47 protein-coding genes (1 of these 47 only partly in view) are annotated in these 53725 nt (G+C 71.6%); 21 read left to right on the plus strand and 26 right to left on the minus strand.

Annotated elements, in window-relative coordinates:
• Positions 1–244 carry the 3' portion of a LysE family translocator gene (locus tag ACFXI4_RS03625; RefSeq protein ID WP_384987813.1) on the plus strand. The gene continues 410 nt to the left of window position 1, outside the view, so only the last 244 of its 654 coding nucleotides appear in the window; the start codon falls outside the window, past its left edge; its stop codon occupies positions 242–244.
• Positions 245–257: 13 nt separating this feature from the next.
• A complete protein-coding gene (gene pepE, locus ACFXI4_RS03630) occupies positions 258–977 on the plus strand; it encodes a dipeptidase PepE (protein ID WP_384987815.1) in 720 nt (239 codons plus the stop codon).
• A 693-nt stretch (positions 978–1670) separates the two neighbouring features.
• Here pepE and ppdK read toward each other — a convergent pair.
• Both ppdK and ACFXI4_RS03640 read right to left on the minus strand, forming a co-directional pair.
• Positions 1671–4391: a pyruvate, phosphate dikinase gene (gene ppdK, locus ACFXI4_RS03635; RefSeq protein ID WP_384987817.1), complete on the minus strand. Its 2721-nt coding sequence runs from the start codon at positions 4389–4391 to the stop codon at positions 1671–1673.
• Positions 4392–4833: 442 nt separating this feature from the next.
• Positions 4834–6084, minus strand: coding sequence for an ROK family protein (locus ACFXI4_RS03640; RefSeq protein WP_384987819.1), 1251 nt, complete (start codon positions 6082–6084; stop codon positions 4834–4836).
• A 120-nt stretch (positions 6085–6204) separates the two neighbouring features.
• On the opposite strand from ACFXI4_RS03640, the gene ACFXI4_RS03645 reads away from it, so the two are divergent.
• The 3 genes from ACFXI4_RS03645 (at position 6205) to ACFXI4_RS03655 (ending at position 11990) form a co-directional block, all read left to right on the plus strand.
• Positions 6205–7611 carry a trehalase family glycosidase gene (locus ACFXI4_RS03645; RefSeq protein WP_384987821.1) on the plus strand — a complete coding sequence of 469 codons (1407 nt, stop codon included), beginning with the start codon at positions 6205–6207 and terminating at the stop codon, positions 7609–7611.
• Between the two features lie 88 nt (positions 7612–7699).
• A complete protein-coding gene (locus tag ACFXI4_RS03650) occupies positions 7700–9637 on the plus strand; it encodes a glycogen debranching N-terminal domain-containing protein (protein ID WP_384987823.1) in 1938 nt (645 codons plus the stop codon).
• Positions 9638–10418: 781 nt separating this feature from the next.
• Positions 10419–11990, plus strand: coding sequence for a sulfatase-like hydrolase/transferase (locus ACFXI4_RS03655; RefSeq protein WP_384987911.1), 1572 nt, complete (start codon positions 10419–10421; stop codon positions 11988–11990).
• A gap of 218 nt (positions 11991–12208) precedes the next feature.
• Here ACFXI4_RS03655 and dusB read toward each other — a convergent pair whose 3' ends face one another.
• Entirely contained in the window at positions 12209–13351 is a 1143-nt protein-coding gene (gene dusB / locus ACFXI4_RS03660; RefSeq protein ID WP_384987825.1) for a tRNA dihydrouridine synthase DusB, read from the minus strand.
• A gap of 131 nt (positions 13352–13482) precedes the next feature.
• Between dusB and ACFXI4_RS03665 the strand changes: the two genes are divergently transcribed.
• Positions 13483–14934 carry an MFS transporter gene (locus ACFXI4_RS03665; protein ID WP_384987827.1) on the plus strand — a complete coding sequence of 484 codons (1452 nt, stop codon included), beginning with the start codon at positions 13483–13485 and terminating at the stop codon, positions 14932–14934.
• A gap of 20 nt (positions 14935–14954) precedes the next feature.
• Here the strand turns inward: ACFXI4_RS03665 and ACFXI4_RS03670 are convergent, their stop codons facing one another.
• Positions 14955–15302, minus strand: coding sequence for an SCO4225 family membrane protein (locus tag ACFXI4_RS03670; RefSeq protein WP_384987829.1), 348 nt, complete (start codon positions 15300–15302; stop codon positions 14955–14957).
• A gap of 86 nt (positions 15303–15388) precedes the next feature.
• Entirely contained in the window at positions 15389–16300 is a 912-nt protein-coding gene (locus ACFXI4_RS03675; protein WP_384987831.1) for a helix-turn-helix transcriptional regulator, read from the minus strand.
• Between the two features lie 101 nt (positions 16301–16401).
• Here ACFXI4_RS03675 and ACFXI4_RS03680 point away from each other — a divergent pair, with 101 nt between their 5' ends.
• Complete coding sequence (locus ACFXI4_RS03680; protein WP_384987833.1) at positions 16402–17829, plus strand: MFS transporter; 1428 nt, start codon at positions 16402–16404, stop codon at positions 17827–17829.
• A gap of 490 nt (positions 17830–18319) precedes the next feature.
• Here ACFXI4_RS03680 and ACFXI4_RS03685 read toward each other — a convergent pair whose 3' ends face one another.
• Entirely contained in the window at positions 18320–20575 is a 2256-nt protein-coding gene (locus ACFXI4_RS03685; RefSeq protein WP_384987835.1) for a SpoIIE family protein phosphatase, read from the minus strand.
• Positions 20576–20864: 289 nt separating this feature from the next.
• Between ACFXI4_RS03685 and ACFXI4_RS03690 the strand changes: the two genes are divergently transcribed.
• The 3 genes from ACFXI4_RS03690 (at position 20865) to ACFXI4_RS03700 (ending at position 22906) form a co-directional block, all read left to right on the plus strand.
• Complete coding sequence (locus ACFXI4_RS03690) at positions 20865–21083, plus strand: hypothetical protein (protein WP_362716084.1); 219 nt, start codon at positions 20865–20867, stop codon at positions 21081–21083.
• 55 nt (positions 21084–21138) lie between these two features.
• The gene (locus ACFXI4_RS03695; RefSeq protein ID WP_384987837.1) at positions 21139–22287 is read left to right on the plus strand and encodes a serine hydrolase domain-containing protein; all 1149 of its coding nucleotides are present in this window, start codon (positions 21139–21141) and stop codon (positions 22285–22287) included.
• A 187-nt stretch (positions 22288–22474) separates the two neighbouring features.
• On the plus strand, positions 22475–22906 hold the full coding sequence (locus tag ACFXI4_RS03700; protein ID WP_384987839.1) for a hypothetical protein: 432 nt from the start codon (positions 22475–22477) through the stop codon (positions 22904–22906).
• Here the strand turns inward: ACFXI4_RS03700 and ACFXI4_RS03705 are convergent.
• Together ACFXI4_RS03705 and ACFXI4_RS03710 are read right to left on the minus strand one after the other, a co-directional pair.
• Positions 22893–23495: a TetR family transcriptional regulator gene (locus tag ACFXI4_RS03705; RefSeq protein ID WP_384987841.1), complete on the minus strand. Its 603-nt coding sequence runs from the start codon at positions 23493–23495 to the stop codon at positions 22893–22895. The two genes, ACFXI4_RS03700 and ACFXI4_RS03705, sit on opposite strands and share 14 nt — an antisense overlap.
• A gap of 26 nt (positions 23496–23521) precedes the next feature.
• Positions 23522–24544, minus strand: coding sequence for an aldo/keto reductase (locus ACFXI4_RS03710; RefSeq protein ID WP_384987843.1), 1023 nt, complete (start codon positions 24542–24544; stop codon positions 23522–23524).
• Between the two features lie 153 nt (positions 24545–24697).
• Between ACFXI4_RS03710 and ACFXI4_RS03715 the strand changes: the two genes are divergently transcribed.
• The gene (locus ACFXI4_RS03715) at positions 24698–25744 is read left to right on the plus strand and encodes a chitinase (protein ID WP_384987845.1); all 1047 of its coding nucleotides are present in this window, start codon (positions 24698–24700) and stop codon (positions 25742–25744) included.
• A 197-nt stretch (positions 25745–25941) separates the two neighbouring features.
• Here ACFXI4_RS03715 and ACFXI4_RS03720 read toward each other — a convergent pair whose 3' ends face one another.
• Positions 25942–27324, minus strand: a complete 1383-nt coding sequence (locus tag ACFXI4_RS03720; protein ID WP_362716066.1) for a glycine--tRNA ligase — start codon at positions 27322–27324, stop codon at positions 25942–25944.
• A 185-nt stretch (positions 27325–27509) separates the two neighbouring features.
• Between ACFXI4_RS03720 and ACFXI4_RS03725 the strand changes: the two genes are divergently transcribed.
• The 4 genes from ACFXI4_RS03725 to ACFXI4_RS03740 all read left to right on the plus strand — a co-directional run bounded on the left by ACFXI4_RS03725 (position 27510) and on the right by ACFXI4_RS03740 (position 30630).
• On the plus strand, positions 27510–28466 hold the full coding sequence (locus ACFXI4_RS03725) for a metal ABC transporter substrate-binding protein (RefSeq protein ID WP_384987847.1): 957 nt from the start codon (positions 27510–27512) through the stop codon (positions 28464–28466).
• A gap of 14 nt (positions 28467–28480) precedes the next feature.
• Entirely contained in the window at positions 28481–29242 is a 762-nt protein-coding gene (locus tag ACFXI4_RS03730; protein ID WP_384987849.1) for a metal ABC transporter ATP-binding protein, read from the plus strand.
• Complete coding sequence (locus tag ACFXI4_RS03735; RefSeq protein ID WP_384987851.1) at positions 29242–30144, plus strand: metal ABC transporter permease; 903 nt, start codon at positions 29242–29244, stop codon at positions 30142–30144. The genes ACFXI4_RS03730 and ACFXI4_RS03735 overlap by 1 nt, the downstream gene beginning before the upstream one ends.
• Before the next feature lie 63 nt (positions 30145–30207).
• A complete protein-coding gene (locus ACFXI4_RS03740; protein ID WP_384987853.1) occupies positions 30208–30630 on the plus strand; it encodes a Fur family transcriptional regulator in 423 nt (140 codons plus the stop codon).
• A 1-nt stretch (position 30631) separates the two neighbouring features.
• Here the strand turns inward: ACFXI4_RS03740 and ACFXI4_RS03745 are convergent, their stop codons facing one another.
• From ACFXI4_RS03745 to leuA, 16 genes are all read right to left on the minus strand, one after another.
• A complete protein-coding gene (locus ACFXI4_RS03745) occupies positions 30632–31168 on the minus strand; it encodes a YcxB family protein (RefSeq protein ID WP_384987855.1) in 537 nt (178 codons plus the stop codon).
• 23 nt (positions 31169–31191) lie between these two features.
• Complete coding sequence (locus tag ACFXI4_RS03750; protein WP_384987857.1) at positions 31192–31572, minus strand: hypothetical protein; 381 nt, start codon at positions 31570–31572, stop codon at positions 31192–31194.
• A 56-nt stretch (positions 31573–31628) separates the two neighbouring features.
• Complete coding sequence (locus tag ACFXI4_RS03755; protein ID WP_384987859.1) at positions 31629–32432, minus strand: histidine-type phosphatase; 804 nt, start codon at positions 32430–32432, stop codon at positions 31629–31631.
• Between the two features lie 196 nt (positions 32433–32628).
• Positions 32629–33468: an isoprenyl transferase gene (locus tag ACFXI4_RS03760; protein WP_384987861.1), complete on the minus strand. Its 840-nt coding sequence runs from the start codon at positions 33466–33468 to the stop codon at positions 32629–32631.
• 29 nt (positions 33469–33497) lie between these two features.
• A complete protein-coding gene (gene recO, locus ACFXI4_RS03765) occupies positions 33498–34247 on the minus strand; it encodes a DNA repair protein RecO (RefSeq protein ID WP_384987863.1) in 750 nt (249 codons plus the stop codon).
• 57 nt (positions 34248–34304) lie between these two features.
• Positions 34305–34523, minus strand: coding sequence for a hypothetical protein (locus tag ACFXI4_RS03770; protein ID WP_384987915.1), 219 nt, complete (start codon positions 34521–34523; stop codon positions 34305–34307).
• Between the two features lie 127 nt (positions 34524–34650).
• Positions 34651–35577, minus strand: coding sequence for a dihydrodipicolinate synthase family protein (locus ACFXI4_RS03775; RefSeq protein ID WP_384987865.1), 927 nt, complete (start codon positions 35575–35577; stop codon positions 34651–34653).
• Positions 35574–36575 carry an oligopeptide/dipeptide ABC transporter ATP-binding protein gene (locus ACFXI4_RS03780; protein WP_384987867.1) on the minus strand — a complete coding sequence of 334 codons (1002 nt, stop codon included), beginning with the start codon at positions 36573–36575 and terminating at the stop codon, positions 35574–35576. Before ACFXI4_RS03780 ends, ACFXI4_RS03775 begins: the two co-directional genes overlap by 4 nt.
• Positions 36572–38617: a dipeptide/oligopeptide/nickel ABC transporter permease/ATP-binding protein gene (locus ACFXI4_RS03785; protein WP_384987869.1), complete on the minus strand. Its 2046-nt coding sequence runs from the start codon at positions 38615–38617 to the stop codon at positions 36572–36574. The genes ACFXI4_RS03780 and ACFXI4_RS03785 overlap by 4 nt, the downstream gene beginning before the upstream one ends.
• On the minus strand, positions 38614–39573 hold the full coding sequence (locus ACFXI4_RS03790; protein ID WP_362721873.1) for an ABC transporter permease: 960 nt from the start codon (positions 39571–39573) through the stop codon (positions 38614–38616). Before ACFXI4_RS03790 ends, ACFXI4_RS03785 begins: the two co-directional genes overlap by 4 nt.
• Before the next feature lie 4 nt (positions 39574–39577).
• The gene (locus ACFXI4_RS03795) at positions 39578–41173 is read right to left on the minus strand and encodes an ABC transporter substrate-binding protein (protein WP_384987871.1); all 1596 of its coding nucleotides are present in this window, start codon (positions 41171–41173) and stop codon (positions 39578–39580) included.
• 226 nt (positions 41174–41399) lie between these two features.
• Positions 41400–42344: a hypothetical protein gene (locus tag ACFXI4_RS03800; protein WP_384987873.1), complete on the minus strand. Its 945-nt coding sequence runs from the start codon at positions 42342–42344 to the stop codon at positions 41400–41402.
• Positions 42341–42874, minus strand: coding sequence for a SigE family RNA polymerase sigma factor (locus ACFXI4_RS03805; protein ID WP_384987875.1), 534 nt, complete (start codon positions 42872–42874; stop codon positions 42341–42343). Before ACFXI4_RS03805 ends, ACFXI4_RS03800 begins: the two co-directional genes overlap by 4 nt.
• A gap of 100 nt (positions 42875–42974) precedes the next feature.
• Positions 42975–44156, minus strand: coding sequence for an exo-alpha-sialidase (locus ACFXI4_RS03810; protein WP_384987913.1), 1182 nt, complete (start codon positions 44154–44156; stop codon positions 42975–42977).
• A 121-nt stretch (positions 44157–44277) separates the two neighbouring features.
• The gene (locus ACFXI4_RS03815; protein ID WP_384987877.1) at positions 44278–44973 is read right to left on the minus strand and encodes a TerB family tellurite resistance protein; all 696 of its coding nucleotides are present in this window, start codon (positions 44971–44973) and stop codon (positions 44278–44280) included.
• A 185-nt stretch (positions 44974–45158) separates the two neighbouring features.
• Complete coding sequence (gene leuA, locus ACFXI4_RS03820; protein ID WP_384987879.1) at positions 45159–46889, minus strand: 2-isopropylmalate synthase; 1731 nt, start codon at positions 46887–46889, stop codon at positions 45159–45161.
• 318 nt (positions 46890–47207) lie between these two features.
• Here leuA and ACFXI4_RS03825 point away from each other — a divergent pair, with 318 nt between their 5' ends.
• The 4 genes from ACFXI4_RS03825 to ACFXI4_RS03840 all read left to right on the plus strand — a co-directional run bounded on the left by ACFXI4_RS03825 (position 47208) and on the right by ACFXI4_RS03840 (position 51249).
• Positions 47208–48293 carry a M4 family metallopeptidase gene (locus ACFXI4_RS03825; RefSeq protein ID WP_384987881.1) on the plus strand — a complete coding sequence of 362 codons (1086 nt, stop codon included), beginning with the start codon at positions 47208–47210 and terminating at the stop codon, positions 48291–48293.
• 21 nt (positions 48294–48314) lie between these two features.
• Positions 48315–48581: a protealysin inhibitor emfourin gene (locus ACFXI4_RS03830; protein WP_362720868.1), complete on the plus strand. Its 267-nt coding sequence runs from the start codon at positions 48315–48317 to the stop codon at positions 48579–48581.
• Between the two features lie 71 nt (positions 48582–48652).
• Entirely contained in the window at positions 48653–50002 is a 1350-nt protein-coding gene (locus ACFXI4_RS03835; protein ID WP_384987883.1) for a GH1 family beta-glucosidase, read from the plus strand.
• Positions 49999–51249, plus strand: coding sequence for an MFS transporter (locus ACFXI4_RS03840; RefSeq protein WP_384987885.1), 1251 nt, complete (start codon positions 49999–50001; stop codon positions 51247–51249). The genes ACFXI4_RS03835 and ACFXI4_RS03840 overlap by 4 nt, the downstream gene beginning before the upstream one ends.
• 29 nt (positions 51250–51278) lie before the next feature.
• Here the strand turns inward: ACFXI4_RS03840 and ACFXI4_RS03845 are convergent, their stop codons facing one another.
• Positions 51279–52136 (minus strand): NAD-dependent epimerase/dehydratase family protein, encoded by an 858-nt coding sequence (locus ACFXI4_RS03845; RefSeq protein WP_384987887.1) that lies wholly within the window; start codon positions 52134–52136, stop codon positions 51279–51281.
• Positions 52137–52267: 131 nt separating this feature from the next.
• Here ACFXI4_RS03845 and ACFXI4_RS03850 point away from each other — a divergent pair, with 131 nt between their 5' ends.
• Both ACFXI4_RS03850 and ACFXI4_RS03855 read left to right on the plus strand, forming a co-directional pair.
• Positions 52268–53116 carry a helix-turn-helix transcriptional regulator gene (locus tag ACFXI4_RS03850; protein ID WP_384987889.1) on the plus strand — a complete coding sequence of 283 codons (849 nt, stop codon included), beginning with the start codon at positions 52268–52270 and terminating at the stop codon, positions 53114–53116.
• A gap of 67 nt (positions 53117–53183) precedes the next feature.
• A partial coding sequence (locus tag ACFXI4_RS03855) for a putative T7SS-secreted protein (RefSeq protein ID WP_384987891.1) occupies positions 53184–53725 on the plus strand: 542 nt, incomplete at its 3' end.

Genomic DNA, 53725 nt, shown 5'->3' on the forward strand with positions numbered 1-53725 from the left:
GTTCTACATGGCAATGTTGCCGCAGTTCATCCCGGAAGGCGCCCCTCATTTTCTGATGGGGCTCCTCCTGGCTTTGATCCACAACGCTATAGATTTAATTTGGTTCAGCCTGCTGATACTCGGTGTCCATTTTCTGGGGCATTGGCTCAACAAGCCAGCGGTCCAACGCGGCCTGGATTGCGTCGCCGGCGTGGTTGTAATTGCCTTCGGTGCCAAGCTGATTATTCCCGTCCTACTGCCGTAGAGAGGGCGCCGCCATGGAACTACTGCTGCTTTCCAACTCCACAGCGTTCGGGCGAAAGTACCTGGAACACGCGTTGGAGCCGATATCGGAAGCGTTGAGCGGGACAAAAGAAGTCCTGTTCGTACCCTTCGCCTTGGCCGATCATGATGGATACACCGCCGAGGCTGCCGAAGCTCTCGCCCCCTTGGGGGTGAAGGTCAGAGGCGCGCACACCGGCAACCCGGTTGACCTTGTAAAAGGCGCAGAGGCGATATTCATCGGTGGAGGTAACAGCTTCCGCCTGCTTAAAGCGCTGCACACTCAGGGTCTCGTTCCTGTCATTCGCGACCGCATCCGAGGCGGCGTCCCCTACATGGGATCAAGTGCGGGGACAAATATGGCTTGTCCCACCCTACGCACCACGAATGACATGCCCATCGTTCAGCCGACAACCTTTGATGCACTGGGCTTGGTGCCGTTCCAGATAAATCCCCACTATGTTGAGCGCAGTCCTGACAGCACTCACATGGGCGAAACCCGCTCCAAGCGACTGGAAGAATTCCTTGAGGAGAACGATGTTCCTGTGGTGGCGATGCGAGAGGGGACGTGGCTCCGGCGATCCGCTGACCGTCTGGCCCTCGGCGGCTCTGAAGCGGGAGGTGTGCTCTTCCGGCGTGGGTACTCGCCCGTGCAGCTCCGCCGGAGCGCTGATCTCAGCGACCTGCTCGAGGTTCCAGCTCACTTCGACCTGTGAGACGGCCGGAACCCTGGACGGTAGGCCCGTGAAGGGCACCAAAGAACTTCGTGCCCTTCACGGGCGCATAAGCCCTGGTCACAACCACGGCTCGCGCCTGCAACCTGGTCCACGCCTGGTCCACACGCACTGATCCACAACGCAACCGGGCCGGATCAAGGTGAGACAGACCCAGTACAGACGTGACCTGCAATGATTCAGCCCGAATCGTCATTACGGGAGATACCCAGGCGTGCAACACCAACGCGGAGTATCTCCAAGCACCTGCCAGGCCAGAGGTCGTGGCCATCGCCGGACGCCTCGCGCAAGTCATGGTCGCGAACGACCTCAAGGAACTCGCCGTGCTGCTCGACGGAGTGGCCGTGCCGGACCGTGCCAGATCGTGCGCCGAACCACGGGGAACAGCGGGGAGCAGGCCGGCGGCGATTCAGGCTCCGACACGGCATCGCCACAGGTCGGCTCGGCAACCTCTCGCGAACTCCCTTAGCTTCCCAAGCTGAGTTTCCCTCGTGAAGACGGGTCTTGCTGTCAGACCTGCGCTGTACGGTCCGCCCCATGGCTGAGAGACCGACGACGAACTGATGATGCGCCAAGGGGCGGCACCCCCGCACAGGGTGCCGCCCCTCTCTTGCGTGCCGGGGCCGTCGTCCATCGGTCTTGAGGGTCGGGGACGGACGACGGACCCGGGGTTCATCAGCGGTGGTCGCTGCCCGCCGACTGGGTCGCCGCCCGGCCCGCCTCCAGGCGGGCCACCGGGATGCGGAACGGGGAGCAGGAGACGTAGTCCAGGCCCACCTCGTGGAAGAAGTGGACGGACTCCGGGTCGCCGCCGTGCTCGCCGCAGACGCCCAGCTTCAGGTCCGGGCGGGTCGCGCGGCCGGCCTGGGCCGCCGCCGCCACCAGGGAACCGACGCCGTCCCTGTCGATCGTCTCGAAGGGGGAGACGCCGAAGATGCCCTTCTCCAGGTACGCGGTGAAGAAGGAGGCTTCGACGTCGTCGCGGCTGAAGCCCCAGACGGTCTGGGTGAGGTCGTTGGTGCCGAAGGAGAAGAACTCGGCCGCTTCCGCGATCTGGCCGGCCGTCAGGGCGGCCCGCGGGAGTTCGATCATCGTGCCGATCGACAGCTTGAGGCTGGTGCCGGTGGCCGCCTCCACCTCCGCGATGACCTGGTCGGCCTCCTCGCGGACGATCTCCAGCTCCTGGACCGTGCCGACCAGCGGGATCATGATCTCGGCGCGCGGGTCGCCCTTGGCGCTCCTGCGTTCGGCCGCGGCCTCGGCGATGGCGCGGACCTGCATGGTGAACAGGCCGGGGATGACCAGGCCGAGGCGTACGCCGCGCAGGCCCAGCATCGGGTTCTGCTCGTGCAGGCGGTGGACGGCCTGGAGGAGCCGGAGTTCGTTCTCGTGCGGCTCCTGACGGGACTCGGCGAGCGCCACCCGGACCGAGAGCTCCGTGATGTCCGGGAGGAACTCGTGGAGCGGCGGGTCGAGGAGGCGGACGGTGACCGGGAGGCCGTCCATCGCCGAGAAGAGCTCTACGAAGTCCTTCTTCTGGAGGGGGAGGAGAGCCTTGAGCGACTCCTCGCGGTCTTCCTCCGTGTCCGCCAGGATCAGGCGTTCCACCAGTTCACGGCGGTCGCCGAGGAACATGTGCTCGGTGCGGCACAGGCCGATGCCCTGGGCGCCGAAGCGGCGGGCGCGCAGCGCGTCCTCGGCGTTGTCGGCGTTGGCGCGCACCCGCAGCCGGCGCTTGCGGTCCGCGAAGGCCATGATCCGATGCACCGCTTCGACGAGTTCGCCGGCGTCCTGGGCACCCGCGTGCATCCGGCCCTCGAAGTACTCGACGACCGGGGAGGGCACGACCGGGACCTCGCCCAGGTAGACCTTGCCCGAGGAGCCGTCGATGGAGATGACGTCGCCTTCCTCGACGACGTGACCGCCGGGGACCGTCATCCGGCGGCGCTTGGTGTCGACCTCCAGCTCCTCCGCGCCGCAGACACAGGTCTTGCCCATGCCGCGGGCGACCACGGCCGCGTGGGAGGTCTTGCCGCCGCGGGAGGTCAGGATGCCCTCCGCCGCGATCATGCCGTCGAGGTCGTCGGGGTTGGTCTCGCGACGGACCAGGATGACCTTCTCGCCGGAGCGGGACCACTTGACCGCCGTGTACGAGTCGAAGACCGCCTTGCCGACCGCCGCGCCCGGCGAGGCCGCGATGCCCCGGCCGGCCTGCTGCGCCTTGGCCTGCTCGTCGAAGCGGGGGAACATCAGCTGCGCGAGCTGGGCACCGGTGACGCGCTGCAGGGCCTCCGTCTCGTCGATCAGGCCCTGGTCCACCAGCTGGGTCGCGATGCGGAAGGCGGCGCCCGCGGTGCGCTTGCCGACGCGGGTCTGGAGCATCCACAGCCGGCCGCGCTCGATAGTGAACTCGATGTCGCAGAGGTCCTTGTAGTGGTTCTCCAGCGTCTCCATGATCTGCATCAGCTGGTCGTACGACTTCTTGTCGATGGTCTCCAGCTCGGCCAGGGCGACCGTGTTGCGGATGCCCGCCACCACGTCCTCGCCCTGGGCGTTCTGGAGGTAGTCGCCGTAGACGCCCTGGTGGCCCGAGGCGGGGTCACGGGTGAAGGCGACGCCGGTGCCCGAGTCGGGGCCCAGGTTGCCGAAGACCATCGAGCAGACGTTGACCGCGGTGCCGAGGTCGCCGGGGATGCGCTCCTGGCGGCGGTAGAGCTTGGCGCGGTCGGTGTTCCAGGAGTCGAAGACCGCGCGGATGGCGAGGTCCATCTGCTCGCGCGGGTCCTGCGGGAAGTCCCGGCCGGCCTCCGCCTTGACGATCTTCTTGAACCTAGTGACCAGCTTCTTGAGGTCGGCCGCCTCCAGTTCCGTGTCGACGGTGACCTTCTTGGCGTCCTTGGCCCCGTCGAGGGCCTCCTCGAAGAGCTCGCCGTCGACGCCGAGGACGGTCTTGCCGAACATCTGGATGAGGCGGCGGTAGGAGTCCCACGCGAAGCGGTCGTCACCGGCCTGTTTGGCCAGGCCCTGCACGGACTTGTCGGAGAGGCCGATGTTCAGGACCGTGTCCATCATGCCCGGCATGGAGAACTTCGCGCCGGAGCGGACCGAGACCAGGAGCGGGTCGTCGGCCTGGCCGAGCTTCTTGCCCATCCGCTGCTCCAGCGCGTCGAGGTGCGCACTCACCTCGTCACGCAGTGCCGCCGGTTCCTCGCCGCTGTCGAGGTAGACCTTGCAGGCTTCCGTCGTGATCGTGAAGCCGGGGGGAACGGGGAGCCCGAGGTTGGTCATCTCGGCGAGGTTCGCGCCCTTGCCACCCAGGAGGTCCTTGAGGTCCTTGTTTCCCTCGGTGAAGTCGTAAACGAACTTCGCTACGTGGGGTTCTTTGTTTTCCGACACGGGTCTCGACTCCCTGAAGGACGCGGTGGCTGCCCTGACGGCGAGGAACATACCCAGATCGAAGGCGCCTGGGTACGTCTGCTCGCGTGTCATGCGCCCGTAACCGATCGTCCGCCACCGGATCGAAAGTCAAAGCTTGGCAAGCGGAGACGAGATCATGTTTTCACTTCTTGAACGCATGACCGCTCAAGGCGGCACTATTTCGCTCAGATGAGCGGGGCAGCTGCACGCCTGATTTCGATCGATGAACGATCAAGGGGTGGCACCCAGTGCCACCCCTTGGAGAAGTGCACCCGCTCATGATCCGCTCATCTGAGCGCAACCCTTATCAAGGGTGGCGAGAATCACGCTGTCACAGGCGCCGGGATTTCACCATGCGGACATGGAACGGACGCCGAAAACGGACGGAAACCCCGCCGTCATCCCACCGGCGGCGGCCGCCTCACATCCCGAGCGCGAGGAGCCGCTCCTCCACCCGTTCCGGCGCGTACAGGTGCTCCACGACCAGCGCCCCGGCGCCGATCACCCCCGCCCGGTCCCCCAGCCGCGAGGTCACGACGTCCAGATGGGCGGTGGAGCGGGGCAGCGCCCGCTGGTACAGCAGCTCCCGCACGCCGGTGAGGAACGACGTGCCCGCCAGGTCCCCCGCGATCATCAGCACGCCCGGGTTCAGCAGGGTCACGACCGTCGCCAGGACGTCCCCGACCCGGCGGCCGGCCTCCCTGGCCAGTGCCGCCGCCTCCGGATGCCCGGAGGCGAGCAGATCGCGCACATCCGAGCCCGAGGCCGCCGGAACCCCGGTCTCCGCCAGCCGCCTCGCCACCGCGCCGCCGCTGGCCACGGCGGCGAGGCAGCCGTAGGAACCACAGCGGCACCGCGCCTCGGCGCCCACCCGGATATGACCGATGTCCCCGGCGCCGCCGTCGATGCCCCGGTAGATCGAGCCGTCGACCACCACCCCGGCGCCGATACCCGTCGAGACCTTCACCAGGACGAACGCCGAGCAGTCGGGGTGTCCGGTGCGCTGTTCGCCGTAGGCCATCAGGTTCGCGTCGTTGTCCACCAGGACCGGGACCCCCGGCGGCGCCCCGGTGTGCTCGGTGAACGCCCTGGCCATGCGGCCGCGTATGTCGTAGCCGTCCCACCCCGGCATCATCGGCGGCTGGACGACCCGGCCGCTCCCGCTCTCCACCGGACCCGGTACCGCGAGGCCGATCCCGCACACCTCCGCCGCTTCGTGGCCGGCCTTCTCCAGCAGCTCGCCGAACCAGCGGCCGAGTTCGGTGAGCACGGCGTCCGGGCCGTCCTGGATCACCAGCGTCCCGGCGTGTTCGGCCAGGATCTCGCCGCTCAGGGAGAGGACGGCGGCCCTGGCGTGCCGGGTCTCGAGGTCGGCGGCCAGGACCACGGCGTGCGAGTCGTCGAATTCGAGGGTGATGGAGGGGCGGCCGCCGAGCGGGGAGTCGACCGGGCCGCCGCCGCCCTCGCGCAGCCAGCCGGCACGGAAGAGCCGGTCCAGGCGCAGGCCGACGGTCGCGCGGGAGAGTCCGGTGGCCTGCTGGAGGGCGCCGCGGGTCACGGCCCGCCCGCTGCGCACCAGCTCCAGGAGTTCGCCCGAGCTCGCCTGTCCGCCGCCCTTGCCGGTCCTGACGGTCGTGCCGGTCCTGACGGTCCTGACGGGACGTCCGGTCATGCGCACCCCCTTGTGTTTCTCAAGCTTGCATTACATATTGAGTTTTGCGTGTTAAATAGACGTAACCCTACGGTAGCCACCGCCAAACCCGGCCGGCCGGACGTCTTCGGGGAGCCCCGAGTGGATCGCACTGCCCAGCTCACTGCCCATGCGCTCGGTTCCGGGATCGCATACGATCCACCGGCCACGCGCGCCCCCGGTACCACCGGCCCAGGATCCCTGCACGTCAGGGCGGCACGCGTGCTCGCCGACAACTGGACCGGTGTTTCGACCGTCCCCTCCCGGAGTCTGTACCCGCACCAGTGGTCCTGGGACTCGGCCTTCATCGCGATCGGCCTGAGGCACCTGTCGCCGCTGCGCGCGCAGACCGAGCTGGAGACGCTGCTGGCCGCCCAGTGGGCGGACGGGCGGATCCCGCACATCGTGTTCAACCCCTCCGTGCCCCTCGACGCGTACTTCCCGAGCCCCGACTTCTGGCGTTCCTCGACCGCGGGCCGTGCCGCGGGCGCCCCGCGCACCGTACAGACCTCCGGAATCGTGCAGCCGCCGGTGCACGCGCTGGCGGCCTGGCTGGTGCACCGCGCCGATCCCGGCCTGTCCCGGGCGCGCGGCTTCCTGGCGACCGCCTACCCCCGGCTCGCCGCCTGGCACCGCTATCTGCTGCACCGGCGGGATCTCGGCGGGGGCGGTCTCGCGTCCGTCGTGCACCCCTGGGAACAGGGTATGGACAACAGCCCCTGCTGGGACGCCCCGCTGGCCCGTGTCGCACCCGCTCCGGCACGCTCGTTCCACCGCGCCGACCTGGACCACGGCGCCGCCGAGGACCGGCCGACGGATCTGGACTACGGGCGGTACGTACGGCTGGCGACGGAGTACCGGGACGCCGAGTACGTGGACCGGCAGCGGGAGTTCGCCGTCGAGGACCCGGCGTTCAACGCCCTGCTCATCGCCTCCGAGCACGCCCTGGCGTGCATCGCGCAGGAGTTGGGAGCCACCGGGACGGCCCGGCACGCGCGCGCCGAGCGGCTGACGGCGGCCCTGGTGGACCGGTTGTGGGATCCGGAGCGGGAGATCTTCCTCTGCCGGGACCTGCGGGGCGGACCGATCCCCGAGCGCGGGATCTCGGGCCTGATCCCGCTGATCCTTCCGGAGTTGCCGCGCGAGATCGCCGCCGCGCTCGTCCGGACGCTGAGCGGCCCGCACTTCGCCACCGGCACCCGGCTGGTCCCCAGCTACGACCTGCTCGGCACGGCCTTCGACCCGCACCGGTACTGGCGGGGCCCGGCCTGGGCCAACACCGGCTGGCTGCTGGAACGGGGGCTGCGCGAACACGGCGAGCGGGAACGGGCGGACGCGCTCGGCGAGGCGGTCCTGCGGACCGCCGACGCGACCGGGTTCGCCGAGTACGTCGACCCGTACACGGGCGAGGCGTGCGGCGCGACGGGGTTCAGCTGGACGGCGGCGCTCGCGATCGATCTGCACCACCGGCGGCACGCACCGCGCCGCGAAGGCCAGAAGCACCACTAGCTTCAAAAGATGGACAAGAGCTGACAAAACGGGGTGTCTTCGGCAGACACCGCACGTTCGGCCTGTGGAACAAAGGAGGGGACCGGGGATGACGGACCGGCATCATCTGCTCGTGCACGGCGCGACGTTCGCCGCCGTGGACGACCGCGGGGACATCAGCGGCGTCCGGGGCGGCGGCTCCCCGGACGGGTTATTCGTACGGGACGCCCGGCACCTCAGCCGCTGGCAGCTGACGGTCGACGGGGCGCTGCCCGAGGTGCTCACCCCGGTCTCCGACGGGGACAGCACCCGGTGCGTCCTGGTTCCGCGCGGCGGCCGCCAGGAGCCGCCCGCGCACACCCTCTTCCGCGAACAGGCCGTCGGCGACGGAGCGTTCGCCGAGGCCCTGCGGGTCACCAGCAACCGTCCGGTGCCGACCACCATCCGGCTCGCGATCACCGCCGACGCCGACTTCACCGACCAGTTCGAACTCCGCGCCGACCACCGCACCTACCCCAAGCCGGGCGCCGTACGCTCCCGCCAGATCCTCGACGACGGGATGGAGTTCGGCTACCGCCGGGGCGAATGGCGGTCCTGTACGACGATCACCGCCGAACCGGCGCCCGACGGCGTCGAGGAGACCGGGACCGGCGCCCGGCGCATGGTGTGGACGCTGGAACTCCCCCCGCACGGCACGGCCGAACTGGTGCTGCGGGTCATCGGGCGCCCGCACGGCGACCGGCGGGCACTGCGCGTCCCCCGTGACCCGGCCGCCCTCAACGAACAACTCCTTTCTCTGGAAGGGGAGTTCGTCGAAGGCGTGGCCTTCCCGACCGGCTGGCCGGAGCTGGCGGCGGCCTGCGCCCGCGGCCTGTCCGACCTCGCCGCGCTGCAGGTGCCGGCCACCGGTCCGGACGGCGAGGAGCTCAAGGTCCCCGCCGCCGGCGCCCCCTGGTTCCTCACCCTGCTCGGCCGGGACGCCCTGATCACCTCCCTCTTCGCACTCCCCTACCGCCCCCGGCTGGCCGCGGCCACCCTCCCGGCCCTCGCCGCCACCCAGGCCACCGAGGCGGGCGCGCACCCCGTGGCCCAGCCCGGGAAGATCGTCCACGAGGTACGGCACGGGGAGCTGGCGCACTTCGGGCAGGTGCCGTACGGCCGTTACTACGGCTCCGTCGACGCCACCCCGCTCTTCCTGGTCCTGCTCGGCGCGTATGTGGAGCGGACCGGGGACACCGGCATGGCCCGGCGTCTGGAACGCAACGCGCGCGCGGCCGTCGGCTGGATGCTCGACCACGGCGGGCTGACCTCACGCGGCTATCTCGTCTACCGCGCGGACAAGGGCGGCCTCGCCAACCAGAACTGGAAGGACTCCCCCGGCGCGATCTGCTCCGCCGACGGCAGCCGGCCGGTGGGGACCGTGATGGCGGCCGGGGCCCAGGGATACGCGTACGACGCGCTGCGCCGGACGGCGTGGGTGGCACGGACGGCATGGGCCGACGAGACCTACGCGGCGCTGCTCGAACAGGCCGCGGCCGATCTGCGGGACCGGTTCCAGCGCGACTTCTGGATGCACGCGTCCGCCTTCCCCGCGCTGGCCCTGGACGGCGAGGGCCGGCAGGTCGACGCGCTCGCCTCGGACGCCGGGCATCTGCTGTGGTCCGGGCTGCTCGACAAGGAGTACGGGGAGGAGGTCGGACGGCGGTTGCTGCAGCCGGACTTCTTCTCGGGGTGGGGGGTACGGACGCTGGCCGCGGGGCAGGCGGCGTACCACCCGCTGTCGTACCACCGGGGATCGGTGTGGCCGCACGACAACGCGCTGATCGCGCTGGGGCTGGCGCGGTACGGGCTGCACGACGAGGCCCGGGCCGTGGCGCACGGGCTGGTGGACGCGGCGACGGCCGGCGGGCACCGGCTGCCGGAGGTGCTGGCCGGGTACGGGAGGGACACGCATCCGGAGCCGGTACCGTATCCGCACGCGTGCGTGCGGGAGTCCCGGTCGGCCGCGGCGCCCCTGGCGCTGCTGACCGCGGTGGGCGGGGCTTAGTCCCGTACCCCGTAGGTGCGCTGTGTTTGCCCCCTGTTTGCCGAAAGACCTGAACAGGGGGCTTGTGTGGGCCGTACGGGAAGGCGGCGGGCCCGGGTCTCCCCGGCAGTGGTCCGCCGTTTCCGTTTCACGGGTCTCGCACGGAAGGACCTCCGGGTTGCCGCAGCACACGAGCATTCGCCAGTCGTCGGACACGGCCTCGGAGCCGTCCGAACGCGCGGTCGCGCCGGAGGAGTCCGCGGCCACGGAATCCGCCCCCGAGCCCGCACCGGCGTCCGTCGCCGAATCCGCTGACACCGAACCCGAGCCCGAGTCGGCGTCGGCGTCGGCGTCGGCGTCGGCGGAGTCGGCCGAGCCCGAATCCGAGTCTGCCGAGCCGGAGCCGGAGTCCGCCGAGCCGGCGTTGGAGCCTGCCGACCCCGAGGCCGAGCCGACCGCGCCCGCCGCCGACTCGGCCGACGGCGAACCGACCGACGGCGAACCGACCGACGCCGAGTCCGCCGAGCCCGAATCCGCCCCGGCCGCCGCAGCGTCCGAATCCGCCAAGTCCGAACCCGCCGAGTCCGAGGCCCCCGCGTCCGAGGCCCCCGCCTCCGAAGCCGGCTCCGCCGCGGATGCCGCCGGCGCTCCCGCCGGTTCCCGTCGGCGCGGCTGGGCCTCCTGGAGCGGTCGGGTCGGTGCGCGGCGGGCGGCCTGGCGGGCGGCTCACCCCGGCGCCGCCTCCGCGCTGTCCGCCGGTATCACCGTCCTCTGCGCCGCACTCGTGATCGCCGCGCTGGTGATGCCGAACACCCTCGTCGGACTCGGCCCGGCGAAGTTCCTGCGGCTGCCGTCCGAGGGGATCATCGCCGCCGCCGTCGCCCTGGCGCTGCCCCGGCGGCCCCGGATCGTGCTGGCCGCGGTGTTCGGCACCGTGCTCGGCGCGCTGACCCTGATCAACTTCCTCGACATGGGGTTCTCCGAGTACCTCGGCCGGAGCTTCAACGCCATCCTGGACTGGAGCCTGCTCGGCGACGCGGAGTCGTACCTGGAGGACACCCTGGGCAAGACGGCGACGGTCGCCCTCAGTGTCGGCGCCGTCGTCCTCGTACTGCTGCTGATCGTGCTGCTCGCCCTGGCGACGGTACGGCTGAGCAATCTGCTGGCCCGGCATCCGCGGCGGGCCACCCGGGGCACGCTGATCGCCGGTGTCGTCTGGATCACCTGCTCCTCCTTCGGCCTCCAGATCGCCGGCGGTGTGCCGCTCGCCTCCGACCGCACCGCGAACGCGCTGGAGATCAAGGCCCGGCAGGTGCGGGACACCCTGCACGACGAGGCGGAGTTCCGGAAGGTCGCCAAGGTGGACGCCTTCGGGAACACCCCGGCCGACCAGCTGGTGCCGGCCCTGCGCGGCAAGGACATGATCTTCACGTTCATCGAGAGCTACGGCCGTAGCGCCGTCGAGGACCCGATCGAGGCGCCCGGGGTCGACAGCACGCTCGACGCCCAGACCAAGGCCCTCGCCAAGGCCGGGTTCGCCGCGAAGAGCGGATGGCTGACGTCGGCGACCTACGGCGGCAGCAGCTGGCTCGGGCACTCCACGACCATGTCGGGGCTGTGGGTGAGCAACCAGCAGCGCTACCGGACCATCATGGCCAGCGACCACCTCAGCATCACCAAGGCCTTCCAGAAGACCGGCGACTTCGACACGGTCGGCGTGATGCCGGGCATCCAGAAGGGCTGGCCCGAGCAGAGCTACTACGGCCTCGACAAGGTCTACAACGCCTTCCAGCTCGGCTACCAGGGACCCAAGTTCAGCTGGTCGACGATGCCCGACCAGTACGCGCTCCAGCAGTTCCAGGAGCGGGTGCACAGCAAGCAGCCGGCCGACGGCAAGTCACGGATGTCGCTTTTGATCCTGACCTCCAGCCACCAGCCGTGGGCTCCGATCCCGAAGATGGTGCCGTGGGACCAGCTGGGCGACGGTTCGGTCTTCGACGCCATCCAGAAGGCCGGCAACAAGGCGTCCGACGTCATCGCCGACACCACCAAGTCCCGTCAGGAGTACGGCAAGTCGGTCCAGTACTCGGTGACCGCGCTCACCCAGTGGCTGCAGCGCTACGGCAACGAGAACACGGTCCTCGTCTTCCTCGGCGACCACCAGCCCATCGCCCGGGTCAGCGGCAACCACGCCAGCCGTGACGTGCCGGTCTCGATCGTCGCCAAGGACCCGAAGGTGCTGGACGCGGTCGACTCCTGGAACTGGACCGACGGCCTGCGCCCGGCGCACAACGCCCCGGTGTGGAAGATGAGCGCGTTCCGCGACAAGTTCCTGACCGCCTACGGCTCCACCCCGCACCCGAAGGCGAACTGACGCCACTGACGCTCAGGCCGTCCCCGTCGCCGCCCGCGCCGCTTCGACGAACACCTCCAGGCACCGCGTGGAACCCTGGCGGGCCTCGTCGAAGCGGTCGCGGGCGTCGGCTTCACCCAGGGAGTACCGCTACCGGGTCCGGTTCGCCCGTGTCGCGGTTCAGCGGGCAGCCGCCCCTTCCCGTACGGCTTCCCGCACCCGGCCGAGCTGATGCGGGCTCAGCCGCCGGAGGTGTCCAGTTCCGCGTCCTCGCCGATGCCGGCGCAGTCGTAGGGGTCCTTCAGCCAGCCGTCCGGCAGTACCACCCGGTTGTTGCCGGACGTACGGCCCCGGGGCCCGTCGGCGCCCGTCGGCCAGGGCTGGTCGAGGTCCAGTTCGTCCAGGCCCGCGCGGAGTCCGGCCAGCGAGGAGGTGACGGCCAGCCGCTTGCGCATCTCACTGCCGACCGCGAAGCCCTTGAGGTACCAGGCGACGTGCTTGCGGAAGTCGACGACTCCCTTGGACTCGTCGCCGGCCCACTCGCCGAGCAGCGTGGCGTGCCGGACCATGACCTCGGCGACCTGGCGCAGGGACGGGCGCGCGATGTCCTCGTGGCGGCCCTCGAAGGCTGCGACCAGGTCCGCGAACAGCCACGGCCGGCCCAGGCAGCCGCGTCCGACCACGACTCCGTCGCAGCCCGTCTCCCGGACCATCCTGAGCGCGTCCCCGGCCGACCAGATGTCGCCGTTGCCGAGGACCGGGATCTCCGGGACGTGCTCCTTGAGGCGGGCGATGGCCTCCCAGTCGGCGGTGCCGCCGTAGTGCTGGGCGGCGGTGCGGCCGTGCAGCGCGATCGAGGTGACGCCCTCCTCGACGGCGATGCGGCCGGCGTCGAGGTAGGTGATGTGGTCGTCGTCGATGCCCTTGCGCATCTTCATGGTGACCGGGAGGTCACCGGCGCCGGAGACCGCCTCGCGGAGGATGGAGCGGAGCAGGTTGCGCTTGTAGGGGAGGGCCGAGCCGCCGCCCTTGCGGGTCACCTTCGGGACCGGGCAGCCGAAGTTCAGGTCTATGTGATCGGCCAGCCCCTCCTCCGCGATCATGCGGACGGCCTTGCCGACGGTGGCCGGGTCCACGCCGTACAGCTGGATCGAGCGCGGCTGCTCGCTCGCGTCGAAGCGGATCAGCTGCATGGTCTTCTCGTTGCGCTCGACCAGCGCCCGGGTCGTGATCATCTCGCTGACGAACAGCCCCTTGCCCCCGGCGAACTCTCGGCACAGGGTACGGAAGGGTGCGTTGGTGATCCCGGCCATGGGGGCCAGGACGACCGGCGGCCCGACGGTGTGCGGGCCGATCTGGAGCGGGGTCGTGGGCTCGGGCATTCCCCCATTGTCCCGTACGTCGCGCGGTGCTCGGCCGGCCTGTGGACAACCGCGCCTCCCGCACTCTCCGTCATGATCATGTATCACTCATTAGTTAGACGCACTATCGAAGTCGGCGTAGGATGGCGGGCATGCCCGAGCTGACCTCCCGCCGCCGCATGCTCGTTCTCGCGATCTGCTGCATGAGCCTGCTGATCGTGAGTCTCGACACGACCGCCCTCAATGTCGGCCTGCCCTCCATGCAGCGCGAACTGCACGCCTCGACCGCCGGCCTGCAGTGGACCATCGACGCCTACACCCTGGTCCTGGCCTCGCTGCTGATGCTCGCGGGGTCGACCGGCGACCGGGTCGGCCGCAAGAAGGTCTTCATGACGGGCCTGGTCGTCTTCTCACTGGGCTCGCTGCTCTGCTCGCTGGCGCCGAACCTCGAATCACTGATCGCGTTCCGCATGGTCCAGGCGGTGGGCGGCTCGATGCTCAACCCGGTGGCCATGTCGATCATCACCAACACCTTCACCGACCCGCGCGAGCGGGCCCGGGCGATCGGCGTGTGGGGTGCGGTGGTCGGCATATCCATGGCCGCCGGACCGCTGGTCGGCGGCCTGCTGGTGGAGTCCGTCGGTTGGCGCGCGATCTTCTGGGTCAACCTCCCGGTGGGTCTGGCCGCACTGCTGCTGACGCTGCGCTTCGTGCCGGAGTCCCGGGCGCCGAAGGCCCGCCGGCCCGACCCGGTCGGGCAGGTGCTGGTCATCACCCTGTTCGGCGCGCTGACGTACTCGATCATCGAGGCCCCGACGGCGAGCGCCACCACGGTGGTGCCCTTCGCGGTGGTGGCCCTCGCCGCTCTGGCCGGCCTGCTCTGGTTCGAGCCGAGGCGCGCCGAACCCCTGATCGACCTGCGGTTCTTCCGCTCGGCGCCGTTCAGCGGGGCCACCGTGATCGCCATCAGCGCGTTCGCTTCGCTGGGCGGCTTCCTGTTCCTGTCCACGCTGTACCTGCAGAACGTGCGCGGCCTGGACGCCCTGCACGCCGGCCTGTGGATGCTGCCGATGGCCGTCCCGATGTTCCTGTGCGCCCCGTTCGCCGGCCGCCTGGTCGGCAGCCGGGGTCCGCGGCTGCCGCTGGTGATCGCCGGGGTCGCGATGACCGCGAGCGCGGTGCTGTTCGCGGCCTTCGAGGCGGAGACCTCCAACACCAGCCTGTTCCTCGGTTACGTGCTGTTCGGCATCGGCTTCGGCTTCGTGAACGCGCCGATCACCAACACGGCCGTCTCCGGTATGCCGAGGTCCCAGGCGGGTGTGGCGGCCGCGGTCGCCTCCACCAGCCGGCAGCTGGGCCAGACCCTGGGCGTGGCGGTGATCGGCGCGGTCCTCGCGTCGGGGATCGGCTCGTCGTCGTACCGCCAGACCTTCGTGACCGCCGCCCGCCCCGGCTGGTGGATCCTCGCCGTCTGCGGCCTCGCCGTCCTCACCATCGGCGCCCTGACGAACGGCAGCTGGGCCAGGGCGACGGCCGAGCGCGCGGCGCGACGCCTGGAGTCGGCGGAGATACGCCAGGTCGTGGGGGCCGGCGAGCGGGTGTGACCCCCGCGCCACCGGCGGGGTCAGCAGGAGCCGAGCATGCGCTGGTGGCGGCTGCGGACCGCCTGCCCGAGGCTGCCCAGGACCAGGGACTGCAGCAACGCCGATATGACGAGCACGGCGACGAAGGACCAGGTCGGCGGCTCCGCCGCACCCGAAGCCGTCCGGCCCAGCGCCGCGACGAGCGGGAACGCGGGGAAGGTGACCAGGGGCGGCCAGAGCCAGGCGAAGTCGTGGGCAGGGCCGTCCGCGGCGGCGAGGGAGTCCGCGGTGGCCTTGGCGACGACGACGGCGACCACCGCGAGATAGGCCACCGAGACACGGTTGGCGACGGTCAGTCGGACAAGGGTGCGCGCAGGGCCGGTTGTCATCGGACGTCCCCCCGGGGCCGGTTGTCGGTTCCTCTTCCTCCCTGCATGGTGTGCCGACGGCGGCGCGCTGTCCTGAGTACCCGTACTCAGCCCTGCCGGTCGGAGGCGGCCAGCGCGTGGAGCTTCTCCAGCCGTTCCCGGGACTCGTCGTCCGTCGGCGTGTAGGTCACCAGGCGCGCCCCGGTCTCGCGGGTCAGCCACAGGTCCGTGTGGTCCAGGGAGAGGAAACCGACGTACGGGTTGAGGAACTGCTTGGTCCTGGTGCGCAGGTCCACCACCTCGTAGCGCTCCCAGTTCGCGCGGAACTCGGGGGACTCCGCAGTCAGCCGCTTCACCAGCATCTTCCAGGCGGGCTCGGTCAGATGCCCGGCCATCGAGGCACGGAGCTTCGCGGCCATCAGACGGCGGGTCTCCTCCAGGTGCACGATCGAGCGGCACCACTCGGGGTTGGTGTAGACGAGGATCATGCAGTTGCGGTCCTCGGGCGGGACCGCTTCGAGGTCGCCCATCAGACGGGCGTAGGTGCGGTTGTAGGCGAGGATGTCGTAGCGGCTGTTCTGGATGCTGGCCGGGAACGGCTCCAGGGCGCGCAGCATCTGGTGCAGTGCCGGGGTGACGCCCGTGCAGCACGCGGCCGGGCTCGGATCGGCGGCACCGGCCAGCTGGAAGAGGTGGGCGCGCTCGCTGCCGTCGAGCAGGAGGGTGCGCGCGAGGGCGTCCAGGACCTGCACGGAGACCTGGATGTCCCGGGCCTGCTCCAGCCAGGTGTACCAGGTCACGCCGACCGCGGAGAGGTGCGCGACCTCCTCGCGGCGCAGGCCGGGCGTGCGTCGGCGGGCGCCGTGCGGCAGGCCCACCTGCTCCGGGGTGATCCGCTCCCGGCGGCTGCGCAGGAACACGGCCAGTTCGCTGCGCCGGACACCGACGGCGCTGCGGGCCGCCGAGTCCCTGGAATCCGCCGCCGTCGTACGAACCGTCTCACGGGCCGAGGTTGTCATGGCTCCAGCCTGCCGCGCCGCGGATCCTGTTGCCAGGTACTTCTGCTACCAGGACAAGAAGACTCTGGTACCCGTCTGAGCGCCGGCGCAGGCTCATGGCCATGACCGAAACCGTCACCACTCCGGCCGTACGGTCGCCGTCCGCGCCGTCCGCGCTCGGCGGGCCCGGACTGTTCACCGTCCTGCTGGCCGCGGCCCTGCCCCTCGTCGACTTCTTCATCGTCAACGTCGCCCTGCCCACCATCGGAACCGACCTGCACGCGAGCGAGGCCGTCCTCGAACTCGTCGTCGCCGGGTACGGCGTCGCCTACGCCGTGCTGCTGGTGCTCGGCGGCCGGCTCGGCGACCTGTTCGGCCGCCGCCGGCTCTTCCTCGCCGGCATGGCGGCCTTCGGGCTGACCTCGCTGGCCTGCGGACTGGCGCCCGGCGCCTGGTCGCTGGTGGCCGCCCGGGTCGCCCAGGGCGCCGCCGCGGCCGCGATGCTCCCGCAGGTCCTCGCCACCATCCAGGCCGCCACCAGCGGCGGCCGTCGCGCCCGGGCCATGAGCCTGTACGGTGCCACCGCCGGTCTCTCGATGGTCGCCGGGCAGATACTCGGCGGGGTGCTGGTCGCCGCGGACATCGCGGGCACCGGGTGGCGCTCCGTGTTCCTCGTCAACGTGCCGGTCGTGGTCGTCGGGCTGGTGCTCGGGGCGCGGTTCGTGCCGGAGACGCGGTCGCAGCGGCCCGAACCCGTCGACGGACCGGGCACCGTGCTGCTCGCCCTCTCCCTGCTCACCCTGCTCGCCCCGCTCACCGAGGGCCGGGCGGCGGGCTGGCCGCTGTGGACCTGGCTGTCGCTGGCCGCGTTCCCCGGGGTGGCCGCCGCCTTCTACGCCGTGGAGCGCCGCGCCGACCGGGCCGGCCGTACCCCGCTGGTCCCGCCCAGTCTGTTCGCGCTCGCCTCGCTGCGCCGCGGTCTGGTGCTGATGGTGCCGTTCTCCATCGGCTTCAGCGGGTTCATGTTCGTGATCGCCGTGGCCCTGCAGAGCGGGGAGCACATGGACCCGGTCCCGGCCGGGCTGGCGCTCGCGCCGATGGCCGTCGCCTTCCTGTTCGTGTCACTGGCCGGGCCGCGGCTGATCGCGCGGTACGGCAGCCGGGTGGTGTCGGCGGGATCGGTGATCCAGGGGACCGGCGTCGCCCTCATCGCCCTGGCCGCCTGGCGGGACTGGCCGCACCTGGACTTCGGCGGGCTGCTTCCCGGGGTCGCGGTCGCCGGGGCCGGTCAGGCGCTCCAGCTTCCCAACGTGCTGCGGCTGGTGATGTCGGAGGTGCCGGCCGGGCGGGCCGGTGTCGGCAGCGGGGTGATGGTCACCACCCAGCAGTCCGCGCTGGCGCTGGGCGTGGCCACGCTGGGCACCCTGTTCCTCTCCCTGGTCCCGCATCAGGGGGTCCGGGACGCCCTGATCGTCACGCTGCTGGTGCAGTTGGGTCTGGTGGTCCTCACCGGTCTGCTCAGCCTGCGGCTGCCCCGGACGGTGCGCTGAGGGCGCCGGCCGCGTGGGCGCGGACGCCGTGCCGTGCCCGGCCCGTCGCCCGGCTGCGGCGCCGTGGTGGGCGTTCGCGCAGTTCCCCGCGCCCCTACCGGGCCTGCCGAGACGGCCGCGGCGCCGTCGTGGGCGTTCGCGCAGTTCCCCGCGCCCCTACCAGGCCCGCCGAGACGGCTGCAGCGCCATCGTCGGCGTTCGCGCAGTTCCCCACGCCCCTACCAGGCCTGCCGAGGCCGCCGCAGCGCCATCGTGGGCGTTCGCGCAGTTCCCCGCGCCCCTACCGGGCGTGCCGGGGCGGCTGCGGCGCCATCGTGGGCGTTCGCGCAGTTCCCCGCGCCCCTACCAGGCCTGCCGGGGCGGCTGCGGCGCCGTCGTGGGCGTTCGCGCAGTTCCCCGCGCCCCTACCAGGCGTGCCGGGGCGGCTGCGGCGCCGTCGTGGGCGTTCGCGCAGTTCCCCGCGCCCCTACCAGGGCGGCTGCGGGGCGCTTCAGGGGGTGCCGGTCAGTTCGAACCAGACGATCTTGCCGGTGCCCAGCCGGGTGGTGCCCCAGCGGCGGGCCAGGCGGTTCACCAGGAACAGGCCGCGGCCGTTCTCCTCCTCGGGTGATGCCCGGCGCAGTCTGGGCAGTTGCGGCACGTCGTCGCCGACCTCGCAGCGCAGCACGTCGGTGCGCAGCAGGCGCAGACTGATCGGGCGGGAGGCGTGCCGTACCGCGTTGGTGACGATCTCGCTGACCAGCAGCTCGGCCGTGTCGCTGAGTTCCTCCAGGCCCCAGCCGGCCAGGGCCTGCCGGGTCAGGCGGCGGGCCCGGCCGGGACTGCCGACCTCCGGTTCGAGGGTCCAGTAGGCCACGTCGCTCGGCGCGATGCCGTCGAAGCGGGCGGCGAGCAGCGCGATGTCGTCGTCCCGGTCGCCCGGCCCGAGCATGTCGAGGACCTCGTCGCACAGCGCCTCCAGCGGGGGCGGCCGGTCGGGGCCGGTCAGCTGGGCGGTGGCGGCGAGCCGTTCCCGCAGCTGCTCGATGCCGGTCCACACGTCGCGCAGCCGGGACTCGACCAGGCCGTCGGTGTAGAGGAGCAGCGTCGCCCCGGCGGGCGCGTCCAGTTCGACCGCCTCGAAGTCGATGCCGCCGACGCCGATCGGGGCGCCGGGCGGCACCGCGAGCACCTCCGTCTTGCCGCCGGGGTGCAGCAGGATCGGCGGCGGATGGCCGGCGTTGGCGACGGTGATGCGGTGCGAGACCGGGTCGTAGACGACGTACAGGCAGGTCGCCATGCGGTCGGTGCCAAGGCGCTGGGCCTGCTCGTCGAGGTGGTGGAGGACCTCCTGCGGCGGCAGGTCGAGGCCGGCCAGGGTCAGCGCGGTGGTGCGCAGCTGGCCCATGACGGCGGCCGAGGTCATGGAGTGCCCCATGACGTCGCCGACGACGAGGGCCACCCGGCTGCCGGGCAGCGGGATCGCGTCGTACCAGTCGCCGCCGACGCGGGCCGTCTCGGCGGCGGGGAGATAGCGGACGGCCAGCCGGACGCCGGTGGGCCGGGGCAGCGAGTGCGGCAGCATCGCGCGCTGCAGCCGGTCGGCGATGAAGGCCTCGCGGCTGTAGAGGACCGCCTTGTCGACGCCGAGCGCGGTGTGGGTGGCCAGCTGGGCGGCGACCAGGAGGTCGGCGGGTTCGAACGCCGGGCGCTCCGGGCGGCGCAGGAAGACCACGGCGCCGGTGACCCGGCGGCGGCCGCGCAGCGGGGCGAGGATCGCGTGCATGCCGGACCAGCCGTTCAACGCGCTGTCCTCGCCGACGAGTTCGCTGAGCGCGACCCGGGTCGCCCGGTCGTCGGCGAACACCGGCCGGACTCCGCGCAGCACCTCGGCGAGCGCGCCGCCGGGCACCACCTCGCTCCAGTCGGCCGCGTCCAGGTCGTCCTGCTCGTCGTCGACGGCCTCGGCCGGCCAGACCAGGCCCTCGGCGCCGGGGCCCTTGATCCGGTCGGTGCGGCGCAGCCGCAGCACGGCGGGTCCCGCGGGGCGTTCGTCGCCGACCGGCAGGGGGTCGCGCAGATAGACGAGGGCCGCGTCCGAGTACGTCGGTACGGCGGCCCGGCACAGACCCAGCACGATCTCGTCGGTGTCGAAGCCGCGGGCGATCCGGCGGGTGGCGGCGCCGACGTAGCGCAGCCGGTCCTCGTCCGGGGCCCTGGGGGCGGCGGGGCGGGCCTGCGGGGCGGCGGTGTCCTCGCTCACGCCGAGGGCGGCCTGTGCCGACAGCGCGTCGGCCAGGGCGATGTCGTCCGCCACGAAGTCCTCCCGGTCCATGCGCCGCAGGAACACCGCCAGGCCCACGACGGCGTCGGGCGCGCGCAGCGGGGCGAGCAGCACCCTGTTCCCCTGCGGGAGACGGGGAGCGCTCCCGAGCAGCTCACGCAAGGCCTCCTCGACGTCGTCCTGCCCTCTGCCGCGCGCTCTGCCGCACCGCAGGACCCCGGCCAGCACTCCGCCGGGCGGCACCGGGGCGGCGGCCGGGGGCGCGCCGCCCATCAGGCCGCCGAGTTCGGCCGGCAGTCCGTCCAGCAGCAGCCGTACCGGGCCGTCCGGGTCCTGCCGTTGCTCGGCGAGGTAGACGAACACCCCGTCCGCCAGGTCCGGGACGGTCGACAGGGACAGTTCCCTGACGACCTGGGCCGCGCCCTCGGCGCGGGCGATCCGGCGGCCTGATACGGCGAGGAAACGTTGAGGATCCGGCAGCATCGCCTCTCCGTGCCGGTGGCCGCTTCAGCAAAGGTCGCTCTCATCTTGAGCCTTGGTCAATGCCGTGTCCAGGGTTTCCGCCGGTACACCAAGTCGGGCTCGTGGTGCGCGGGTTGGCACAGGGCTCCCGATGTACACCGGGAACGGCCTGTACAGCGACGGAACGCGGCCGCCCGGACACGGCTTGGCCAACTCGCTGTGAAGAAATCCCCGTTGATGTTGGTCATGCTGCACACTCCTCCCGTCGACAGGTGCCGGACGGGGTATCGGGCACCGACTCGGAGGCGTCATGTCACAGCTTGATTCGAGCAAGGTCAGCAGGTGGGACCAGCACGGGCGGGAACACACGGTCCGGGTGCAGCGCACCGGCATCCAGCGCACGATCAGGTGCGACACCTGCGGCTGGCGGCAGAGCGCGCAGTTCCTGCCCTGGCTGAAGGCGGAGGAGCACCTGGCCGAGGCCCACCAGGCCACCGTGGACCCCGCGGGAGCCGAGCCCTCCCGATGAGTTTCCGCCGGTGCGGGAGTCGTACCCGCGACCGCACCCGACGGAAGGACCACCGATGAGCGAGTCACCGCTGCATGCCACCCTGCGCCGCCATGTCGAGGGCGGCACGGTTCCCGGGGCCGTCGGACTGGTCGCCCGGGGTGCGGACGTCGAGGTCGTGACCGTCGGGGACCTGGACACCGAGGGGTCCGCGCCGATGACCCGGGAGTCGATCTTCCGGATCGCGTCGATCACCAAGCCGATCACCGCAGCGGCGCTGCTGATGCTGGTGGACGAGGGGCGGATCGGGCTCGGCGACCCGGTGGCCGAGTGGCTCCCGGAGCTGGCCAAGCCGATGGTGGTCCGGACACCCGCGAGTCCCGTCGACGACGTCGTGCCGGCCGAGCGCGCGGTCACCGTGGAGGACCTGCTCAGTTTCCGGGCCGGCTGGGGCCTGCCCGAGGACTTCACGCTGCCGGCCGCGCAGGCCCTGTTCGCGGTGCAGGATCACAGCCGCCCCTTCCAGGACTGGCCGGACCCGGACACCTGGCTGGGCCTGCTCGCCCAGGTGCCGATGCTGCACCAGCCGGGCGAGGCCTGGCTGTACGGCACCTCGTCCGCCCTGCAGGGCATCCTGGCCGCCCGGGTGTCGGGCCGTACCCTCCCCGGCTTCCTGGCGGAGCGGATCTTCGAGCCGCTGGGCATGCGGGACACGGCGTTCGAGGTGCCGGTGTCGAAGCGGGACCGCTTCACCTCGTCCTACGCCCCCGCCGAGGACGGCACCCTGCGTCTGACGGACACCCCGGACGGCGACTACAGCCGGGTGCCGCGCTTCCCCTCCGGCGGCGGGGGCCTTGTGTCCACGGCCGACGACTGGCTGGCGTTCGCGCGGCTGCTGCTGAACGCGGGCGTCGGCCCGGGCGGCCGCCGGCTCCTGTCCGCCACCTCGGTCAGCCGGATGACCACCAACCATCTGACGGCGGCCCAGCGCGAGCGCGCCACCCTCTTCCTGGAGGGCCAGGGCTGGGGGTACGGCGGCCAGGTCGACGTCACCCCGGCCGACCCGTGGAACGTGCCCGGGCGCTACGGCTGGGTGGGCGGCACCGGCACCACCGCGCACCTGGTCCCCGCCACCGGCACGGTCACGGTCCTGCTGACGCAGGCGGCCATGACGGGCCCGTCCCCGCAAGCGGTGATGCGGGACTTCTGGCGGGTCACCGCCTAGCCGCCCGTTACTGCATTCGGGTGACACCGCGGGGGAAAGCCGCAAGGTCAGCGCGTACGTCGCGACCTGCGGACTTTACCGGGCCATGAGGAGGTCCCCACCGGTTCCGCAAGCGCCCGGGTCGCCGCCGCGCGCGGCCCGGCCAAGCCTGGACGAGTCCCCCGTCCTCGTCGACAGGAGTTCTGCCATGCACCGCATCCACCGCCCGGTCTCCCGGGCCCTCGCCGCCGGCGCCCTCTCCCTGGCCCTGCTGTCGGCCGGTTCCGCGGGCGCGTTCGCCGCGGAGGCCAAGCCGAGCCCCGCACCCAGCAGCGCCAAGCCGAAGCCGAGCCCGTCCAGGTCCGCCATGGGCTCGATCGCGATCAAGGCGGACAAGACCTCGGTCAAGGCCGGTGACAAGGTGACCTTCACAGGTCGCACCCAGGGCCTGAAGATCGGCACGCCGCTGGTGCTCCAGCACCAGAACCACGGCAAGTGGGTCCCGCTCAAGGCGAGCGTCAAGGTCAAGAACGGCAGCGCCTACGCACTGACCGCGAAGATCAACACCAAGGGCACCGAACATCTGCGGCTCGCGGCCGGCAAGACCCACTCCCCCACGGTCACCGTCAAGGTGAACTGAGGCCGCGCACCAACAGGTCCGCCAACGAGGCGAAGTCCGCCTCGGCCTCCGGCCGCACCCACTCGCGCGCGTAGCCCGGGTCGTGGAAGCGGCCGGTGGCCTGGAAGACGACCCGGGCCGCCGCGGCGGGGTCGGACACGGCGAAGGCTCCCGTGCCGGCCCCGTCCCGGAGGATCCGGGCGAGCTGTCCGGTCAGGTCGTCGATGTGCTCGGTGACCGCCGGGCCGTTCTCGTCGACCAGCACCATGTAGGTGGCGAACAGCTCCGGGTCGTCGCCCGCCTTGCGGCGCTTGGCGTCGAAGAGCGCCCACAGCCAGTCGCGCAGCCGGGCCTCGGGGTCCCGGTCCGCGGCCGCGATGCCGGACAGCCGCTCGGAGGTGCGGTCCAGCCACCTCTTCGTCACCGCCTCCCGCAGCGCCGCCTTCGTCCGGAAGTGCCGGTAGACGCTGCCGTGGCTGACGCCGAGCGCGCGGGCCACGTCCACCACGGTGGCCTTGGCCGGGCCGTGCCGGCGCAGCACCTCCTCGGTCGCTTCGAGGATGCGCTCGGCGGTCAGGGCCGGGGTCGGGGTCGGGGACGTCGCTGCCATGGCCTAGACGGTACCTGGCACCGGGATCAGTGCTCGGTGCCGAGATGGCTCATCTGCGCGGCCGGGTAGCGGGTGCCCGCCGCCGCGTCCGCCGGTACGGCCTCCTCGATCGCCGCCAGGTCGGCCGCCTCCAGCGTGACGTCCAGCGCGCCCAGCGACTCGGCGAGCCGCTCGCGGGTGCGGGCGCCGACGAGCGGCACGATGTCGTCGCCGTGCTGCGCGCCTCGCGAGAGGACCCACGCGATGGCGATCTGCGCGACGGTCACGCCCTTCTCGTCGGCGATCTTGCGCAGCGCCTCGACGAGGTCGAGGTTGTGCCGGAGGTTGTCGCCCTGGAAGCGGGGCGAGTGGGCGCGGAAGTCGCCGGCGCCCAGCTGCCGGTCGGCGGTGAAGTGGCCGGAGATCAGGCCCCGGGACAGCACTCCGTACGCGGTGATGCCGATGCCCAGCTCACGGGTGGTGGGCAGGATCTCCCGCTCGATGTCGCGGGTGATGATGGCGTACTCGATCTGCAGGTCGGAGATGGGCGCGGTGGCGGCGGCCCGGCGGATGCCGGCCGCGGAGGCCTCGCTGAGGCCGATGTGCCGGACGTATCCCTGCTCGACCAGTTCGGCGATCGCGCCGACCGTCTCCTCGATCGGCACGTCCGGGTCGACGCGGGCGATCCGGTAGACGTCGATGTGGTCGACGCCGAGGCGCTGGAGGGAGTAGGCGGCGAAGTTCTTCACCGCGGCCGGGCGGCCGTCGTGGCCGAGCCAGCTGCCGTCCGGGCCCCGCAGGGCGCCGAACTTGACGCTGGTCAGGGCCTTGTCACGGAGGGCGGCGGGGGCGGTGCGCAGGGCCTCGCCGATCAGCATCTCGTTGTGGCCCATGGCGTAGAAGTCGCCGGTGTCCAGGAGCGTCACGCCGGCGTCGAGGGCGGCGTGGACCGTGGCGATGGACTCGGCGCGGTCGGCCTCGCCGTAGAGGGCGGACATGCCCATGCAGCCGAGGCCGAGGGCGGAGACGCGGGGGCCGGTGGTTCCGAGGGGGTGGGTGTGCATCGTCATGCCTCCACCTTGGCATGACAGCTGACAGATTTCAATATCTGTCATTCCATACATGGACCCGCCTTTCTGGTCCAGACCTATTGACGAGAGGTCTGGACCACGAGCACTGTCATGCCTACGACACCTCGCCGCACCCCCACCGGGAGGATCCGTATGTTCCGCCGCGCCCTCAGCCTGCTCGCCGCCGCCCTGGCGACCGCCGCGCTCACGCAGCTCCCCGCCGCCGCACCCGCCTCCGCCGCCGACACCTGCGCGCTGAAGCCGAGGCCGGCCGGAAAGGTCCTGCAGGGCTACTGGGAGAACTGGGACGGCTCCGCCAACGGCGTCCACCCGCCGTTCGGCTGGACCCCGATCACCGACCCGCGGATCGCCGCGCACGGCTACAACGTCCTCGACGCGGCCTTCCCGGTGATCCGTTCCGACGGAACAGCCCTGTGGGAGGACGGCATGGACGCGGGCGTGAAGGTGGCGACGCCCGCGGAGATGTGCGCGGCGAAGGCGGCCGGCCAGACCGTCCTGCTGTCGATCGGCGGCGCGGCGGCCGGCATCGACCTCAGCTCGTCCGCCGTGGCCGACCGGTTCGTCGCGACGATCGTCCCGATCCTGAAGAAGTACAACTTCGACGGCATCGACATCGACATCGAGACCGGCCTGGTGGGCAGCGGGTCGATCGGCCAGCTCTCCACGTCGCAGGCCAACCTGGTCCGCATCATCGACGGGGTCCTCGCCCGGATGCCGGCGGGCTTCGGGCTGACGATGGCCCCGGAGACGGCGTACGTGACCGGCGGCAGCATCACCTACGGCTCGATCTGGGGCGCCTACCTGCCGATCGTCAAGAAGTACGCCGACAACGGCCGGCTGTGGTGGCTCAACATGCAGTACTACAACGGCAGCATGTACGGCTGCTCCGGCGATTCCTACGCGGCGGGCACGGTGGCCGGCTTCACCGCCCAGACCGACTGCCTCGACAAGGGCCTGGTCGTGCAGGGTACGACGATCAGGGTGCCGTACGACAAGCAGGTCCCGGGGCTGCCCGCACAGCCGGGAGCGGGCGGCGGCTACATGTCACCGAGCCTGGTCGGCCAGGCCTGGAACCACTACGGCACGTCCCTCAAGGGCCTGATGACCTGGTCGGTCAACTGGGACGGCTCGAAGAACTGGACGTTCGGCGACAACGTGAAGTCGTTGCAGCACCGCTGACCGCACCGGACCGGCCGGTGGGTCCGCGCAGGCCGGTGGGGGCGATGCGCAGTTCCCCGCGCTCCTGAGACCGGTCGCACCCCTGACCCTCATGACGCACCGCCGCGCCGCCCCCCGGCCGAAGACGCCCACCCTCCAGCCGACCGAGTCGGGTGGAGGGTGGGGGGTGGGGGGACAGGGCGGAAGGGCCGTGGGGGCTAGCAGCCCACCAGACGCCCGGCGAGGTAGCCCTCGATCTGGTCCAGGGAGATCCGCTCCTGCTTCATCGAGTCACGCTCGCGGACCGTGACCGCGTTGTCCTCCAGCGTGTCGAAGTCGACGGTCACGCAGTACGGCGTACCGATCTCGTCCTGCCGGCGGTAGCGGCGGCCGATGGCACCGGCGTCGTCGAACTCGATGTTCCAGTTCTGCCGCAGGGCGGCGGCGAGACCCTTGGCCTTCGGGGACAGCTCGGGGTTGCGGGACAGCGGCAGGACCGCCACCTTGACCGGCGCGAGACGGTGGTCGAGACGCAGCACCGTGCGCTTCTCCAGCTTGCCCTTGGCGTTCGGCGCCTCGTCCTCGACGTAGGCGTCCAGGAGGAACGCCAGCATCGCGCGGCCGACACCGGCCGCCGGCTCGATGACGTACGGCGTCCAGCGCTCCCCGGCCTCTTGGTCGAAGTAGGAGAGGTCCTGGCCGGAGGCCTTGGAGTGGGCGTTCAGGTCGTAGTCGGTGCGGTTGGCGACACCCTCCAGCTCACCCCACTCGTTGCCGCCGAACTGGAAGCGGTACTCGATGTCGGCGGTGCGCTTGGAGTAGTGGGAGAGCTTCTCCTTCGGGTGCTCGTACCACCGCATGTTCTCCTCGCGCAGGCCGAGGCCGGTGTACCAGTTCCAGCGCTGCTCCATCCAGTACTCCTGCCACTTCTCGTCCTCGCCCGGCTTGACGAAGAACTCCATCTCCATCTGCTCGAACTCGCGGGTGCGGAAGATGAAGTTGCCGGGCGTGATCTCGTTGCGGAAGGACTTGCCCATCTGCGCGATGCCGAACGGCGGCTTGCGGCGCGAGGCGACCTGCACCTGGGCGAAGTTGGTGAAGATGCCCTGCGCGGTCTCCGGGCGCAGGTAGGCGACCGAGCCGCTGTCCTGGGTCGGGCCGAGGTGGGTGGAGAGCAGGCCCGAGAACTGCTTGGGCTCGGTGAACTGGCCCTTGTTGCCGCAGTTCGGGCAGTTCACGTCCGCCAGGCCGTTCTCCGGGAGGCGGCCGTGCTTGGCCTCGTAGTGCTCCTCCAGGTGGTCCGCGCGGAACCGCTTGTGACACGCGGTGCACTCGGTCAGCGGGTCCGTGAAGGTGGCGACGTGACCGGAGGCCACCCAGACCTCCGGGGCCAGGATGACGGACGAGTCGAGACCGACCACGTCCTCGCGCGCCGTCACCATGTAGCGCCACCACTGGCGCTTCAGGTTCTCCTTGAGCTCGACACCGAGCGGCCCGTAGTCCCAGGCGGCGCGCTGTCCGCCGTAGATCTCACTGCACGGGAATACGAAGCCACGGCGCTTGCTCAGGCTGACGATGGTGTCGATCTTGTCGGCGGCCACGGTGCTCTCTTCATTACGACGACGGGCGACGAAGCGAGATGCTTCAGAGCGAATGCCTCAGGTTACCGGCGGGGGCTCCCCCTCGACCAAATCGGTCCCCCGCGGCAGACGGACCGCCCAGGGCTCACCGAGGTCTCACCGATGGTTGTTGACAACGGTTTCCATTTTTGTTGAAAATGACTCTCATGAACGTACAGCGTCGCCTCATACCCACGGCCGCCGCCGCCACCGTCACCGCACTCGGCATAGCGACCCTCACCGCCTGCGGAGGTGACGCCACGGCGGCCCAGACGGGCAAGTTCGACGTCGTCGCGTCGTTCTATCCGATGGCCTTCCTCGCCGACCGGATCGGCGGGAACCACGTCCACGTCACCAGTCTCACATCGCCCGGCCAGGAGCCGCACGACCTGGAGATCAGCCCCAAGCAGATCATCGGGATCGAGAAGTCCGACGCCGTCCTCTACCTGAAGAACCTCCAGCCCTCCGTCGACGACGCCGTCGCCCAGTCCTCGGTGCGGACCAAGATCGACGCGGCCTCCCTGACCACGCTGGAGCAGCACGGCAACGAGGTCGGCGGCCACGCGGCCTCGCACGACGCCTCCAAGAACGAGGAACTCTCCGGCCTCGACCCGCACATCTGGCTGGACCCGGTGCGCTACGCCCAGGTCGCCGAGGGGGTCGGCAAGGCCTTCGAGAAGGCCGACCCGGACCACGCGGCCGACTACCGGAAGAACACCGCGGCGCTGGTCAAGAAGCTGGACGACCTCAACGCCCGGTTCGAGGACGGTCTGGCGGACACGCGGACCAAGGTCTTCATCACCACCCACGCCGCCTTCGGCTACCTCGCCGAGCGCTACGGCCTGACCGAGGAGGCCATCAACGGCCTCGACCCGGAGTCGGAGCCGAGCGCGGCCCGCGTGAAGGACCTGGAGACCATGGCCAGGGCCGACGGCGTCTCCACCGTGTTCTACGAGACGCTCGTCAGCGACAGGACGGCCAAGACCATCGCCGCCGACGCCGGGCTGAGGACGGACGTCCTCGACCCGATCGAGGGGATCACCGGCAAGTCCCGCGGCAAGGACTACTTCGCGGTCCAGGAAGCCAACCTCAAGGCCCTCCGGACGGCACTGGACGCCAAGTGAGCGGAGAGAAGAAGATGACCGGCGAACCCGTCATATCCCTGCGGGGGGTCACCGCCGAGCTCGGCTCGCGCCCCGTGCTGCGCGGCATCGACCTGACCGTGCACCGCGGCGAGGTCGTCGCACTGCTCGGCGCGAACGGCTCCGGCAAGTCGACCGCGATCCGCACGATCATCGGCCAGGTACCGGCCACCGGCGGCGAGATCACCCTGTTCGGCACCGCGCGCCACGCCTTCCGGGACTGGTCCCGGGTCGGCTACGTCCCGCAGCGCACCACCGCCGCGGGCGGAGTCCCCGCCACCGTCACCGAGGTCGTCTCCGCCGGTCTCCTCTCCCGCACCCGCTTCGGCCTCTTCCGCAAGGCCGACCACCAGGCCGTACGGGACGCGCTCGGCCTGGTCGGGATGGCGGACCGGGCCAAGGACAACGTCGAGGCCCTCTCCGGCGGCCAGCACCAGCGGGTGCTGATCGCCCGCGCCCTGGTCGCCCGGCCCGAGGTCCTGATCATGGACGAGCCGATGGCAGGCGTGGACCTGGCCAGCCAGGAGATCCTCGCCCGGACGCTGCGCGAACAGGTCGGACACGGCACCACGGTCCTGCTGGTCCTGCACGAACTGGGCCCGCTGGAGCCGCTGATCGACCGCGCGGTCGTGCTGCGCGACGGCTGCGTCCTGCACGACGGCCCACCCCCGCGGGCCGTGGGCCAGCACGCCCTCCCCGGCCACGACCACGTCCACCCCCACGAGCACGCGCCGATCCGCACGGGACTGCTGAGCTGATGGACTTCCTGAACTACGCCTTCATGCAGCGGGCCCTGCTCGCCGCCGTCCTGGTCGGCATCACCGCGCCCGCCGTCGGCATCTACCTGGTCCAGCGCCGCCAGGCCCTGATGGGCGACGGCATCGGCCACGTCGCCATGACCGGCGTCGGCCTCGGCTTCCTGCTCTCCACCTCGCCGGTGTGGATGGCCACCGCGGTCTCCGTCCTCGGCGCGATCCTGATGGAGCTGATCCGCTGGTACGGCAGGACCCGCGGCGACATCGCCCTCGCGATGCTCTTCTACGGCGGTATGGCCGGCGGGGTGATGCTGATCAACCTCGCGCCGGGCGGCTCCAACGCCAACCTGATGTCGTACCTCTTCGGCTCGCTGTCGACGGTGTCGGAGTCGGACGTGACCGCGATCTGCGTGCTCGCCGCGTTCGTCCTGCTGGTCACCCTCGGGCTGCGCCGGCAGCTGTTCGCGGTGAGCCAGGACGAGGAGTTCGCCCGGGTGACGGGCCTGCCGGTGCGGGCGCTGAACCTGCTGACGGCGATCACGGCGGCGGTCACCGTGACGGTCGCGATGCGCGTGGTGGGCCTGCTGCTGGTGTCGGCGCTGATGGTGGTCCCGGTGGCCGCGGCCCAGCAGCTGAGCCGCAGCTTCGCGGCCACCTTCGCGATCGCCGTCGCGATCGGTGTGACGGTGACGATCGGGGGCACGATCACGTCGTACTACCAGTACGTTCCGCCGGGGGCGACGATCGTGCTGCTGACGATCGCCGCGTTCGTCGTGCTGAGTCTGCTGGCCGCGCCGCTGGCCCGGCGGCGCGCCCGTGCGGCGGCCGCGCGGCGGCCCGCCGGGGATCCGGCGGAGTGCGCGATTCCGGCCGGGCGGCAGGCCACCGACGAGGTCGGCGCCTGACCGTGGACACTCCGGGCTGGCACAATGGCGCCCGGCAGAAGCAGTGATGTGAGGAGGCAACCGGTGACGACCGCTGGACCGCCCGTGAAGGGCCGCTCGACCCGTCAGCGGGCAGCCGTGGCGGCGGCCCTGGACGAGGTCGACGAGTTCCGCAGTGCGCAGGAGCTGCACGACATGCTCAAGCACAAGGGCGACTCGGTGGGCCTCACCACGGTGTACCGCACCCTCCAGAACCTCGCCGACGCCGGCGAGGTGGACGTCCTGCGCACGTCGGACGGCGAGTCCGTCTACCGCCGCTGCTCCACCGGCGAACACCACCACCACCTGGTCTGCCGCGTGTGCGGCAAGGCCGTGGAGGTGGAGGGCCCCGCCGTCGAGAAGTGGGCGGAGGCGATCGCCGCCGAGCACGGCTACGTCAACGTCGCCCACACCGTCGAGATCTTCGGGACGTGCGCGGACTGCGCCGGGACCGTGGGGAGCTGCTGAGCTACCCGCGCGCCAGGTGCCGGTCGAGGATCGCGCGCAGCCGGTCGGCGTCGGCGGGGTCCGGGAGGCCGCGCTTGGGCAGCACGGTGAAGCACGAGGCGTTCTTGTCGTCGCTGTAGGTGACGAAGACGTCCTTCGTCTCCCGGTAGCGGGGCTGTGCCGCCCAGGTGACCGATGTCGTGCTGTGGTCGTTGGCCACCGTCACTCCGGTGTCCGCCACGGTCGCCCGGTACGCGCCCTGACGGGCGGCGAGCCTGAGGAAGGCGCGGGCCTGGAGCCAGGGGGTGAAGACCACCAGGGCCAGCCCGAGGGGCAGGACGGTCAGCAGGAACCAGTCGGGCTCCGCCGACCCCGCCACCGCGAGCGCGGCGTTCAGCACGGCGGCGAACCCCACCAGGCCGACGGCCCAGTACCGCAGCCATCTGCGCCGTCTCAGCCGTTCCCGTTCCCGCAGCGCGTCCGTGAAGTCCCCCGCGACCGGCTGGTAGTTCAGCTCGACCGCGCCCTGCCCGGCGTCCCGCCCCATGTCCATGAGCATGGGGCGGATCGTAGCGGCGCGGGTCAGCTCCGGTCGAAGCACTTCTCCAGCTCGTCCAGGTCGCAGAACCTGCTGCCCTTCGAGACCGGATTGCAGCCGGCCTTGAAGGCGGCCTCCTTCTCGTTGCAGAGTATCCGCACCAGGTAGTCGTCGCCCTTGCGGAAGACGTCCCACTGGATGTCGGAGGCAAGGGAGGCGACCGCGGCGCCGCGCCAGGGGCTGTTCGCGCAGCTGTAGGTCCGGCCCGGCTTCGCGGGCTTCTCGCTGCCCGGCAGCCCCATCAGCGCCGCCAGCGGGATGATCTCCTCGGCGTGGGTGAAGCGGAGTTCGGCGCCCAGCGTGCTGGTGCCGTCCCGCCTGGCCTCGACCTGCCGGAAGAGGTCGTCCAGGAGGGGGGCCGCCATCTTGTAGGTGATGTCGCTGTCCGCGAAGCTCGGGCCCTTCTCATAGAGGTCCTCGGCTAGAAGTCCTCGGCATCGCTCAGGCAGCCGAACCAGGCCGCGTCGCGCGGCGCGAGGTGGCGGTCGAAGTCCCAGCCCCCGCCGTTCGGGCTCTCCTCGCTCATCGCGGGCGCGACGGCGTGGAGGTTGCACACGGCCCGGGCGGCGGTGACGTCGGAGTCGGTGGCGGAGAACTCGCCGTCGACCACGCGCCGCACGAACGCCGGCTCGAAGATCCGGCCGAGGACCCGGGCCGCCGCCCGGTGCGTGGCGGACCGGTCGGTGACCGACTCCAGGGTCGAGGCCAGCCGCTCGTCGCCCGCCAGCCACTTCCGGTACTCGGCGCCGCCGGCGGACTTGTGGAAGTAGAGCAGGTCCCTGTCGGTCCGGGCGGTGCCGAGCGAGGCCTTCAGCGCCGGGTCGGCGTCGGTGAGGGCGGTGGTGAAGACCGTACCGCTGTCGACCGCGCGGCCCTGGCCCGAGCTGACGACGTCGATCTTCTCGCCGTTCTTCGCGATCGAGGAGAACAGGCCCGGCAGGCGCTTGTCCAGGCGGACGGCGGTGGCGCGGAGTTCGTCCTTGCCGCGACCGCTGAGGCTGCCGTGCCCGAGGGTGCTCATGGCCGCTTCCAGGACCCGCACGTCCGGGCCGAACCTCCTGCCCGGCGGGGTGAGTTCGTTGTCGGCCGCGGCCTGGTTCCAGAGCGCGAGGACCGTGTCGCCGTCCTCGTCGGTGGCAGAGCGGGACCCGTGCCGGGAGACGTTCTCGGTGTACCCGGCGGGCGCCTGCTGGTAGGTACGGGGGTTCTGGCCGGGTGAGTACACCGCCTTGGTGCCGTAACCGTCACGGCCGGGCCGGCCCGTTGTCCGTGGCGTGCGCGGGCAGCGCCGCCAGCAGCACGGCGCCCAGGGCGAGAACAGGGGTGACACGCTTCATGAGGACCGTTCCAGAGACGGGAGACCGGGTGGCCCGGAATGAACTCCCGCATCCTCGACGGCCCTCGTGAACGGCGGGCGACCGTCAGTCGCCGGGCTGGTCGCCCTCCATGGCCAGCAGCTCCTCGTTGGGGATGGCGCCGCCGAACCGGCGGTCCCGGGAGGCGTATTCGAGGCACGCGCGCCACAGGTCACGGCGGTCGAAGTCCGGCCACAGGACGTCCTGGTAGACCATCTCGGCATAAGCGCTCTGCCAGAGCAGGAAGTTGGAGGTGCGCTGCTCGCCGCTGGGGCGCAGGAACATGTCCACGTCCGGCATGTCCCCGTAGTACATGTGCTTCTGGATGGTCTTCTCGGAGACCTTCGACGGGTCGAGCCGGCCGGCCTTGACCTCCTCGGCGATCGCCTGCACCGCGTCGGCGATCTCGGCGCGGCCGCCGTAGTTCATGCAGAAGTACAGGGTGAGCAGGTCGTTGCCCTTGGTCTGCTCCTGGGCGACCTGGAGCTCCTTGGCCACCGACTTCCACAGCCGGGGCATCCGGCCCGCCCAGCGCACCCGGATGCCGAGGTCGTCGAGCTGGTCGCGGGTCTTGCGGATGAAGTCGCGGTTGAAGTTCATCAGGAAGCGGACCTCTTCGGGCGAACGCTTCCAGTTCTCGGTGGAGAAGGCGTAGAGGGAGATGTTCCGGACGCCGATCTCGATGGAGCCCTGGAGCACGTCGAGGACGCGCTCGGCGCCGACCTTGTGCCCCTCGGTGCGCGGCAGTCCGCGCTCCTTCGCCCAGCGGCCGTTGCCGTCCATGACGATGGCCACATGGTTCGGGACCAGCTCGCCCGGGAGCTTCGGCGGCCTGGCACCGGACGGGTGCGGCTCCGGTGTCCTGTACTCGCGGCGCCGGCTCCCCAGGATCCCGCGTACGACCATGTGCTTCTCGTCTCCCTCTGAGCTCTTCGCTAGCTTTTCTCTACGTACCTGAGCGAGCGCAGCCCCCGCTCCAGGTGCCAGTGCAGATAGGCGGACACCAGCCCGCCGCCCTCCCGGACGTGCCGCCCCTCGGCGGCGTCCGCGGTCTCCCAGTCTCCCGTAAGCAGCGCGCCGAGGAGAACCAGGGTCTGCGGCGAGGGTACGACGCTGCCGGGCACCCGGCAGTCGACGCAGACGCTGCCGCCGGAGGCGACCGAGAAGAATCGGTTCGGACCGGGCATCCCGCACTTGGCGCAGGAGTCGAAGCTGGGCGCGTAGCCGTTGACGGCGAGGGAGCGCAGCAGGAAGGCGTCGAGGACGAGGTGGGGTGCGTGCTCGCCGCGGGCGAGCGTCCTGAGCGCCCCCACCAGCAGCAGGTACTGCTGTACGGCCGGTTCGCCCTCGTGGTCCGTGAACCGCTCGGCGGTCTCCAGCATGGCGGTCCCGGCGGTGTACCGGGCGTAGTCGGTGACGATGCCGCCGCCGTACGGCGCGATGGTCTCGCTCTGGGTGCACAGCGGCAGCCCGCGCCCGATCAGCTCGCTCCCGCGCGCGAAGAACTGCACGTCGACATGGGAGAACGGCTCCAGCCGCGCCCCGAACTTCGACTTGGTCCGCCGCACCCCACGAGCGACGGCCCGCACCCGGCCGTGACCGCGGGTGAGCAGGGTGATGATGCGATCCGCCTCACCCAGCTTCTGGGTGCGCAGCACGATGCCGTCGTCGCGGAACAGGCTCATGGGCCCATTCTGCCCTGCCGGGCCGGCGGGCCGGCGGGCCGGCCCGGACCGGGACCTTCAAGGCACGTCGCCGCGGCTGCGGGCGTTGGCGGTGGCCGCCCTGAGCCGTTCGGCCTGGGTGGCGGTCCGCACGGCGTCCGGGTGGGCGTCCCACTCCCGCCCTCCCCCGTACGGCCTCAGCTGCACGTAGGGGCCTTCGTGCCCCATGACGATGCCCAGCCGTCCGGTACGGGTGTCGACGGCGCAGGAGCCGACGGGCAGGTTCTTCGCGTTCACGTCACCTGGCTCCCCCGCCCCCGGGAGTTTCACGCTTCGCATCACCGAGGTGGCGCTGCGTGCCTAGACTCGGCCGGAGTCTGTCCCGGACGAGCGCCCGGATCCGCGCTTGCGGGCCGCCGCCGGGTCACATCAGTCCCGCCGCCGCGAGGTGCTTGCCCACGCACTCGGTCTCCGCCTCCGACAGCGGCACCTGCGGCTCCGCCGTGACCGGGGACGCGATGACCCCGCGCAGATGCAGCGCCGCCTTGAACGCGCCCAGCGCCGCCGAGCTGCCGCCCATCCGGCGGGTGTCGCCGGCCCGGACCATCCCGAACAGTCCGCACAGCCGCTCCTGTTCGGCCCGCGCCCGTTCCCAGTCGCCGGCCCGGCACAGCCGGTGGAGCCGGACGTAGCCGTCCGGGTCGACGTTGGCGAGACCCGGCACCGCCCCGTCGGCGCCCATCGCGAGGGCCGAGTCGACGGTCAGCTCGGAGCCGGTCAGCGCGCTGAAGCCGGGCAGGCCCCGGCTGCCGGTGACCACCTCGCGGAAGCCGGCCAGGTCGCCGCTGGAGTCCTTCAGACCGGCCAGCACCCCGTCGGCGGCCAGCTCCAGGACCAGGTCCGCGGGCAGCTTGCTGTGGACGGCCGCCGGGATGTCGTAGGCGATCACCGGGACCGGCGACCGGTCGGCGACCAGGCGGAAGTGACGGGCGATCTCGGCGGGGTGGGTGCGGGTGTAGAAGGGGGCGGTGACGACGACCGCGTCCGCGCCGGCGGCGGTGACGGACGCGACGTGGTCCAGGACCCGGGGTGTCGTCATGTCGATCACCCCGGCCAGCACCGGGAGCCGGCCGGCCGCGTGGGACACCACCGTCTCCGTGACCAGCCTGCGCCGGCGGTCGGTGAGGTAGGCGGCCTCCGAGGTCGAGCCGAGGACGAACAGGCCGCTCACCCCGCCCGTCACCAGGTGGTCGACGAGCCTGCGCAGCGAGGGGACGTCGACCTCGCGGTCCGGTGTCAGGGGCGTGCAGACGGGCGGTACGACACCGGTCAGCGGGGTGGGAAGCGTCATCTGGTCTCCCTGGGCGGGCTGTGGCTCGGCTGGTCCTCCTCCAACGGATGGTGACAGCGGTAGCGGTGGCCGGGGCGTGACGCGGCCGTGAAGTCAGGCATGCGGACGGCACACTCGTCGTCCGCCCGCCAGCAGCGGGTGCGGAACGGGCACCCGGACGGCGGCCGGGTCGCCGAGGGGACCGGACCGGTGAGCGGGATGGGGTCGATCGGGCGGAGCAGGCCGGGGGCGGCCGAGAAGAGGGCCCTGGTGTAGGGGTGCCGGGCGTGGCCGGTGACCTCGGCGGCCGGGGTCTCCTCGACGATCCGGCCCAGGTACATGGTGATCACCCGGTCGCTCATCCGCCGTACCGTCTGGATGTCGTGGGAGACGAAGACCAGGGCGAGACCGAGCCGCTCGCGCAGGTCCAGGAGGAGGTTGAGGATCTGGGCGCGGACCGAGACGTCCAGCGCGCTGGTCGGTTCGTCCGCCACCACCAGGTCGGGGTCGAGCGCCAGCGCCCGTGCGATCGCCACCCGCTGGCGCTGGCCGCCGGAGAGCTGGCCGGGCAGCGCCTCGGCGAGGGCCCGGGGAAGACCGACCAGGCCCATCAGCTCCCGTACCCGGTCCTCCCGTTCGCCCTTCGTGCCGCGTTCGTGGACGTCCAGCGGGTCGCGGAGAATACGGCGGACCGGCAGCCTGCGGTTGAGGGCCGTCGACGGGTCCTGGAAGACCATGCCGGTGCTCGCGCCGACGGCCGACCGGCGTTCGCCCGGTGTCATCGACCACAGGTCCCGGCCGTGGAAGGTGACCGTGCCGGCGGTCGGCCGCTCGACGCCCACCAGCACCTTCGCCAGCGTCGACTTCCCGCACCCCGACTCGCCGACCACCCCGACGGTCTCGCCGGGTGCCACGGTGAGGTCGGCACCGGTCAGCGCGTACACCCGGTCCCGGCCGAACAGGCCTGCGCCGCGGGCCCGGTGGACCACGTGGACGCCGGACAGCTGCACCGCGCTCATGTCACCGCCTCCGTGTTCGCCGCCAGGTCGACGGCCGGGTGGTGGCAGGCCGCGGTGTGGACGGGGCCTCCGACGAGGGCCGGTGGTGTCGTACGGCAGATCTCGCTCGCCGCCGGGCAGCGGTCGCTGAAGCGGCAGCCCGCCGGGAAGTCGGCGGGGGACGGCACCACGCCCCTGATCTGGGTGAGCCGCTCGGCCCCGGACTCCAGCGACAGCACGCTGCCGAGCAGGCCGCGCGTGTAGTGGTGGGTGGGGGCGGCGACCAGTTCCGCGGTGACGCCGGTCTCGACGATCTGGCCGCCGTACATCACCACCACCCGGTCGGTGACGTCCGCGACCAGGGCGAGGTCGTGGGAGACGAGGATCAGCGCGAAGCCGAGCTCCTCGCGGAGGCGCAGGAGGAGTTCCATCACCTGGGCCTGGACGGTGACGTCGAGGGCGGTGGTCGGTTCGTCGGCGATGATCAGGCGGGGGTCGCGGGAGAGGGCCATGGCGATCAGGACGCGCTGGCGCTGGCCGCCGGAGAGTTCGTGGGGGTAGGCCGGGAGCGTGCGGGTGGGGTCGAGGCCGACGAGGGTGAGGAGCTCGGCGGGGGGCCGGTGGCCGCCGCGCCGGGTGAGTTGCGCGAGCTGGGCATTGACCGTCATGGAGGGGTTCAGGGAGGACAGGGCGTCCTGGTAGACCATCGCGAGTTCGTGGCCGAGGAGGCGGCGGTGGGGGGTGGTCAGGTCCACGGGCGGCCGCGGGCCGGTGGGGGTTGATCGCGCCCGCGCGGCGGCAGCCGCGTATGGGGTACGGCCCCGCGTCCCTTCGTGGCTCGTCCCCTCACCAGGACGGAAAACGATCCGCCCCGTCACCCTTGCCGTCCTCGGCTGCAGACCCATGATCGTGAGTGCCGTCAGGGACTTCCCGCAGCCCGACTCCCCCACCAGTCCCAGCACCTCACCGGGACGCACCTCGAAGCTGACGGCGTCGACGATGTCCACGCCCCGGTGGCGGTCGGGGAAGCCGATGGCGAGCCTCTCCACGGCCAGTACCGGCCGGCCGCCCGGAGCGGGGGGCCGGGCGCGGGCGCGGAGCCGCTCCCCCGCCTCCGTCAGGCCGGGCAGTTCCAGGACCTCGTCCCGCTCGGCCGGGCCGGCCGGGCCGCCCCCCGTCGGCTCCACCTCCCGCGGCGCCGGTGACGCCCACGCGTCCGAGACGCCCTCGGAGAGGATGTTCAGGCACAGGACGGTGAGCAGGATCAGCAGGCCGGGGAAGAGCGTCGCCCACCAGCCGCCCGTCAGCACCATGTTCCGGCCGTCCGCGATGACGCTGCCCCAGGACGGGTCCGGGGGCCGTACGCCCGCGCCGATGAAGGACAGGGACGCCTCGAAGACGATGGCCTCGGCGACCTGGACCGTGCAGAACACCAGGACGGGGGCGGCGCAGTTGACGGCCACGTGGCGGAGCACGATGTGCGGGGTGCGGGCGCCGATCACGCGTTCCGCGGTGACGTAGTCCTCGCCGTACTGGTCGAGGACGTTCGCCCGGACCACGCGGGCCACGGGCGGGGTGAAGAGGAAGGCGATCGCACAGATCAGGACGGTGATGCCGCCGCCGAAGACGGCGACCAGGACGGCGGCCAGGGCGATGCCCGGGAACGCCATCACCACGTCCAGGCAGCGCATGAGCGTCTCGTCGACGCCCTTGCGGGAGGTGGCCGCGAGGGCGCCGAGCAGCGCGCCGGCGACCAGGGCGAGGCCGGTCGCGCCCAGGCCGATGGCCAGCGACCAGCGGGCGCCGTACATCAGCCGGCTGAGGATGTCCCGGCCGAGGCTGTCCTGGCCCATCCAGTGGCCGGCGGAGGGGTGCCCGGTGCCGTCGGCGGGGGCCTGCTGGGCGAGGGGGTCGTCGGGGGCGAGGAGGGGAGCGGCCGCGGCCACCAGGACGACCACGGCCAGGAAGACGAGGGCGACCCTGGACAGCGGAGTCAGCCTGCGCAGCCGTACGCCGGGACGGGCCAGGGCGGCGGTGAGGGCCGGGCGGTCGAACCTCGTCATGTCGCCTCCCTCAGACGGGGGTTGACCAGCAGATAGAGGATGTCGATGACGAGGTTGACGACGACGAAGCCGGTCGCCGTGGTGAGGACCACGCCCTGGACGACGGCCGGGTCGCCGTTCTGCACGGCGTCGATCATCAGCTTGCCCATGCCGGGCAGGGCGAAGATGGTCTCGATGACGACGGCGCCGCCGAGGAGGTAGCCGACCCGCAGGCCGAGCACGGTCAGGGGGTTGACGAGTGCGTTGCGCAGGACGTTGCGGCCGACCACGACATGGGGCGGCAGGCCGCTGCCGATCGCCGTGCGCACGTAGTCCCGGTCGAGTTCCTCGACCACCGAGGTGCGGACGATCCGGGTGAGCTGGGCGGCGACCGGGAGGGAGAGCGCGAGGGCGGGCAGGGCCATGGTCTTCAGCCAGCCGGTGACGGAGTCCTCCGGGTTGATGTACCCGCCGGAGGGGAACCAGCCCCGGTCGACCGCCAGGTACTGGATCATCAGCAGCGCCAGCCAGAAGGCGGGGGCGGCGACGCCGACGAGCGAGAGCACCCGCACGGCCTGGTCCGGCCAGCGGTCGCGGTGGATGGCCGCCGTGACACCGCCGGCCAGCGCCAGGACGACCGCGATGCCGAGGCCGAGGAAGGTCAGCTGGAGGGTGAGCGGCAGGGCGGTGGCGACCTGGTCGAGGACCGGGGTGCGGGTGAGGGCGCTGGTGCCGAGGTCGCCGTGGAGCAGGCCGCCGACGAAGTGGACGTAGCGCAGGGGCAGGGGGTCCAGGAGGCCGTTGCGTTCGCGGAAGTCGTGGAGTTGGCGCGGGGTGGGGTTGGCGCCCTGGAAGAAGGCGGACGCCGGGTCGACGTCGGAGAAGCGCATCACCAGGAACACGAACAGGGAGATGCCGAGGAGCAGCGGCACCAGCAGGACGACGCGGCGCAGCAGGATGCGCAGGACGGCGTTCATGCCGTCAGGCCCACTTGGCCGTCAGGACGTTGATGCCGGGGTACGGCTGGGCCCTTATGCCGGTGAGCCTGCGCGGGTCCCAGGCGGTGATCAGCTCGTTGTGGACGACCGGGTAGAGGACCGCCTGTTCGGCGACGATGTCGACGTAGTCCTGGATCATCGTCCTCTTCCTGTCCGGGTCCGGTTCGCGGGTGGCCGCGTCCATGTCCTTGAAGAGGCGCTTGGCGACGGCGTCGCCTGACCAGCGGGCGTAGCCCATCCACAGGTTCTCGGGGCCGTAGTTGTAGTGCATGACCAGGTCGGCGTCGAGGCCGAACTGGTTGGGGTTGGAGACGGCGGCGACGACCTGGTAGTCCTGTTTCTGGTCCATCTTGGTGAACACGGCCGTGGTCTCCTGCGGGGACAGGGTCGTGGCCACGCCGATCGCGTCCCAGGACGACTTGATGGTGGGCAGGCAGTCGACGATCCAGCTCACGTTGACGGCGAGGATGTCGACCCGGAGCCCGCTGACGCCGGCGTCCTTGAGGAGCGCCTTGGCCCTGTCGGGGTCGTACGCGTAGACCGTCTTCGCCCTGCGGTAGGCCGGGTTGGTCTCGTTCAGGAACGAAGTCGCCGGTTTTCCGTGGCCCTTGAGGGCGACCTCGACGATCTTCGCGGCGTCGATGGCGTAGTGCAGGGCCTGGCGGACCCGGACGTCGTCGAAGGGCCGGTGCCGGGTGTTGAACATCAGGAACAGGTTGTTCATCCCGGCGCCGCCGCCGACCGACAGTCCGCCCTGTTCGAGGCGGGTGACGTTGGCGTAGGGGATGTTGTCGGAGATCTGCGCGCCGGCGTCGGCCCCGGAGATCCGGGCCACCCGTGAGGCCGCGTCGACGATCGTCAGCCAGTTCATCCGCCGGAAGGCGGGGGCGCGGGGGCCGTTGTATCCGTCGTGGGCGGCGAAGGTGGTGTTGGACTTCGGGTGGTGTCCGGTCTGCCGGTACGGTCCTGTCCCCACCGCCAGTCCCTTGACCGCGTCGTCCCACGCGCCGGGCCGGGAGAACACGTGCTTCGGCATGATCTTGGCGAGGGTGAGGCGGGCGATCCCGTCCGGGAAGGGGAACCCGAGGACCAGGTCGACGGTCCGGGTGTCGATCTTCCGGACCTCCTTCAGCCAGCTCGCGAAGAAGCCCTTGGCGAGGGTCTGGGTGCCCGGGTCGAGGATCCGGTCGAAGACGAAGACCACGTCGTCGGCGGTGACCGGTCTCCCGTCGTGGAAGGTGGCGCCGGGGCGCAGGGTGAACCGCCAGGTGGTGGCGGACGGGTCCGCGGGCAGCCGGGTCGCCAGCGCCGGATAGGGGGCGCGGGTGATCGGGTCGGTGTCGGCGAGGCCCTCGTAGATGTGGTTGTTGGCGGCCATCGCGAACGCGGACGCCGTCTGGGTCGGGTCCCAGCTGCCGTCGTTGCCGTAGCCGATGACGGCGGTGAGGGTGCGGTCGGTGCCGTTGCCGCCGAGGTCGATCGTGGACTTCGGGCCGCAGGCCGTCAGCGAGGCGGCCGCGCTCAGGGCCCCGGCGCCTTTCAGGAACGTCCTGCGGACATGGGCCGGCTCGTCGCGCACGGTGCCTCCAGCGTGGGGGAAAGGAGACGTCGGACGTCATGTGTAAGCGCGACCATAAGAGGGGGTTTCGGGGCGGTCAAGACACCGAACACGAATGGCGTAAACCATCAGAGGCCGGACCAATGGTGTGGGACAAGACCCCGGAAGGAACGCCGGTCACCCGATCTCCCCCACGGCGTCGGAGGCCGGGGCGGCCGGCCTCCGGGTCGGTCACGGCGGACATGGCCTAGGGCAGTGTCTTCTCGTAGGAGTCGTCCTGGTCGGAGTCGTAGACGAGCTTGCCGGAGCCGTCGTAGCCCCTGAGCCGGGGCGCCTCGGTGACCTGCCGGTGCAGGGTGCCGGTGGCGACGAACCAGCCGTGGTCCAGCACGGCCTGGCGCGTGCTGCCCCCGTAGGAGACGGTCACCTTGCTGACCGAGCTGCGGTAACTGCCGATGACACCCCAGCGGAACGGCAGCTTCCAGTGCCCCTTGTCCAGGTAGGACTGCTGGTGGAGCTTCCCGGCGTTCATGTCCGGGACCAGGGCCGTCAGGGAGTCGCCGAAGGGGTCGCCGAGGCTGGTGTTCAGCCCCTGTGCCTCGCCGTCCTTGACCGTGCAGATCAGCCGGGCCGGTGTCGGCTTCGCGCGTACGGCGACCACGGAGAAGCCGTCGCCGGGTGAGTTGGCGTCACCGGTGGCCTTCATCGCGAGGACGATCCGGTAGTCGGCGGCCGTGCCGAGGTCGCGGTAGGCCGGGTCCTTGGCGACGTGATTCGCCTTGTTGTAGGCGATGCACCGGTCCAGCCCGTCGGCCGCCCGGTCGAAGGTGATGTCGTCGAGGAGCTGCCCCGCGGTGGCGGGCCGCGCGGGACCCGGCACGGGTACCGACGCCGACACGGACGGGCTCGGGCGCGCGCTGGTCCGCACGGACGGCACGGGATGCGCCGGGCTCACCGCACCGCCCCCGCCGCCGCCGATCGCGTAGGCGCCCACCGGCACCGCCACCAGCGTCGCCAGCGCCGCCCCGGTCACCCCGAGGCGCCGCCGCCTGCGCTCCAGCACGCCCCGCCGCCGGATCTCCGGATAGGGCACCGGTGACGGCCGGAGCGCCGAGGCGTCCCCCGCCAGCAGTGTCCGGACCCGGTCCTCGAAGTCCGGCCCGTCCTGCGTGCCCTGGTTCTCGCCGCTCACCTGGTGCCTCCCTGTCCGGAACCCGCGTGGCTCATGGCCTGCGCGAGCCCCGGAAACGTACGCAACTTCGCCAGGCCCTTGGACGCCTGGCTCTTGACCGTGCCAGGGGAGCAGCCGAGCACGTCGGCGACCTCCGCCTCGGACAGGTCCTCCCAGTACCGCAGCACGACCACCGCGCGCTGTCTGGGGGGCAGGTCCGCCAGGGCGGCGAGCAGCGTGCCGCGCTCGTCGGCCCGGGAGACCGCGTCGTCGGGCCCCGCGCGCTCGGGCGGCGCGGCGGTCAGCGACTCCGTGACCCGCCGTTTGCGGAACCGGTCGCTGTTGCAGCTGACCAGCATGCGGCGGACGTACGCCTCCGGACGGTCGGTGCCGGAGACCCGGCGCCACGACCGGTACGCCTTCGCCAGCGCGGTCTGCGTGAGGTCCTCCGCGTGGTGCGGGTCGCCGGTGAGCAGATAGGCGGTCCGCACCAGATGGGACCACCGCGCTCTGACGAATTCCTGGAACTGGGCCTCGAGTTCGGCCTGCATCAGCCACCCCCTCGCCCTCCAGACCACCGGCCGGGCGGATTCGGTTGCCCGGAGCACGGCGACGGCCGGTCTCCGGCGACGACCGGTGTCCGGCCGCGGTTCACTCCCGGGGTGCCGCGACCCGCCGGAACTCGATCGTGTCGTACGCGGTCCGGGTCCCCGTCTCGTACAGCACCCCCACCGTGCGCCTGTCCAGCTGCACCAGGTCCGAGTAGGCCGCCTTCCGGTTTGACAGGGTGAGGAGCTTGTCGAAGCTGATGCCCTCGTCCGTGCTGGTCCACAGGGCCATGGCCTGGCGGGCGGTGGGGACCGAGGGGGCCGAGAAGAGCAACGGGGCCTCGTCGCCCAGGAGCTGGAGGACCGAGCCCTCGACCACCGGGACCCGGCGCAGGGTCGGCTGCACGGTGAATTGGGCGTCCAGGGTCTGCGCGCCGTCGCTCGACCATGCGTCGAGGCGGTTGCCGGGGCTGCTGCCGTTCTGGTCGCGGGCATTGAAGTAGAGGCGGCCACCGGGGAGTTGGGCGGCGGTCGTCTCGTTGGCGTTGTCGCGGCCGGTGTAGGAGTCGTCCACGAAGCCGAGGTGCCAGCTGCGGCCGCCGTCGTCGCTGTAGATGGCGTGACCGCCGTAGTACCTGGCCTCCTGGCCGGTGTCGGAGGAACCGGTGCGCGGCGCGCCGGAGTGGTCGGCGGCGACGACCAGACGGCCGCGGTGCGGTCCCTCGGTGATGGCGACGGCATGGCCGGGACCGGTGGTGTACCAGCGCCAGCCGGCGGGTTTCACCTGCGCCGTGATCTCCTGCGGGGCGGTGAAGGACCGGCCGTCGCTCTTGCTGCGCTGCACGAACACCCGGCGGCTCTGCTTCTTGGTGACCTGGCCCCGCATGATCTGCGCCTCGCTCACCGAGCCGTCGTTGTAGGAGGTCACCAGGACGATGTCGCCGGTGCGCGGGTCGACCACGGGTGCCGGGTTGCCCCGGGTGTTCCCCTTGCCGTCGGCCACCACCCGCAGCGGGCCCCAGCTGCAGCCGCCGTCAAAGGAGCGCCGCAGCACCACGTCGATGTCACCGCTGTCGCCGGTGGTGCTGTGCCGGCCCTCGGCGAAGGCCAGCAGGGTGCCGTGCCGGGTGCGGACGGCGGCCGGGATGCGGTACTGGGCGTACCCCCCCTGGCCGGACACGTACGGTACGGCGGACTTGCAGGTGGCCGCCCAGGCCCTGGGTTCTACGGCGAACGCCCCGAGCAGCAGGGCGGCCGCGAGGGAGATCCGGCTCGCACGGGTCACAGGAGACACATGGGTCACCCTTCCATGTTCCTCCCCGTTGTCTCCACCGCATCCCCGTAACGGCCGAACGTGTCCCGCGCTCTGGCGCTGCGTCAGCTCGCGGGGCGGGCCGGCCGGCGGCTCAGGAGGGGGTGCGGGCCGCGGCGAGCAGGCGGGTCACGTCGTCGGCACAGATGGTCAGGGCGGCACCGACCGTGCCGAGGACCTCGCGTTCGGCGTTGGTGTAGGGGCCGTCGGCGAGCGCGATCCTGGCGGCCTGCAGGAGCAGGGACTCGCGGCCGCCGGGGGCGAGGTGCGGGGCCAGCGGGTCGAGGGACTCGTGCAGTTCTATCGCGAGGCTCGCCCCGCCGGGCTGCTCGAAGACCCGGCCGGTGTCGGCGGCGAGGGCGTCGACGAGCGCGCTCAGACCGTCCTCGGTGACGTCCTCGAAGCCGGCCGCGCGGACCGTTGCCGCGGCCGCCTCCAGGGACGTGCGGGCACAGGTGCCGCCCGCGGCGAGGACGGCGAGGGCGACGGTGTGCACGGCGTCGCGGAGCATCGCCGAGAAGCGTGAGGTGGTGGGGTGGTCGAGGACGTCGGTGCCGAAGTGGTGACGGCAGGCGGCGCACTCCACGACCGGCCCGGTGGTGCCGCGCGGCAGCACCGGCACGCCGAGCAGGGTGAAGCGGCGACGGCCTGTGAGCCGCTGGTAGTTGCGGTCGCCTCCGCAACCGGGGCAGAAGAACTCGCCGTCGCCGACGGGCGTCCATGCGGTGCGGGTGCCCAGAATGCGGGCAGGCCCGGCGGTTCGGCCGTCTCGTCCCCGTACTGGCAGCACGTCGCACCTCCTTAACGCCGTGGCAACATCGCCACCGCTGGCGTGATGTTAGCCACATCGGTGAGGTGGAGTCAGTACCCCGTACGAGACCTTTCCGTGACCTCCACGGCCGGATGGCCGGTATACGACGGGGCCCTGATCGCCGTACAGCGCGATCAGGGCCGGTAAACCGCCGGTCAGAGTGGTTATCGCGTCGCGCGGTTGACGGCGGAGACGACCGCCTTCAGCGATGCACGCGTCGTGTTCGCGTCGATCCCGATTCCCCACAGAACCTTGTCGCCGATCGCGCACTCGATGTACGAGGCGGCCTGTGCGGAGGCGCCCTCGCTCATCGTGTGCTCCTGGTAGTCCAGGAGCCGTACGTCGATGCCCAGGCCCTGCAGCGCGTCGAAGAACGCGGAGATCGGGCCGTTGCCGGAACCGGTCAGGACGGTGTCCTCGCCGTCGACGGTGGCTTCGACGGTGAGGGTGTCCACCCCGTCGGTGTCGGTGGTCGACTGGCCCGCCTTCACCTGCACCCGGCCCCAGGGGTTCTCGGGGTTCGGCAGGTACTCGTCCTGGAAGACCGCCCAGATGTCGGCACCGGTGACCTCGCCGCCCTCGGCGTCCGTCTTCGCCTGGATGAGCCTGGAGAACTCGATCTGCATCCGGCGGGGCAGGTCCAGCTTGTGGTCGTTCTTCAGGACGTAGGCGATACCGCCCTTGCCGGACTGCGAGTTGACCCGGATGACCGCCTCGTAGGAGCGGCCGACGTCCTTCGGGTCGATCGGCAGGTACGGCACGGCCCACTCGATGTCGTCGACGGTGACGCCCTTGGCGGCCGCGTCGGCCTCCATGGCGTCGAAGCCCTTCTTGATGGCGTCCTGGTGGGAGCCGGAGAAGGACGTGTAGACCAGGTCGCCCACGTAGGGGTGGCGCGGGTGGACCTCCATCTGGTTGCAGTACTCCCACGTACGACGGATCTCGTCGATGTCGGAGAAGTCGATCTGCGGGTCGACGCCCTGCGAGAACAGGTTCATCCCCAGGGTGACCAGGTCGACGTTGCCGGTGCGCTCGCCCTGCCCGAACAGGCAGCCCTCGACGCGGTCGGCGCCGGCCATCAGCGCCAGTTCGGCGGCGGCGACGGCGGTGCCGCGGTCGTTGTGCGGGTGGACGGAGAGCACGACGTGCTCGCGGCGGGACAGGTTGCGGTGCATCCACTCGAAGCGGTCCGCGTGCGTGGACGGCGTCGAACGCTCCACGGTCGCGGGCAGGTTGAGGATGATCTCGCGGCCGGGACCGGGCTGGTAGACGTCCATCACCGCCTCGCAGACCTCCAGCGCGAAGTCCAGCTCGGTGTCGGTGAAGATCTCCGGGCTGTACTGGTAGCCGAACGTCGTCCCATCAGCCTCGGGGCCCAGCAGTTTCTCCGCGTACTCCATCACCAGGCGGGTGCCGTCGACGGCGATCTGCTTGATGTCGTCCTTGGAGCCGCGGAACACCACCCGGCGGAAGACGGGAGCCGTGGCGTTGTACAGGTGCACGGTGGCCCGCCGGGCGCCCTTCAGCGACTCCACGGTCCGCTCGATCAGGTCCTCGCGGGCCTGGGTCAGTACGGAGATCGTGACGTCGTCCGGGATCGCGCCCTCTTCCTCGATGATCGAGCGCACGAAGTCGAAGTCGGTCTGGCCGGAGGCCGGGAAACCGACCTCGATCTCCTTGTAGCCCATCTTCACCAGCTGGTCGAACATCCGGCGCTTGCGCTCGGGCGACATCGGGTCGATCAGGGCCTGGTTGCCGTCGCGCAGGTCGGTGGAGAGCCAGCGGGGGGCGGTGGTGATGCGCTGCTGGGGCCAGGTGCGGTCCGGGATGTCGACCTGCTCGTAGCGGCCGTACTTGTGCACCGGCATGGTGGTGGGCTGCTGGCGGTTCGCCATGATGCGGGGCTCCTCAGGATGTCCGGAAGGACGGCCGACGACGCAACACGAAGCTCCGCGGGGAGGGAGTCGACCTGGACTACAGGCCCTCGCCGCGGCAGCTAAGAAGAAGCAGCCCGAAACGCATGATGCTCCGCATGCTAGTCGAGCCCCTTCGGACGCGGGGCGCCGTATCAGTATGCGGGACCGGGGGGACGAAAAGGACAAAACGTGCGCCATACCACTCCCGCTCACGCAGAGTCATCAATTGTCGCGGTATTTCATCAATCATGGTTGCGGGTAGTGACAGTCGAGTGACCCAGTGCGAGGGTGCGGTGCATGACGACCAACGGGGGCTCTGAGCCCGTCATCCGCCGCACGCCCGTTTTCTGCGGGATCGTGCCGCCGCACATCCTCGACCAGCTGGCCCGGCACGAGGACGGCGCACTCGCCGACTCCGCGCTGCGCACCCTGCAGCACGACTCCGCGGCCCGCACCCGCCGCCGGGTCACCGCCGTGCGCACCCTGACCGCCGTCGCCGCCCCGGCGGCCCCGGACAGCGCGCCGCGCCGCACGGTCTACGACGCCGGACACGGCACCGATCTGCCCGGCACCAAGGTCCGCGAGGAGGGCTCCGAGCCCGGTCAGGACGCCAGCGTCAACCGCGCCTACGCCGGCCTCGGCGCCACCTTCGACCTCTACCTGAAGGCGTACGAACGCGACTCCGTCGACGGCAACGGCCTCGCGCTCGACGCGAGCGTGCACTACGACCGCGACTACGACAACGCCTTCTGGAACGGCGAGCAGATGGTGTTCGGCGACGGTGACGGTGAGATCTTCACCGACTTCACCAGCTCCGTCGACGTCATCGGCCACGAGCTCACCCACGGCGTCACCCAGTACACCGCCAACCTGGAGTACTACGGCCAGTCCGGCGCCCTCAACGAGTCGGTCTCGGACGTCTTCGGCTCGCTCATCAAGCAGTACTCCCTCGGGCAGAGCGCCGACCAGGCGGACTGGCTGATCGGCGAGGGCCTGCTCGCCCCGGGCGTACGCGGTGTGGCGCTGCGCTCGATGAAGGCCCCGGGCACGGCCTACGACGACCCCCGCCTCGGCAAGGACCCGCAGCCCGCGACCATGGCGGAGTACGTGAGGACCAGCCGCGACAACGGCGGCGTGCACATCAACTCCGGCATCCCCAACCACGCCTTCTACCTGCTCGCCGCCGCCCTGGGCGGCAACGCCTGGGAGCGGGCCGGGCTGATCTGGTACGACGTGCTCACCGGCGGGGAGCTGCGCTCGGACGCCCGCTTCACGGACTTCGCGAAGCTCACCGTGACCGCCGCCAGGGCCCGCTTCAAGGAGGGCGAGGAGACCGAGGCGGTCCTCAAGGCGTGGGCCCAGGTGGGTGTGCAGACCGGCTGATCCCGTACTACACAGGGACCCATGCGTATTCAGGTGAGGCGTACGGGCGGGTTCGCGGGCATCGAGCGGCAGGCCGAGGTGGACACCTCGGGGCGGCCCGACGCCCATGAGTGGCAGGCCCTGGCCGAGCACGCGCTCGCGGCCGGCCGGGGCACGCCCCCGCAGGGGGTGCCGGACGGGTTCGCGTACCGGATCACGGTGGACGGCCGGACGGTGTACGCGGCCGATCCGCGGCTGACCGCCGAGCAACGCGAGCTGGTCTCACGGGTGTTGAAGGAGGGAGCCTGAACGGATCCGGCAACGGGCAGTTCACGCCGGGGCGTTGACTTCCGTTACTCGTGGTAAGGATGATCCCGGCCATGGCGACTGACGCGGTCCATCCGATACCCCCGCTCCCCGCTTTCCCCGACGGTTTCCTCTGGGGTGTGTCGACCTCGGCCCACCAGATCGAGGGCGCGGCAGACGAGCGCGAGGCCTCCGTGTGGGACGTGTTCTCGGCCGGGCCGGGCCGCATCAAGGACGGCTCGACGGCGGCGGTGGCCTGCGACCACTACCACCGCCACCGCGAGGACGTGGCCCTGCTGGCCGGCCTCGGCGTGGACGCGTACCGCTTCTCGGTCTCCTGGCCGAGGGTGCGCTCGGCGGGCGGCCTGGACTTCTACGACCGGCTGGTGGACGAGCTGTGCGCGGCGGGCGTACGGCCGGTCCCCACTCTCTTCCACTGGGACCTGCCGGCGGCCCTGCACGACAAGGGCGGCTGGCTGGAGCGGGACACCGCCGCGCGGTTCGCCGAGTACGTCTCGGCGGTCGCGGACCGGCTCGGCGACCGGGTCAGGAAGTGGATCACCCTCAACGAGCCCGCCGAGCACACCCTGTTCGGCCATGCGCTGGGCGCCCACGCACCCGGCGAGCGGCTGATGTTCGACGCGCTCCCGGTCGCCCACCACCAGCTCCTGGCCCACGGCCTGGCGGTGCGGGCGCTGCGCGCGGCGGGCGCCGTGGACATCGGCATCGCCAACTCCCACGGCCCCACCTGGCCGGCCTCCGGGGAGCAGCCGGACCTGGAGGCGGCCGGCTTCTACGACCTCCTGCTCAACCGGCTGTTCGCGGAGCCGGTTCTGCTGGGCGAGTACCCGGAGGGCATGGGCGACCTGATGCCGGGCGACGTCGCCGCGGACCTGAAGGTGATCTCCGAGCCGCTCGACTGGTACGGCGTCAACTACTACGCGCCGACGAAGGTGGGTGCCCCGCGGGGCACCGAGATCGAGTTCGGCGGACTCACCCTCCCGGCCGAACTCCCCTTCTCGGTGCAGGACATCGAGGACGTGCCGGTGACCGACTTCGGCTGGCCGGTGGTCCCGGAGGGCCTCACCGAACTCCTCACCGGCTTCCGGGACCGCTACGGCGACCGGCTCCCCCCGATCGTCATCACCGAGAACGGCTGCTCCTACGAGGGCCTCGACGACCAGGACCGGATCGCCTACCTCGACGGCCACATCCGGGCGCTGCACCGGGCGGCGGAGGCCGGGGTGGACGTGCGCGGCTACTTCGTCTGGTCGCTGCTGGACAACTTCGAGTGGGCGGAGGGGTACGCGCGCCGTTTCGGCCTGGTCCACGTGGACTACGACACCCTGGCGCGGACGCCGAAGTCGTCGTACGCCTGGTTCCGGGACCTGCTCGGGGCGCAGCGGTCCCGGGCGCGGGAATGACGACTCGGGAACCGGCCGCGCTGGCCGAACCGGCCGAGCGGGTCGGCCGGGGCTGGGCGTCGGCGCTCTGCCTCGCCAACGGGGCGATCTGGGTGGGCTGGTACGGCCCGCTCCAGATCCTCCTCGCCTCCCAGGCGGGGGACTTCGCGCCCGGTTCCGGGATGTCGAAGGAGACGATGCTGGCGTGGGTGACCGGCGTCGGCGCGGTGGTGTCGCTGGCGGCGAACCCGGTCTTCGGCGCGCTGTCGGACCGTACGACGTCCCGCTGGGGCCGCCGCACGCCCTGGATCGTCGCCGGCACGGCCGGCGGGGCGTTGTCCCTGCTGCTCCTCGGTGGCGCCGGCGGCATGGGGACGCTGGTGCTGGGCTGGTGTCTGGTCCAGCTGACGCTGAACGTGGCCTTCGCGGCCGTCACGGCCGCCGTGCCGGACCAGGTGCCCAGGAGCCAGCGGGGTTCGGTGGGCGGCTGGCTGGGCGCCGCGCAGATCCTCGGGGTGGTCGGCGGGACCGGGCTGGCGACGGCCGCCGGGGGCGTCGGGGCGGGCTATGCGGCGTGCGCGGTGTTCACGGCGGTGGGCGTGCTGCCGTACGTGCTCCGCCACCCGGACCTGCGGCTGGCCCCGCAGGACCGGCCGCCCTGGTCGTGGCGGGCCTTCCTGACCGGGTTCTGGCTGAGCCCGCGCCGCCATCCGGACCTGGGCTGGGCCTGGCTGACCCGGTTCCTGATCAACCTGAGCAACGCGCTGGTGCTGCTGTACCTGCTGTACTACCTCCGCGACCGCCTCCACCACGCCGACCCCGACCAGGGCGTGCTGATCCTGACGGCGGTGAACGGGCTGACGCTGATGGCCACGGTCGTGGTCGGCGGCGTCTGGTCGGACCGGGTGGGCCGGCGCAAGCCGTTCGTGGTCTGGTCGGGGCTGCTGATGGCGGCGGCCACGGCGCTGCTGGCGGCGTGGCAGACCTGGCCGGGGGCGATCGTCGCGGCGGCCTTCCTCGGCGTCGGCTTCGGCGTGTTCACCTCGGTCGACTTCGCCCTGATGACGGACGTCCTGCCGAAGGCCCTGGACCGCGGCAAGGACCTCGGCGTCATCAACGTGGCCAACGCCCTGCCCCAGGTGGCCGCGCCCGCCCTCGCCGCGCCGATCGTGACCTATCTGGGCGGCTACCGGGTGCTGTACCTGGTGGCGGCGGTGATCGGGCTGGCGGGGGCGGGGCTGGTGGGGCGGATCCGGGGGGTCGACTAGGGCGCGACGGACCCCGGCCGCTCAGGCGCTCACAGGGCGCCGGCGTCGCGGGCGGTCCACACGCTCGGGTAGATCGGCCGGAAGCCGAGGTCGCGGCGGATCCGCTGGTTGGACATGATCCCGAACCAGGGGTCGGGGTCGGTGCGGGTGTGCAGGTCCGCGGGCACCTCGATGCCGTTGAGCCGGTGCAGCTCCACGGTCGTGACGGGCGCGTCGTCGGCGATGTTGTAGAGCGGGCCGTTCACCGCCGGGGCGTACAGCAGACGCATCAGGCCCTGGCCGACGTCCGCGTGGTGGGCCATCTGCAGCCGCTGGGCGGGCGCCCAGTTCGCGGCCCAGCGCATGACGTCGGCGAGGTGCGGGTCCTGCTCGCCGTAGACGAAGGGCAGCCGCCCGATCCGCACCTCCATGCCGTCCGCCAGCGCGAGCAGGTCCCGTTCGGCGGCCGCCTTGGACTCGGGGTAGGCGCCCCACAGCTCGCCGCCGGGCCGGCTCTCGTCGTCCTCGGTGAGCGGGCGGCCACGCCCGGTGCCGTACACGTTCCCGGTGCTGACCTGCACGAACCGTCGTACGCCGGCCGCGAGCGCGGCCTTGCCGAGGGCCACCGCGGCATCCCGGTTGACGGCCCAGGCCTCCTCGTCCGGCACCCCGCGGAAGGCGGCGGCGACGTTCACGACGGCGTCCGCCCCGGCGACGGCCTTGCCGAGCACCTCCTCGTCCCGCAGGTCGCCGACGGCCACCTCGGCGCCGAGGGCGGCGAACGGCTCGCCGCGGGCCGCGTCCCGTACGAGCACCCGCACCCGCTCCCCCGGCCGGGTCTGCCCCAGCAGCCTGGGCACGAACCGCCGCCCGACCTGTCCGGTCGTACCGGTGACAAGAGTGATCACGACGCTCTCCTTCTGTGGCTTCGCTTCGACGCCACCACCCTCGGCCTCCCGGGGCACGGCCGGGAGAGACCTCCGGATCAGGGGATCGGCAGTCCCTGGATAAGCCGGGCGGGCCGGGCGACCCTGGAGGGGTGAACCGCCCCGAACTCGCCGACTTCCTGCGCCACGCCCGCACCCGCCTGGACCCCGCCGACGTGGGCATGGCCCCGGGCGCCCGCCGCCGCACCCCGGGGCTGCGCCGCGAGGAGGTGGCGTCCCTGGCGGGCATGTCGGCGGACTACTACACCCGGCTGGAACAGTCCCGGGGCCCGCGCCCGTCCCGCCAGATGCTGACGGCGATGGCCCGCGCGCTGCGCCTGACGGAGGACGAACGCGACCACCTGTTCCACCTGGCCGGCGAGGAACCCCCGCGCCCGGAGGCGACGAGCACGCACGTGCGCCCCGGCCTCCTGCTGGTCCTGGACCGGCTGCACGACACCCCGGCGCTGGTGGCGACCGACTACGGCGAGGTCCTGGCCCAGAACGCGCTGTCGCGGGCGCTGAGCGGCGACGTCCTGGCCCGTCCGCCGCACGAGCGCAACCTGCTCCGCCGCTACTTCCTGGACCCCTCGGCCCGCGACCTGTTCCCGCCGGAGGACCGGCCGGCACACACCCGGGACCATGTCGCCGGCCTCCGGGCGGTGGCCGCGGCCCGCCCCGCCGACCCGGCCCCAGCCGCCCTCGTCGCCGAACTCCTGGCGGGCAGTGAGGAGTTCGCCCGCCTGTGGGCCGAACACGAAGTGGCGGTCCGGCGTGCGACCGTCAAACGCTTCCAGCACCCCACGGTCGGACTCCTGGAACTGGACTGCGAGGTCCTCCACAACGCCGACACCCACCAGCAACTGGTCATCCACACCGCCCGTCCGGGCACCGACTCCCACGAACGCCTGCAACTGCTCAGAGTGGTGGGCCTGCAGGACATGACCCCGAGCCGCTCCTGACCTCTCCGGTACCTTTGCCCGAACGCACGCGCAATGAGTGAACGTCGGCGACGGGGGTTGCGGGGACATGGCGGGGTATCGGCCGGCGGACTGGCATCCACTCGACCTCGACCGGGACCCGACGCCCGGGGATCCGCAGCGTGTCCGCACGCTCGCCGCGCAGCTCCACGGCTTCGCCGACGACGTCTCCGACGCACTGCGTCTGGTGAAGGGCATGGCGGGCGAGGACACGCTGCTGCAGTGGGCGGGCAAGTCGGCGGAGGTGTTCAAGGAGCAGTTCAAGGACGTTCCGAAGAACCTGAAGAAGCTGAAGAAGTCGTACGAGTTGTGCGGGGACGCGCTCGCGGACTACTGGCCGAAGCTGGAGCGGGCGCAGGCCCTGGCGGACAGGGCGCTCGCCAGGGCGAAGGAGGCCCGGTCCGACCTGTCCTCGGCCAGGTCCCGCCTTTCGTCGGCCGATTCGTGGGTGAGCCGGGCGGGCAGGGAGGCGGACAGGTACAAGGGCGATCCCACCGGCAGCAGGAGCGTCGAGAAGCCGGACGAGGCGAAGGTGCGGGCCGCCGCCCGGGACGTGCGGAACGCGAAGTCCGCGCACACCGCGGCGCAGTC

The sequence above is a fragment of the Streptomyces sp. NPDC059224 genome, from assembly GCF_042754285.1.
Lineage (GTDB): Bacteria > Actinomycetota > Actinomycetes > Streptomycetales > Streptomycetaceae > Streptomyces.

Excerpts from the sequence above, each read along its gene's own strand:
- pepE (WP_384987815.1), top strand. The coding sequence starts at position 258 with ATGGAACTACTGCTGCTTTCCAACTCCACAGCGTTCGGGCGAAAGTAC.
- ACFXI4_RS03640 (WP_384987819.1), bottom strand. The coding sequence starts at position 6,084 with ATGACCGGACGTCCCGTCAGGACCGTCAGGACCGGCACGACCGTCAGG.
- ACFXI4_RS03650 (WP_384987823.1), top strand. The coding sequence starts at position 7,700 with ATGACGGACCGGCATCATCTGCTCGTGCACGGCGCGACGTTCGCCGCC.
- ACFXI4_RS03655 (WP_384987911.1), top strand. The coding sequence starts at position 10,419 with ATGCCGAACACCCTCGTCGGACTCGGCCCGGCGAAGTTCCTGCGGCTG.
- dusB (WP_384987825.1), bottom strand. The coding sequence starts at position 13,351 with ATGCCCGAGCCCACGACCCCGCTCCAGATCGGCCCGCACACCGTCGGG.
- ACFXI4_RS03665 (WP_384987827.1), top strand. The coding sequence starts at position 13,483 with ATGCCCGAGCTGACCTCCCGCCGCCGCATGCTCGTTCTCGCGATCTGC.
- ACFXI4_RS03670 (WP_384987829.1), bottom strand. The coding sequence starts at position 15,302 with ATGACAACCGGCCCTGCGCGCACCCTTGTCCGACTGACCGTCGCCAAC.
- ACFXI4_RS03675 (WP_384987831.1), bottom strand. The coding sequence starts at position 16,300 with ATGACAACCTCGGCCCGTGAGACGGTTCGTACGACGGCGGCGGATTCC.
- ACFXI4_RS03680 (WP_384987833.1), top strand. The coding sequence starts at position 16,402 with ATGACCGAAACCGTCACCACTCCGGCCGTACGGTCGCCGTCCGCGCCG.
- ACFXI4_RS03685 (WP_384987835.1), bottom strand. The coding sequence starts at position 20,575 with ATGCTGCCGGATCCTCAACGTTTCCTCGCCGTATCAGGCCGCCGGATC.
- ACFXI4_RS03690 (WP_362716084.1), top strand. The coding sequence starts at position 20,865 with ATGTCACAGCTTGATTCGAGCAAGGTCAGCAGGTGGGACCAGCACGGG.
- ACFXI4_RS03695 (WP_384987837.1), top strand. The coding sequence starts at position 21,139 with ATGAGCGAGTCACCGCTGCATGCCACCCTGCGCCGCCATGTCGAGGGC.
- ACFXI4_RS03700 (WP_384987839.1), top strand. The coding sequence starts at position 22,475 with ATGCACCGCATCCACCGCCCGGTCTCCCGGGCCCTCGCCGCCGGCGCC.
- ACFXI4_RS03705 (WP_384987841.1), bottom strand. The coding sequence starts at position 23,495 with ATGGCAGCGACGTCCCCGACCCCGACCCCGGCCCTGACCGCCGAGCGC.
- ACFXI4_RS03710 (WP_384987843.1), bottom strand. The coding sequence starts at position 24,544 with ATGACGATGCACACCCACCCCCTCGGAACCACCGGCCCCCGCGTCTCC.
- ACFXI4_RS03715 (WP_384987845.1), top strand. The coding sequence starts at position 24,698 with ATGTTCCGCCGCGCCCTCAGCCTGCTCGCCGCCGCCCTGGCGACCGCC.
- ACFXI4_RS03725 (WP_384987847.1), top strand. The coding sequence starts at position 27,510 with ATGAACGTACAGCGTCGCCTCATACCCACGGCCGCCGCCGCCACCGTC.
- ACFXI4_RS03730 (WP_384987849.1), top strand. The coding sequence starts at position 28,481 with ATGACCGGCGAACCCGTCATATCCCTGCGGGGGGTCACCGCCGAGCTC.
- ACFXI4_RS03735 (WP_384987851.1), top strand. The coding sequence starts at position 29,242 with ATGGACTTCCTGAACTACGCCTTCATGCAGCGGGCCCTGCTCGCCGCC.
- ACFXI4_RS03745 (WP_384987855.1), bottom strand. The coding sequence starts at position 31,168 with ATGCTCATGGACATGGGGCGGGACGCCGGGCAGGGCGCGGTCGAGCTG.
- ACFXI4_RS03750 (WP_384987857.1), bottom strand. The coding sequence starts at position 31,572 with ATGGCGGCCCCCCTCCTGGACGACCTCTTCCGGCAGGTCGAGGCCAGG.
- ACFXI4_RS03760 (WP_384987861.1), bottom strand. The coding sequence starts at position 33,468 with ATGGTCGTACGCGGGATCCTGGGGAGCCGGCGCCGCGAGTACAGGACA.
- recO (WP_384987863.1), bottom strand. The coding sequence starts at position 34,247 with ATGAGCCTGTTCCGCGACGACGGCATCGTGCTGCGCACCCAGAAGCTG.
- ACFXI4_RS03775 (WP_384987865.1), bottom strand. The coding sequence starts at position 35,577 with ATGACGCTTCCCACCCCGCTGACCGGTGTCGTACCGCCCGTCTGCACG.
- ACFXI4_RS03780 (WP_384987867.1), bottom strand. The coding sequence starts at position 36,575 with ATGAGCGCGGTGCAGCTGTCCGGCGTCCACGTGGTCCACCGGGCCCGC.
- ACFXI4_RS03785 (WP_384987869.1), bottom strand. The coding sequence starts at position 38,617 with ATGACGAGGTTCGACCGCCCGGCCCTCACCGCCGCCCTGGCCCGTCCC.
- ACFXI4_RS03790 (WP_362721873.1), bottom strand. The coding sequence starts at position 39,573 with ATGAACGCCGTCCTGCGCATCCTGCTGCGCCGCGTCGTCCTGCTGGTG.
- ACFXI4_RS03805 (WP_384987875.1), bottom strand. The coding sequence starts at position 42,874 with ATGCAGGCCGAACTCGAGGCCCAGTTCCAGGAATTCGTCAGAGCGCGG.
- leuA (WP_384987879.1), bottom strand. The coding sequence starts at position 46,889 with ATGGCGAACCGCCAGCAGCCCACCACCATGCCGGTGCACAAGTACGGC.
- ACFXI4_RS03825 (WP_384987881.1), top strand. The coding sequence starts at position 47,208 with ATGACGACCAACGGGGGCTCTGAGCCCGTCATCCGCCGCACGCCCGTT.
- ACFXI4_RS03830 (WP_362720868.1), top strand. The coding sequence starts at position 48,315 with ATGCGTATTCAGGTGAGGCGTACGGGCGGGTTCGCGGGCATCGAGCGG.
- ACFXI4_RS03835 (WP_384987883.1), top strand. The coding sequence starts at position 48,653 with ATGGCGACTGACGCGGTCCATCCGATACCCCCGCTCCCCGCTTTCCCC.
- ACFXI4_RS03840 (WP_384987885.1), top strand. The coding sequence starts at position 49,999 with ATGACGACTCGGGAACCGGCCGCGCTGGCCGAACCGGCCGAGCGGGTC.